We start from the raw sequence: 55,946 nt of genomic DNA on the forward strand, positions 1-55,946 counted from the left end.
CCTTGCTGGATTGGGCCGCGAAGGGGGCGCTGAACACCGGCGCGGTTGTGCCCGTGCAGGGCGGCACCGTAGGGGGTGCGACGCCGCTGCCGACCTTCGGCGCTGTGCTGAACGCGCAATAACAAGCGGACCGGACGATGCGGCGGGCCCTTCGGGGCCCGTTTGCGTTTTTACGCTTGAGATTGCCCGAGGCCGGGGCTAAACCGCGCCCATGCCTTGGCTTGCGGTCGTGGCGGAATTGGTAGACGCGCAGCGTTGAGGTCGCTGTGAGGTAACACTCGTGGGGGTTCGAGTCCCCCCGACCGCACCACATCCCCCCAGATTTACGCCGTATGGAACGGCACGTTGCGCCGTCGCAGGGCGCGCGCCAGTGGCTTTGGCTTGGGCGTGCACAGGAACGGCAGGGCGTGGGTTGCGCCATCCTCGGCGTCCAGCCACAGGCAGGGCGGCAGCAAGGGGCGGCGCACAAGGGTGGCCCGGGTGATGGCGGACAGGGGCACGCGGCCCAACTCGCGCGCGCCCATGCCCCACCGCACGCACGACAGGGTCACGGTGCACCACGCGGGCGGCCGGAACGCCGCCTCCCACGCGGCGGGCAGGGTGGCCAACAGCAGCGGCAGGATGATCGCCCAATGCACCGACAGCGCCCATGCCCCGTACGCCAGCACCCCCCAGATCCACACCAGCAGCACCAGGATACGCGGGTGGCGGGGATCGTGGCGATGGCGCAGGGGCGGCATCAGTGAAACGAGAACAGGCTGCGCTTGGTGGTCACGCCCCGCGCGGTCAGCGCCTGTTCCAACACGTCCGCCTTGGGCAGGCAGGCGGGGGGCGGGCGCAGGCGCTGGCCGTCCACTGTGCGCAGGGTGAGCTTAAGCGAGAAATCCATGCGCAGGGTCAGGACCGCCTCGCCGATCTGATCCAGGGGCAGGCTGCGCGCACCCAGAGGGCTGTCCCACGACAGGGTGTCCTCGGTCAGTGTAAAAGTATAGTGCGCGCCTCTCCCGACCTCCCACGCAAGGGGCAGGGCCGCCAGCACGGGCAGGGCCGCGATCCACAGGGCGGCGCTGAACACCTGCCAAAGGACCACAGCGACCATGGCCAATGCGGCAAGCACCACCATGTTCGACGCCGATTGCGCCGACCAGCTGTGGTGCAGGGGGCAGGTGCGCCCGTCATGCGGCCCCCAGCATCCGGTCCACCATCTCGCCCAAGTCACGGCTGAGGCCCGGCGCGCCCTTGATCCGGCGAAGGGCGTCCTGCATCAGGGCTTGGCGGTCCGCGTCATAGCGGCGCCACGTCTCGAAGGCCGTGGACATGCGCGCGGCGGTCTGGGGGTTCTTGGCATCCAGCCGGATCAGCCAATCCGCCACAAAGGCATAGCCCGCTCCGGTGGGATCGTGGAAGCCTGCGGGATTGCCCCCGGTCAGCCCGCCAATCACCGCGCGGAAGCGGTTGGGGTTGCCGGGGTCGAAATCGGCATGTTCGGTCAGGGCACGGGCCGTGGCCACGGCGCGGTCCGGGGCCGCTTCGGACACTTGCAGCATGAACCACTTGTCCATCACCAGCCGGTCGCGTCGCCACTGGTTTTCGAACTGGCCCGCCACCATGGTATCGCCCGCGCCCAGCAGGGCGGCAAAGGCGGCGATCTGGTCGGTCATGTTGGTGGCCGCGTCATAGGCCGTGCGCGCGGGAACCGGGTCGATCAGGGACACAAGCCGCAGGCAGGCGTTCTTGAGGCTGCGTTTGCCCGCGTCCTGCGCGGCGGGGGAATAGGGCCCCGGCGTGGCCATGTCCAAAATGATGGACCGCAGGGCAGATTCTGCGTGGGTGGCAAAGGCCGCTGCCACGGCCTTGCGTGCGGCGTGAATGGCGGTGGGGTCCGGGGTGCGGCCCGCCTCGACGCAGGCCTGGGCCAGATCATCCTCGGACGGCAGGCCAAGGCAGAGCGCGCGGAAGGCCGGGTCCAGCGTGCCGTTGGTGAGTGTCGCGGTCAGCGCCTCCAACCACGCGGCATCTGGTGCCGTGCCGTTCCACAGCTGGGCCAGCACGCGGGATTTGGCGAGGGCGCGGCCCGCCTCCCATCGGTTGAATGGGTCTGTATCATGGGCCAGCAGGGTCAGGCGGTCCGCATCCGTCTGTTCGATGTCAAGGATCACGGGAGCGGAGAAGCCCCGCAAGATCGACAGGACCGGGCGGTCTGGCGTGTCGAAGGTGACAGTATGCTGCGCCTCCGTCATCTCGATGATCTGGGTCGCCTGCGCTTCGGTCCCGTCCGGGGCCAGCAAGCCAAGGGCCACGGGGATCACGCGTGGATCCTTGGTATCTTGCCCCGGTGTTGGCTTTGTATGTTGTTCAAGATCAAGGGTGTATGTACCGTTCTTAAAAGTTTGCGTGACCTTGAGGCGCGGCGTGCCCGCCTGGGCATACCAGCGTTTGAACTGGGTCAGGTCGCGGCCCGTGGCATCCTGGAACACGGCGATCCAATCCTCGATGGTGCAGGCCTGCCCATCGTGGCGGTCGAAGTAGAGGGTCAGCGCCGCATCATAGGCCTCTGCCCCCACAAGGGTGCGCAGCATCCGGATCAGCTCCGCGCCTTTCTCATAGACCGTGGCGGTGTAGAAGTTGTTGATCTCGACAAAGCTTTCCGGCCGCACGGGGTGGGCCAGCGGGCCTGCATCCTCGCGGAACTGACGCGCGCGCAGTTGCAGCACATCCTCGATCCGCTGCACCGCATGGGACCGCATGTCGCCCGAGAACTGCTGATCCCGGAACACGGTCAGCCCCTCCTTCAGGCACAATTGGAACCAGTCGCGGCAGGTGATCCGGTTGCCGGTCCAGTTGTGGAAATACTCGTGGGCGATGATCGCCTCGATCCGGGCAAAATCCCGGTCGGTCGCGGTTTCGGGGCTGGCCAGCACACACGACGAGTTGAAGATGTTCAGCCCCTTGTTCTCCATCGCGCCCATGTTGAAATCATCCACGGCCACGATGTTGAACACATCCAGGTCATAGGCGCGGCCATAGACCTGCTCATCCCATTTCATGGACCGGATCAGCGCATCCATGCCGTAATCGGTCTTGCCCTCGTCCCCCGGGCGTACCCAAAGGCCAAGGTGCACCACGCGTCCTTGCATGGTGGTGAAGGTGCCCTTGGTTTCCACCAGATCGCCGGCCACCAGCGCGAACAGATAGGTCGGCTTGGGGTGCGGGTCGTCCCAGACCGCGCGGCCCGGGGTTTGTTCTACCGGGTTGCCGTTGGACAACAGAACCGGCGCGTCCCCTTCCACCGTCACGCGGTAGGGGGCCATGACGTCGGGACGGTCGTACATATAGGTGATCTTGCGAAAGCCCTCGGCCTCGCACTGGGTGCAATACATGCCGTTCGACATGTACAGCCCCTCCAGCGCGGTGTTGGCGGCGGGGTTGATCTCGACCTCCGTTTCCAGCGTAAAGGCATCGGGCAGGGCGCTGGCGGGCAGGGTCAGATGCGTGTCCGTAGTAGTGTAGGGCACCGGCGCACCGTCTACGGTGACCCGGATCAGAGTCAGCCCCTCGCCGTTCAGCACCAGATCTTCGGCCCGCCGCCGGGTGAAGGGGATACGCGCGGTCACCCGGGTGGCCGTGGGGGCAAGGGCAAAGTGCAGGTCCACCGATTGCACGGCGTAAGCGGTTGTTTGGTAGTCGGACAGGTAGATCGTCTGGGGGGCAGCGTCGCGCATGGGGGCATCCTTGTTGGTTGCGGATACGGTAGTGTCTGTCCCGGCAGGTGCAACCCTTGGCGCGCGGCGGGATGTTTGGGGTATTTATGACCCAATGAAGCCATGGCGTTTGCGCGACGGGGCGGGCCGTGGCACTTGGGGCCATGGATGTTGATGTTTTGATCGTGGGGGGTGGCCCGGCGGGGCTGGCCGTGGCGCAGGCGCTGCCCCGGGGCGTGTCGCGGATGGTGGTGCATCAGGACGCACAGATCGGGGTGCCCGTGCGCACATCGGGCGGATCGTGGGTCGCGGATCTGGAGCGTCTGGGCGTGCCCGCGCATCTGTACCAACAGATTGAACGACTGGATTTCTATTCCGACCGGGCGCTGGCACGGTTCGACCTGTCCGGCCCCTTGGCGGTGCTGGACATCACCGGCACCTACCAGTGGTTGGCCGCCTTGGCACAGGCGGCGGGGGCAGAGGTGCGCCCGGGCGTCAAGTTCCTGTCCGCCGCGCGCTCCGGGTCCGGCTGGCGCGCCCGTCTGCGCCCCCGGGGCGGGCCAGAGCAGGAGGTGCGCGTGGGCTGGATCGTGGATGCCTCGGGCCAAGCGAACGCCGTGACCGGCCCCTTGGGGCTGGCGCCCGCCCCTGCACGCACCGGCGTCGGGGTGGAGCATGAATTCCCCTTGGGCGCAAATTCCCCCACCCGTGCGGTCCTGTTCGTAGGGGCCAGCGTGCTGGGCGGCTACGGCTGGGTCTTTCCGGCCCCGGGCGGGCGCGTGCGCGTGGGCGTGGGCGTAATCAAGCCCGACATCGCCGCCTCGCCCCGGGACCTGATGGCGGCCTTTCTGGCCTCGGGCGCGTTGGCGCGCATGGGGGTCGCGGTGCAGGGCGTGCCCCACGTGAACGCCGGGATCATCCCGTCCGAACCCTACGCCCCCCGGCTGGTCTGGGACCGCCTCGTGCGCGTGGGCGACAGCGCCAACATGGCCACCCCCACCGTGGGCGAGGGGATCCGCATCGCCATCGCACAAGGCCGCGCATTGGGGCCGGTGCTGGGGGCGGCGGTGGCGGGCCAGCCACGGGGCCTGCGCCGGTGGGAGAGGGCCGCGCGCCGGACGTTCGCGTGGAACTACCGCTGGGGCTTTGCCGCGAACCGGCGCATCGCGGGCTACGGCCCTGCGGACTGGGACCGCAGCGTGGCGCGTCTGTCCCGTGCGTCCGAGGCGGAGGCCATGGCCCTGCTGCGCAGCGAGTTCACCTTGGGACTGGTCACGCGCGGCATGGCGCGGCGGCTGTGGGGAAGGATTGGTAGGCCTGGCAGGACTTGAACCCGCAACCAAAGCGTTATGAGCGCTCTGCTCTAACCAATTGAGCTACAGGCCCCCACGGGGGAAATACCACGCGGCATCGGCGGGTCAAGTCGGGAGTGGTGTGTCAGCAGGGGCCGCACCGTACTTTCGGGTCGCATTGCCCCCGGCGCGCGGCTGGTGTACCTGCTCGCCAACGCTCACTGCCCTAGGACATCTCCCATGACCGATACGCCCAAGCCCAGCCTGTCTTACGCCGATGCCGGGGTCGATATTGACGCCGGGAACGCGCTTGTGGACCGGATCAAACCCGCCGCTGCCGCCACGCAGCGCGACGGGGTCATGGCGGGGCTGGGGGGCTTTGGTGCGCTGTTCGATCTGCGCGCGGCGGGCTACGAGAACCCGATCCTTGTGGCCGCCACGGACGGGGTGGGCACCAAGCTGCGCATCGCCATCGACACCGGGCACCTGTCTACCATCGGGGTAGACCTTGTGGCCATGTGCGTGAACGATCTTGTCTGCCAAGGGGCGGAGCCTCTGTTTTTCCTCGATTATTTCGCCACTGGCAAGCTGGAGACCGAGGCCGCGGCCACGATCATCGAGGGCATCGCCTCGGGCTGCACGAATTCCGGCGCGGCCCTGATCGGCGGCGAGACGGCGGAAATGCCGGGAATGTATCACGACGGTGACTTCGACCTTGCGGGCTTTGCCGTGGGCGCCATGGAACGGGGCGAGGCCCTGCCCGCAGGCGTGCGCCCGGGCGACGTTCTGTTGGGGTTGGCCTCGGACGGGGTGCATTCCAACGGCTATTCGCTGGTGCGCCGGATCGTGGATGTGGCGGGCCTGTCGTGGGACGACCCGGCCCCCTTTGCGGCGGGCGAGGCGGACGCCCCGGACCTGCCCCCCATCGGCGGCGAACAGGCCGAGACGGTGACCATGGACCCCTCGACCGTGGGGGCCGCCCTGCTGGAGCCGACGCGCCTGTACGTCAAACCCTGTCTGGCGGCGATCCGGGCCGGGGGCGTGCACGCGCTGGCCCATATCACCGGGGGCGGGCTGACGGAAAACCTGCCCCGCGTGCTGCCTGACGGTCTGGGCGCGGACATTGACCTTGGCGCATGGGACCTGCCGCCGGTGTTCCGTTGGCTGGCCGAAACCGGCGGCGTGACCGAGGCCGAGATGCTCAAGACCTTCAACTGTGGCGTGGGCATGGTGCTGGCGGTGGACGCCACCCGGGCAGAGGCCGTGGCCGACATCTTGGTCGAGGCGGGCGAAACCGTGCACACCATCGGCACCGTGACCGAAGGGGCAGGGGTCCGCTACACCGGCGCCCTGCTGTGACCCGGCGGGTCGCCATCCTGATTTCGGGCGGCGGGTCCAACATGCTGCGTCTGGTCGAAAGCATGACCGGCGACCACCCCGCGCGCCCGGTGCTGGTGGCCAGCAATGACCCCACGGCGGGGGGCTGGCGCGGGCCGCTGATCTGGGCATTGCCACGGCGGCGGTGGATCACCGGCCCTTTGCGGGCGACCGCGCGGCCTTCGAGGCGGCCTTGCGCGCCAAGATCGACGCCGCGCGCCCGGATATCCTGTGCCTTGCGGGGTTCATGCGCATCCTGACGCCGGCCTTCGTGTCGGCCTATGTCGGGCGGATGCTGAACATCCATCCCAGCCTTTTGCCCAAGTACAAGGGCCTGCACACCCACCAACGCGCGCTGGCGGCGGGCGATGCCGAGGGCGGCTGCACGGTACACGAGGTGACGGCGGACCTCGACGATGGCCCCATTCTGGGCCAGGCCCGGGTGCCGATTCTGCCCGGTGACAGTGCCGATGATCTGGCCGCCCGGGTGCTGGTGCAGGAACACGTGCTTTATCCCGCAGTTCTGCGCCGTTTCGCCGCTGGCGACCGGGAACCGCTGTGGCTGTGACCCGGGTGGCGTTTCGGGTGGCGATGGCCTAGGCTGGCGCGAGCCAACAACAAGAAGATGACCGGCCATGTCGAAGCGTAAGCCAACGTCTCAATCCGCAAGCCCCTCCGGCGACGCCGTGCCCACGATCACCACCACCGAAGGGTTGGCCGAATTCTGCGCCCGCGCCGCCGCCCACCCGTACGTCACCGTGGACACGGAATTCCTGCGCGAACGGACCTATTACGCCAAGCTGTGCCTGATTCAGGTGGCCTATCCCGGCCCCGGCGGCGACGAGGTGGACGCGGTCTTGATCGACCCGCTGGTGGACGGGCTGTCCCTCGACCCGCTGTACGACTTGTTCCGGGATGAGAGCGTGGTCAAGGTGTTCCACGCCGCCCGTCAGGACCTTGAGATCTTCTTTGTGGACGCGGGCCTGATCCCGACGCCCCTGTTCGACACCCAAGTGGCCGCCATGGTCTGCGGCTTTGGCGAGCAGGTCGGCTACGAGACATTGGTGCGCAAGATCGCCCGGGCCACCTTGGACAAATCCTCGCGGTTCACGGATTGGTCGCGCCGCCCGCTGAGCGGGGCGCAAAAGGTCTATGCCCTGGCTGACGTCACCCACCTGCGCGGCATCTACGAACATCTGGCCGCCGAGTTGGACAAGACCGGCCGCACCGCTTGGGTCGAGGAGGAGTTGGCGGTTCTGACCGCGCCCGAGACCTACGTGGTGGAACCGGACCAGGCGTGGCAGCGCCTGAAAATGCGCACCAGCAGCCCCCGGTTCATTGCCATTGCACAAGCCTTGGCCGAATTCCGCGAAAGCTATGCCCAGACCCGCAACATCCCCCGCACCCGGGTCTACAAGGATGACGCGCTGATGGAGCTGGCCAGCACCAAGCCGCAAAACGCCGCCGACCTCAGCAAATCGCGTCTGTTGCTGCGCGAGGCGCGCAAGGGCGAGATTGCGGACGGGATTATCGAGGCGGTGACCAAGGGCCTTGAAATGCCACAAGACAGCCTGCCGCGCCTGCCCAAGGGCCGCGACCGGGCCGAGGTGAACGCAGGTCTGGCGGATCTGCTGCGCGTGCTGCTCAAGGCCAAGGCGGAAAAGGCCGGTGTGGCGCAGAAACTGATCGCCACGGCCTCTGATCTGGATGACATCGCCAGCGGGGACCGCACGGGGGCGTGGGCCAAGGGCTGGCGCGCCGAGGTGTTCGGCAAGGACGCCCTGCGCCTGTGCGAGGGGCAGATTGCCCTGTCGTGCAAAGGCAGCGCCGTTCAGATCATCGAGATCTAGGGTTAGCGGCGGCGCACGCTGCGCCGGTTCTGGGCCGCGACCACGGTGATCTGGCGGGCCGTGCCCAAGGCTTGGGTCGATACAAACGTGCCCCCCAACACCTCGCGTGTCACGGGGGCCCCTTGGGGCTGGGCGTCCACGGGCGGCTTGACCCGGAATTCAAACACCAGCGTATCGCCCACATCTGTCAACACGGGCACCAGTTCGGCCTGCCAATAGCCTTGGGTGGCCGCGCGCCCGATCACAGCGATCAAGGCCCCGCCGGGGGTGGGTTCCACCTTCAGCCGGGTGATTTCACCGATCAACTTGTCGTCGCGCGCAGGGACCTCTGGGGTCGCGGTGCTGGCCACGCGTTCCTCGCGGTCGCTGCCAAACCAGTTCAGGGGGTTGATCCGGCTGTCCGCCACGCGGCCACAGCCTGCGACCACCAAAACCCCGACCAAAGCTGTCAAAACCAACCTGCGCATGGCTGTCCCCTTTTCTTTGCAACTTGCTAGCCGATCCGGGGGGTATGGGAAGGGCTGGACCTCGGTCATGTGCCCCGCTACCTCTGGCATAACAAAAGGAGTGACCATGGCGACCGAAGCCTTTGATGATCTGGCCGAGACATTTGAATTTCTGGACGACTGGGAAGACCGCTATCGCCACGTGATCGACATGGGCAAGGCGTTTCCGCCCCTCGACGACGCCGTGAAGGTGCCCGCCACCAAGGTGGACGGCTGCGCCAGTCAGGTCTGGATCCTGCCCCGGATCGACGGCACGGGGCCAGACGCCACCTTTGATTTCGAGGGCGAGTCGGATGCCATGATCGTGCGCGGCCTGATCGCGGTGCTGCACACCCTGTATGCGGGCCTGCCCGTGTCCGAAGTGGTCAAGATCAACGCCACGCAGGAATTGGCCCGCCTTGGGCTGAACGATCACCTGTCCGCGCAGCGGTCCAACGGGCTGCGCGCCATGGTGGAACGTATCCGGAAATCCGCCGCCGAGGCTGCTGGCTAAAAAGTCACCCTTGACCAAAAAAAGGCCGAGCGCGAAGCTCGGCCGAAGTCCAACAGGGAGGTGAGAACCGCGCATGACGCGATAATGTTCTCAATGACCGAAATAGAGGCACTCTAAAAACCAGACAAGCGGCAACAGTGCCGCAGGGGGTATACCCGCTATGCGCCTATGTCATAGCTGCCGGATTATTGTGCGGGCAGCTGATCTCTTTTGCGCTTGCGGTAGGCGATGACCTCTTCCGTCACAAAATCACGAAACGCCTCTATCCGTTTGGAATGACGCAATTCTTCGGGGTAGGCGAGGAAGACCGGCACATCGTTTGACGCCAGTTCCGGCATGACCGGGCGCAGACCCGGGAAATCATGGGTCAGGTAGTCGGGCAAGATCCCGATACCCAGATCGTGGATCACGCCCTGTAATACACCGAAATAGTTGTTCACCGTCAGCTGGTTCGTCACGCCCTCTTCGGCCAGCTGGCGCACAAGGTTTGCCCCGGCGGCCACCTGAAACGAATTGGCGTTCTGGCAGATGATCCGGTGGCGGCTCAGATCGCGCACGGATTTGGGTTCCCCGTGGTCGCGCAGATAGGATTCCGAGGCGTACAGCTGCATCCGGATGTCCATCAGCCGTTTGCGCACAAGGTCCGCCTGGCTGGGCTCTTTCATGCGGATCGCCACGTCCGCCTCGCGCATGGGCAGGTCCAGCACCCGTTCCTCCAGCATCAGGTCGATCTTGAGGTCCGGGTACTTGGCATAAAGCTGCGCCAGACGGGGGGCCAACCACAGGGAGCCGAACCCCACGGTGGTCGTGACCCGCAGATCGCCGAACACCTCTTCTTCGCTGTCGCGGATGCGCGCGCTCGCCGCCTCCAGCCGCTTGGCCATGGAGGACGTGGCGTCAAACAACAGCTCTCCCTGTTCGGTCAGAATCAGTCCCCGGGCGTGGCGGTGGAACAGGGTGGTGGACAGGCTTTCCTCCAGGGCACGGATCTGGCGCGACACCGCAGACTGGCTTAGGTGCAGGGTGTCCCCCGCATGGGTCAGGGACCCCGCGTCAGCCACGGCGTGAAATATTCTAAGTTTGTCCCAGTCCATTGCGTCACTTCTTTCCTTTTTCGGCCCATTAGCAGGGTCGCATATTGCACAGGGCCCGTCTGCCTGCCTACGGGGAAAAATTGTCTTGGTAGGTCAGGGTTTATGACCTACCATTTAAGTCAAAGCTGGGAGGCTGCCATGTCATTACAACAGATTTCTCTGTCCGATCGCTATGATCTGTCCAAGGATCAGGTGTTGTTGAATGGAACGCAGGCACTTGTGCGCCTGATGCTGATGCAAAAGGCGCGGGACGAAGCGGCGGGGCTGAACACCGCGGGCTATGTCACGGGCTATCGCGGCTCGCCCCTGGGCGCTGTGGACATGCAGATGACCCGGGCGCGGGGCGTGTTGGAACCGGCGGACATCCTGTTCGAGCCGGGCTTGAACGAGGATCTTGCCGGCACCGCCATGTGGGGCACACAGCAGGCCGCCCTGCGCGGCGAGGGGCGCGTGGATGGTGTCTTCGGCCTATGGTACGGCAAGGGGCCGGGGGTGGACCGGTCCGGCGACATGATGCGCCATGCCAACATGGCGGGCACGGCGGCCCTTGGCGGGGTGCTGATGGCCATGGGGGATGATCACACGGGCGAATCCTCCACCACCTGCCACCAGTCCGACTGGGCGCTGGTGGACACCTACATGCCTGTGCTGTCCCCTGCGGGCGTGCAGGAGATTCTCGACTTCGGCCTATACGGCTGGGCCCTGTCCCGCTTTGCCGGGGTCTGGGTCGGGCTGAAGACGATGAAGGACACGGTCGAGGTCACCTCGGTGGTCGACGGTCGCCCGGACCGCATGTCCTTTGTGACCCCCGATTTCGACATGCCCCCCGGCGGTCTGAACATCCGCCTGAACGATCACTGGATCCCGCAAGAGGAACGCCTGCTGGGGCACAAGCGGTGGGCGGCCCAAGCCTTCGCCCGCGCCAACCGGATGGACCGCCGGGTCCACGGCAAACCCGGGGCAAAAATCGGATTTGTGGCGGCGGGCAAGAACTGGCTCGATCTTATGCACGCGTTGGACGCGATTGGTGTGGATTCATGCACGAGTCAGGATCTGGGCGTGACCACCTACAAAGTGGCCCAAACCTGGCCCCTGGACATGGAAGGCTTTGCCGAATGGGCCGAGGGGTTGGACCTGATCGTCGTGGTCGAGGAAAAGCGCAAACTGATCGAGGTACAGGTCAAGGAGGCGATCTTTGACGACCGGCGCGGGCGGCGGGTCTATGGCCACCGCAAGGGCGCGCAGGGCGAGGTTCTGTTCCCCGATCACTACGCCCTGGACCCCCTGGATATCGCGCAGAAACTGGGTGAAATCCTGATCGAAGAGGGGCGTGGCACCGACCGCATCCGCGCCGGTCTGGCCCGCATCGCAGAGGCGAAGCGCGCCGACAATGTACCTGAACTTGCCACCAGAACCCCTTGGTTTTGTTCAGGTTGTCCCCATAATACATCCACCAAGGTGCCCGATGGCGCGCGCGCGGGCGCGGGCATCGGGTGCCACGTCATGGCCCTGTGGATGGACCGCGCGACCGAAGGCTACACCCACATGGGGGCCGAGGGGGCCAACTGGATCGGCGAGAGCCATTTTTCCACCCGCAAACACGTGTTCCAGAACCTTGGGGAGGGCACCTACAACCACTCCGGCGTGCTGGCAATCCGGGCGGCGTTGGCGGCGGGAACGACCATCACCTACAAGATCCTGTACAATGACGCCGTCGCCATGACCGGCGGGCAGGGCAACGAGGGCGGCCTGTCGCCCGCGCGCATCGCCCACGAGGTGACGGCGATGGGTGTCCAGACCTTGGCCGTGGTCTATGATGACAAGGAAGATATTGATAAGTCAGCTTTTCCTGCGACGGTAAGTTTTCACGAACGCTCTGAAATGCCTGCCGTGCAGGACCGGATGCAGGGGGTGGAGGGCGTCTCGGTCATCCTGTATGTCCAGACCTGTGCCGCCGAAAAGCGCCGCCGCCGCAAGCGCGGCACCTTCCCGGACCCGGACAAACGGGTGTTCATCAACACCGACGTTTGCGAGGGCTGTGGCGATTGCAGCGTGCAGTCGAACTGCGTGTCCATCGTGCCGACCCAAACAGAACTGGGTACCAAACGCGCCATTGACCAATCGTCGTGCAACAAGGATTTCTCTTGTATTTCAGGATTTTGCCCCTCTTTCGTGACCATAGAGGGGGCGCGGTTGCGCAAATCCGCAACCGCAAGTGTGGACTTACCAACGCTGCCCACACCCCAATTGCCCCAGATGCAGGGCACGTGGAACGTGGTGATCACCGGCGTGGGCGGCACGGGCGTTGTTACCATCGGCGCGGTGCTGGCCATGGCCGCGCACATCGACGGCAAAGGGGCCTCGATGATGGAAATGGCGGGGCTGGCGCAAAAGGGCGGTGCCGTGCACATCCACTGCCGCCTTGCAAATTCCCCAAGTGATATCAATGCCATAAGGGTGGGTGCCGGGGAATGTGACGCTCTGATCGGGGGCGATCTGGTGGTCTCTGCCGGGGCGAAAACCCTTGGCCTGACGGCCCCGGGCCGCACCGGGGCCGTGGTCAACAGCCATGAAATCACGACTGGGGACTTTACCCTGAACCGGGATTTCCAACTCCCGTCAGAGGAACTTGCCCTGTCCCTGCAGGCCCGTCTGCGCGATGATGTGACCCTGTTCGATGCCAGCGATCTGGCGAAAACAGTCATGGGGGACTCGATCTATTCCAACATGATGGTCTTCGGGGCCACGTGGCAGCGCGGCTTGATCCCCGTGTCCGAGGCCGCAATTCTGCGTGCGATCGAGTTGAACGGCGCTGCGGTGGACCAGAACAAGCGGGCCTTCCAACTGGGCAGGTGGGCCGTGGCCGACCCGGAGGCCGCCGCACAGGTGCTGGCGCCCAAGGACGCTGTGCAACCCATTGATCCGATTGTGTTTCGTGCAGACCACATCCGCGCCCATTCCGGTGCGCGCGCGGTCAAACGGTTCCACAAGTTACTTGATCTGGCCCCCGACCCCGAAGTGCGCGCGGCGGTCGCCAAAGGCTTTCACAAGCTGTTGACCTACAAGGATGAATACGAGGTCGCGCGCCTGTTGCAGACCACCCGCGCCAAGGCTGCAGAGACCTTCGAGGGCGAGTTGAAGCTGACCTACCATCTGGCCCCGCCCATGTTGTCGAAAACCGGCCCCGACGGGCGACCGGCCAAACGCGCCTTCGGGGCGTGGATCGAGCGGGCCTATCCGTGGCTTGCGCGACTGCGCGGGCTGCGTGGCACGCCGCTGGACCCCTTTGGCCGCACGGCGGAACGGCGGATGGAGCGGGCGCTGATCACCCAGTACGAAGCCGACATGCGCCGGGTCCTGCCGCAGCTGACCGAGGCCACGCGTCCCGCGATCCTTGCGCTGGCGTTGCTGCCACTGGATATCCGCGGCTTTGGCCCTGTGAAAGAGGCGGGCGCGGACAAGGCCGCCGCCGAACGCACGCGCCTGTTGGCGATCATCGCGGATGGGGGCCAGTCCACGCCGCTGGCCGCCGAGTGACCTAGCCCTTGCGCACCAGAAACGCCGTGCCCTCTGCGTGGTCCGCCGCGCCCAGAAACGCGTGTCCTTGTTCAGCGCAAAAGTGCGGCACGTCCACATGGGCCGCCGGATCATCCGCCCACAACCGGGCGATCTGACCGCTGTCCAGGGCGGCCATACGCTTTTTCAGGCGCAGCACGGGCAGAGGGCACAGCAGGCCAAGGGCATCTACGTCAAGGTCGATCTGCATCGGCGTTTCCTTCACTTTGCCACATTTCAATGGCAGACTTGGCCCACCCTAGGCAAGGCCCACCAGAGGCGACACGATGCAGACAGACACCGATCCCGACGTCAGACGCCGCCACGTGCTGTACATCCCCGGCTATGACCCGTTTCACCCCCGCCGCTACCGTGAGTTGTTCCGCAAAGAAGGGGCAGAGCAGGCGCGGATCTCTGGCTATGGCTTTGATTTGGCGGCGCGTCCCCATGGGGACAGTTTTGGCTGGTACGCGGCCACCAACATCGACGGGGTCGAGACGCAGGCCGAGGTCGAGGTGTTGGTCTGGTCCGACATCGTGCAAGACAGCATGTCCCAGACGATCCCGGCGACCTACCTGCAACTGGTGCGCACCGCCTGGGCCTATATCGGGTCCGGGGCGTTGTTCCGCCTGATGCGCCTGCGCAAGGGGCCGGTGATCGCGGCGCTCTACCCGATCGTGTTTCTGCTGGTGCAATTGGTCACGGCAATCGCGCTGGCGACGGTTGCGGGTATCGGATCGCAGGTTTTCATCACCGGGCCTCTGGGGATCATCACGGGCACGGTGGTGGCGAGCTTGGTGTTCGTGGGCCTGCTGGATTTGTTCAAACGGGCGGACAAGAGGTTCTTTGCCTACTACCTGATGCACGACTACGCGTTTTCGGCGCAATGGGGCGGGGCCAATCCCCCGGCGCTGGAGGAGCGGATGGCGGCCTTTGGCGATCGGATCGCCGCCGCCCTGACCAGCGACGTGGACGAGGTGCTGGTGGTCGGACATTCGTCCGGTGCCCATCTGGCGATTTCGATCCTCGCGGATCTGGAGCGGCAGGGCAGGGTGCCCGGACGGGACGGGCCGCGCCTTGGGTTTCTGTCCCTGGGCCATGTCGTGCCCATGATGACCTTCCTGCCCAATGCGGGCCGTTTGCGCCGAGACCTGCACGATCTGTGCCAAAGCACCCGGGTCTTCTGGGTGGACGTCACAGCCCCCGGGGATGGATGCTCCTTTGCCTTGTGCGACCCCGTGGCGGTGTCGGGTGTGGCGCCCGAGGTGGGCAAGCGTGGGCCCTTGGTATTCTCGGCGGCCTTCACCAAGTCCCTGTCGCCCAAGCGCTGGCGTGCCCTGCGCTGGCGGTTCTTTCGCCTGCATTTCCAGTATCTGTGCGCCTTTGATACGCCGCTGGACTACGACTATTTCCAGATCACCACCGGACCTTACAGCCTGCTGGCGCGCTATTGGCAGCGCGCGCCCTCCGCCTCGCGCCTAGAGACGCCGGTGAACCGGTTTACCACCATGGACGAGCCCCGATGATGCCGCCCAAGCCTGCCGCGCGGGCGGGCAAGGTCGGTCTGTTGCGGTATGTCCGGCTGTTCCGCGAGGATATCCTGTCGGCGCAACCGGCCAAGCTTTACCGAGCCAAGATGGCCGAATTCCGCGCGCCGGGCCTGCGGTCCTTCTTGATGAACGAGCCCAGCCTTGTGGACATGGTCCTACGCAAACGCCCGCAAGACTTCCCCAAGTCCGCCCGCGTGCGCGAGGGGTTGGTGCCCCTGTTGGGGGACGGGGTGTTTGTGACCAACGGGGCCACGTGGGAACGCCAGCGCCGGATCATCGACCCTGCTTTCGCGGGCGGGCGTCTGCGCGACACCTACCCGGCCATGCACGCCGCGGGGCTTGAGGCGCGGGCGCGCTTGGCCGGGCGCACGGATTGGATCGAGATCGAGGCCGAGACCAGCCATGTCACTGCGGATGTGATCTTTCGCACCCTGTTTTCGATCCCCATTTCGCACCACATCGCCAGTCAGGTCTTTGCCGCCTTTCGGGACTATCAGCGCACGCAGCCGTTGTTGAACCTTGCGGCCTTTCTGCCCCTGCCGCGCTGGATGCCGCGCCTGCACAAGCGCAAGACCTTGGCAGCGGCGGCCAAGATCCGGGGGTTGATTGCGCAGCTTGTGGCGGACCGCGCGGACCAGATTGCGACGGGCACCGCACCCAATGATCTGGCCACCAAGATCATGACCCAGACCGATCCGCAAACCGGCGAACGCTTTGATCAGGCGGAGATGGTGGATCAGGTGGCGATCTTCTTTCTGGCCGGGCACGAGACCAGCGCCTCGGCCTTGGCTTGGGCGCTGTACCTGCTGGCCACGCACGCGGACATTCAGGCCCGCGTTTTGGACGAGGTGGCGCAGGTTGATCTGGAAAACATATCCTTTACAGAGGTTTCCAAGCTGTCCTTCACCCGCGATGTGTTCCGCGAGGCGCTGCGCCTGTACCCGCCCGTGCCGATGATGGTGCGCGAAAACGCCCAGAGGGAGACGTTCCGGGGTCGCGCGGCCAAACCCGGCGCGCAGGTGGTGATCAGCCCATGGCACATGCACCGCCACGAGGATCAGTGGGACAGGCCCGACCACTTTGACCCCGACCGCTGGTCCCGGGCCGAGAATACCTGTCCCGCACGTCAATCCTACATCCCGTTTTCCGCCGGGGCGCGGGTGTGCACGGGGGCAGGGTTCGCCATGATCGAAGGGCCGCTGTTGCTGGCCATGATGTGCGGCGCGCGCGGGTGGCATGCGGACCCGGCCCGCACCCCCGTACCCGTGGCCTACCTGACCGTGCGGTCCCGCGATGGCATCTGGCTGCGCGCCAACGCCTAGTCCGTGCCGCGATAGGGTTCCACGTATTGCAGGGCCATGTCCCACGGGAAAAAGATCCAGGTGTCCTGACTGACCCCGGTGATGAAGGTGTGGACCTGCGGCTCCCCACTCGGTTTGGCATAGACCGTGGCGCAATGGGCCTTGGGATAGAGGCTGCGGACCAGTTCCAGCGTCTTGCCGCTGTCCACCAGATCGTCGATGATCAGGATGCCGGTGCCGTCGCCCATCATGTCCGCATCGGGGCTTTTCAGCACCTCAGCCTCGCGCCGCTGGTCGGCCTTGCCGCCGCCCGAATGGTAGGATTTGACGGAAATCGTGTCGACGGTGCGAATGTCCAATTCCCGCGCGACGATCATCGCGGGGGCCATGCCGCCCCGTGTGATGGCCACAATTGCGCGCCAGTTGCCGTCGTCTGGGCCCTTGCCGTCCAACCGCCACGCCAGCGCCCGGCTGTCCCGGTGGATCTGATCCCAGCTGACGTGAAAACCTTTCTCGTGGGGCAGTTGTGTCGCCATGGGCCTAGTCCTTTTTGTCTACAGTGATGTCCGGGGCGTCCACGGCCTTCATGCCGACCACGTGATAGCCCGCGTCCACATGGTGCACCTCGCCTGTGACACCCGAGGACAGGTCGGACAGGAAATACATGGCGGACTTGCCGACCTCATCTTGGCTCACCGTGCGGCGCAGGGGGCTGTTGTACTCGTTCCACTTCATGATGTAGCGGAAGTCGCCGATGCCACTGGCGGCGAGGGTCTTGATCGTCCCGGCCGAGATGGCGTTCACGCGGATGTTCTGTTTGCCCAGATCCTCGGCCATATATTGCACGGAGGTTTCCAGCGCGGATTTGGCCAGTCCCATGACGTTGTAATGCGGCATGACCTTTTCAGCACCGTAGTAGGTCAGGGTCAGCAGGGACCCACCGTTCGGCATCATCTTTTCGGCGCGCTGCGCGATGGCCGTAAAGGAATAGACGCTGATGTTCATGGTCATCAGAAAGTTGTCGAGGCTGGTGTCCACATAACGCCCGCGCAGTTCAGATTTGTCTGAAAACCCAATGGCATGGACGACGAAGTCAATGCTGTCCCAATGTTCCTTCAACCCGTCAAACAGCGCGTCGATGCTGGCCATGTCGCTGACGTCGCAGGGCAGAACGATGTCGCTGCCGACCTTGGCGGCCAAGGGGGCGACGCGTTTCTTCAGCGCCTCGCCTTGGTAGGAAAAGGCCATCTCCGCCCCTTGGGCCGCACAGGCCTGGGCAATGCCCCACGCGATGGATTTATCGTTGGCCAGGCCCATAATCAGACCGCGCTTGCCTTGCATCAAACCTTGCATGTTCTATTCCTTGGAACGCCATATATAGTGTGTAGGCTTTAGGCGATCCGCCTGTGTCCCGCAAGTCTTGGTAGGAGTGACCGAATGACCGAACGTAGTGGTATCTTTGCTGGCGATGACCCTTTTGCCCTTGCGCAGGCGTGGCTGGCCGAGGCCGAGGGGGCCGAAATCAACGATCCTAACGCCATTGCCCTGTCCACGGTGGATGCGGACGGCCTGCCCAATGTGCGCATGGTCTTGCTCAAGGAAATCGAGGCGGATGCCTTTGTGTTCTACACCAACTACCAATCCCAAAAAGCGCAAGAGATCGAGGGCGCGGGCAAGGCCGCCTTTGTGCTGCACTGGAAATCCCTGCACCGCCAAATCCGTGTGCGTGGGCTGGTCAGCCGCGAGGATGGGCCCAAGGCCGATGCCTATTATGCGTCGCGGTCCCTGAAATCGCGGCTGGGGGCCTGGGCGTCCAAGCAAAGCCAACCTCTGTCCAGTCGCGGTGCGCTGGTGGCTGAGGTGGCCAAGCAAACCGCGCTGCATGGCACGGCCCCGACCCGCCCGCCGTTTTGGGGCGGCTACCGGATTAAACCTGTCGAGATCGAGTTCTGGGCAGACGGAGAATTTCGCCTGCACGACCGTTATCGCTGGACCCGATCCGTGGAAGGAGCGGGCTTTGGTCCATGGTCCGTGCAACGGCTGAACCCATAGGTAATCACCCCCAAGTGGCGTCGCTTAACGCGCAGAGATGATCATTCGCGTCGCGCGAATGGATAACTATCTGTATTCCTTTGTTCTATTCGTCTTGCCGGATGTTCGGCCTTGTGGCACGTTATGCACAACCGTAGGACGACTAGAATTGGCGCGACGCTTTGGCTGAACTTGCCGAAAATCAGATCGAAGACAACCGTTGGACCGGAATGGTCAAATGGTTCGACATCACGCGCGGTTTCGGCTTTGTCGCGGTGGATGGGGTCGAGGGTGACGTCTTGCTGCACGCCAACGTCTTGAACAATTTTGGTCAAAGCTCCGTGGCCGAGGGTGCAGTTGTGGAGCTGGAGGTCCAGCGCACGGCGCGGGGCTATCAAGCGATGACCCTGTTCGACATCGCCCCCCCGAGGATGAAGAGCCTGACGCGGACACGCCAGAATTTCTGCAACCTGTGCCTGATGACGTGCCTTACGTCCCCGCGCGGATCAAATGGTTCGACAAGGGTAAGGGGTTTGGCTTTGCCAATGTGTTCGGCTCCAACGCCGATGTCTTCGTCCACGCGGATGTGTTGCGCCGCTATGGGCTTGCGGATCTGCAACCGGGCGAGGCAATCTGTATGCGTGTCATAGATGGGGCACGGGGCAGATTGGCGGCAGAGGTGCGCAGATGGGAATTCTATGTCGAATAGCATGGGCCGCAGCGCTATGTGTGTTGCCTGCGCTTGCGGGCGCGGCGTGTCGTGAAGACACCATTTCAGTCAGGGGCGATTTCGGCGCGGTTGATTTCAGCATCGAAGTCATGCGCACCCCTGAGGAACAAGCCCAAGGGTTGATGCACCGCGAAAGCCTGCCGCGTATGGCGGGCATGTTGTTCGTCTATCCGCACCAACAACGGGTGTCCTTCTGGATGCGTAATACCCTGATACCCCTAGATATGGTGTTCATTGACCGCACGGGGCGCGTGGTGAAGATCCACGAGAATGCGATTCCCTTGGACGAGACACCGATTCCTTCGGGTCGGCCGGTTCAGTTTGTCCTAGAGGTGAATGGCGGGTTATCTGCGGCTCTGGGCTTGCGTCCTGGCGCGGAAATCCGGCATCCAAGTGTTGATCCGTCCCTTGCTTTGTGGCCATGCGACTAGGGCCTGCAAAAAGCACGCGCAAAGCATGCGTTCTGTGCGACTGGGGGCTTTTCAAAGCAGATGAAACGGGCTAGAGACGCGCCACGGTCGGGGCGTGGCGCAGTCTGGTAGCGCACCTGTTTTGGGTACAGGGGGTCGTGAGTTCGAATCTCGCCGCCCCGACCATTTTCCAAACACACTGCACAAGATTTAGTCGTTAACCGAAGTTAATGGCGCGTTAACACTACATCTAGTGTCCATTCACCCATCGCTTCAGGCAATCAGTGTAAGTGTGCTGGATTTCATAACTTTTTAACTTTGTCCCCAGATTGGACCCGCTTGACCTGAATCAGGGCGTGTCTCGGCGCGCTTTGGTCAAGGGATTTTTTGTGTGGAAAAGTCAGTTTTAGGCGTTGACGCTTTTGTGAAAACTACGCCACTTTGTGTGCACGAGGTGGGGCTGACACTAAATGTAGTGCTAGCACCGAGAGCAGGCAGAGCAATCACCAGTATTGGGATCGGGTTTTTGGGCCGGATAGTGCGTGTCTGTTGATGTATTTTTCAGCGGCCAGGGCAGGTCGCATAGGCAGGAGCACTAGACGATGCGGATCGAGCGTAAGTTAACCACGACGGGTCAAGACGCCTATGCGGCGCTGAATTTCACCACCACCACTTCGGAAATTCGCAACCCTGACGGCACAACCGTGTTCAAACTGGACGCGGTTGAAGTGCCCGACAGCTGGAGCCAGGTTGCATCGGACGTCATCGCGCAAAAGTATTTCCGCAAGGCAGGCGTTGCCGCGAAGCTGAAGAAGGTCAAGGAAAAGGACGTGCCCGAATTCCTGTGGCGCTCCGTCCCGGACGAGGCTGCGCTGGCCGAGCTGGACGAAGAGGCGCGTTTCGGGGGCGAGACATCCTCCAAGCAGGTGTTTGACCGGCTTGCGGGTGCGTGGGCCTACTGGGGCTGGAAGGGTGGCTATTTCAGCACCGAAGAAGACGCCCGCGCCTATTACGACGAGATGCGTGTGATGCTGGCCAAGCAGATGGCCGCGCCTAACTCGCCCCAGTGGTTCAACACCGGGCTGCACTGGGCCTATGGGATCGATGGCCCCGCCCAAGGGCACCACTATGTGGACTACAAAACCGGCAAGCTGACCAAATCCAAATCCAGCTACGAACACCCCCAGCCGCACGCCTGCTTCATCCAGTCCGTGTCCGACGATCTGGTGAACGACGGTGGCATTATGGACCTATGGGTCCGCGAGGCGCGCCTGTTCAAATATGGCTCTGGCACGGGCACCAACTTCTCCAGCCTGCGGGCGGCGGGCGAGGCCCTGTCGGGGGGCGGCAAGTCCTCTGGCCTCATGGGCTTTCTGAAAATCGGTGACCGGGCCGCGGGCGCGATCAAATCGGGTGGCACCACGCGCCGCGCGGCCAAGATGGTGATCGTCGATGCCGACCACCCTGATATCGAGGAATACATCAACTGGAAGGTGTTGGAGGAGCAAAAGGTCGCCTCCATCGTTGCCGGGTCCAAGATGCACGAGGCCGAGCTGAACAAGATCTTCGCCGCCATCAAATCCTGGGACGGGGATCTGGCCGACGCCGTGGACCCCTCCAAAAACGAGGCGCTGAAGGGGGCCATCCGGTCCGCCAAGAAGTGCTCCATTCCCGAAACCTACGTCAAACGCGTGCTGGACTACGCCAAGCAGGGCTATGAAAGTATCGAGTTCCCGACCTATGACACCGACTGGGATTCCGAGGCCTATAACTCCGTGTCCGGCCAGAACTCCAACAACTCGGTCCGGGTCACAGACGCCTTCCTTTACGCGGTCGAACGTGACGCCGACTGGGAGCTGATCAACCGCACCAACGGCAAGGTTGCCAAGACCATCAAGGCGCGCGATCTGTGGGAAACCATCGGCCACGCCGCATGGGCCTGCGCCGATCCCGGCATCCAGTACCACGATACCGTCAACGCCTGGCACACCTGCCCCGAGGATGGCGCGATCCGCGGATCGAACCCCTGTTCCGAATACATGTTCCTGGACGACACGGCCTGTAACCTGGCCTCCATGAACCTGCTGACGTTCTATGCGGACGGTAAGTTCGACCACGAGCTGTACATGCACGCCGCGCGTCTGTGGACCGTGACGCTGGAGATCAGCGTGATGATGGCGCAATTCCCATCTCCTGCGATTGCGCAGCGGTCCTATGACTTCCGCACGCTGGGTCTGGGCTATGCCAACATTGGCGGTCTGCTGATGAACATGGGCTACGGCTATGACAGTGACGAGGGCCGCGCCCTGTGTGGTGCCCTGACGGCCGTGATGACCGGTGTCAGCTATGCCACCAGCGCCGAGATTGCGTCTGAACTGGGCCCGTTCCCCGGCTACGCCAAGAACGCCGAACACATGCAGCGGGTCATGCGCAACCACCGCAACGCCGCCTACGGCCACGCCAAGGGCTATGACGGCCTCAACGTGAACCCGGTTGCCCTGGACCACGTAAACTGCCCTGATCAGACCCTGGCCGGTATCGCCAAATCGATCTGGGACGAAGTGGTCGAGAAGGGGGCCCAGCACGGCTTCCGCAACGCACAGGCCACTGTGATCGCGCCCACCGGGACCATCGGTTTGGTCATGGACTGTGACACCACGGGGATCGAGCCTGACTTTGCGCTGGTAAAGTTCAAAAAGCTGGCCGGTGGCGGGTACTTCAAAATTATCAACCAATCCGTGCCCGGCGCGCTGGAAAACCTCGGGTACGGCTCTGCCCAGATCGAGGAAATCGTGTCCTACGCCGTGGGCCATGGCACCCTGGGCAACGCCCCGGGCATCAACCACACGGTGCTGTTCGGCCATGGCTTCCGCCAGACCGAAATCGAAAAGATCGAGGCGGCCCTGCCGTCAGCCTTCGACATCCGGTTCGTGTTCAACCAGTGGACCTTGGGCGAAGAGTTCTGCACGCAGATCCTCGGCATCCCGGCGGCCAAGCTGAACGACCCGACCTTTGACCTGCTGAAACACCTTGGCTTTGCCAAGGCGGATATCGACGCGGCCAACGACCACGTCTGCGGGACCATGACGCTGGAAGGGGCGCCGCATCTGAAAGAAGAGCACCTGAGCATCTTCGATTGTGCCAACCCCTGCGGCAAGAAGGGCAAGCGCTATCTGTCCGTGGACAGCCACATCACCATGATGGCCGCCGCGCAATCCTTCATCTCGGGCGCGATTTCCAAGACGATCAACATGCCCAACGACGCCACGATCGAGGACTGCCAGAAAGCCTACGAGCTATCGTGGTCCTTGGGCGTCAAAGCCAATGCGCTTTATCGTGACGGGTCCAAACTGTCCCAACCGCTGGCGGCAGCCCTGGTCGAGGATGACGACGACGCGGCAGAGGTGCTGGAAAGCGGCACCACCATGGAGAAGGCGCAGGTCATCGCCGAGAAGATCGTCGAAAAGGTCATCGTCAAGGAGGTTGTCCGCAGCCACCGCGAGAAGATGCCCGAGCGGCGCAAGGGCTATACCCAAAAGGCCAACGTGGGCGGACACAAGGTGTACCTGCGCACGGGTGAATATTCGGACGGGACCCTTGGCGAGATCTTCATCGACATGCATAAGGAAGGCGCAGGCTTCCGCGCGATGATGAACAACTTCGCCATCGCCGTGTCCGTGGGCCTGCAATACGGTGTGCCTCTGGAAGAGTTCGTGGACGCCTTCACCTTCACCAAGTTCGAGCCTGCGGGCATGGTCCAAGGCAACGACAGCATCAAGCAAGCCACGTCGATCCTCGACTACATCTTCCGCGAGTTGGCGGTATCCTATCTGGACCGCACCGATCTGGCCCACATCAAGCCAGAGGGTCATTCCTTCGACAGCCTTGGCCGTGGCGAGGAAGAGGGGGTCAGCAATGTCCAGACCCCCACCGACGCCGCCGCCAGCAAGTCGCTGGAGATGCTGAAACAGGTGTCCTCCACAGGCTATCTGCGCAAGCGTCTGCCCTCTGATCTGGTGGTTCTGCAAGGGGGCGCCGACATGGGGGCCACCGCCTTGGCCGGTGATCCGGTCTCCGCCCTCAACACGCTTGTGCCAGAGACGGCGCGGGCTACGGGGACCACGGGTCTGGCTACCGGGACTGTCTCCATGGACGCCCGCACCAAGGCCAAGATGCAAGGCTACGAGGGCGAGGCCTGCGGCGAATGCGGCAACTACACGCTGGTGCGCAACGGCACCTGCATGAAGTGCAACACCTGCGGCGGAACGTCGGGCTGTAGCTGAATACCTTAGTATGCTAGAAGGAACGCGCGGGGTAAAGACCTCGCGCGTTTTCTATTTGGAACAAGCGCTTGGCGCGCGATCTTAAAGTGAGGGACCCCATGGATATCACGGTCATCAAGGGCGAAGATGTTGTCGAAACAGTGCGCGCGGCGCTGCAACACATCGCGGTCTATCACCCGCAGGACTATCTGAAATCCCTGGCCGCCGCCTACACGCGCGAGGAAAGCGCCGGGGCCAAGGCCGCCATGGGGCAAATCCTTGAAAGCAGCCGTCTGGCGGCCTTGGGGAAGCGCCCCATGTGCCAAGACACAGGCATGGTCACGGTGTTCGCCCAGATCGGCAACAAGGTGGTGATCGACGACGCGCGCACGCTGCCCGAGTTGATCAACGAGGCGACGCGGCTGGCTTACTTGGATGCAGGCAACCCCCTGCGCGCCTCCATGGTGGCGGACCCGATTTTTGCCCGCAAAAACACCCGTGACAATACCCCCGCCGTCACCCACGTCGAGGTCGTCGCAGGCACCACCCTGGATCTGATGATCGCGGCCAAGGGCGGCGGGTCGGAAAACAAGGCCCGCTACACCACCCTGAACCCCGCGGCGAGCGTCGAGGATTGGGTCGTGCAAACCGTCGAGACTCTGGGCGCGGGCTGGTGCCCCCCGGCGTGATGGGCATCGGCGTGGGCGGCAGCGCCGAAAAGGCGATGCTGCTGGGCAAACGCTGCGTCATGGATCCGATCGACATGCCCGAACTGATCGCCCGTGGCCCCAACACCCCCGAGGAAGAGATGCGCCTGCGGGTCTATGACCGGATCAACGGGTTGGGCATCGGGGCGCAGGGTTTGGGTGGCATGACCACGGTGGTGGATGTGAAACTGGCGACCTATCCGACACACGCGGCCTCTAAACCGGTGGCGCTGGTGCCGCAATGCGCCGCCAACCGCCACGCCCATGTGGTGATGAATGGCGAGGGGCCGGCCTACTTGGATCCGCCCAACCTGTCCGACTGGCCCGAGGGGATGCATGCGGGCGCAGGTGCGGCCAAACGCGTGAACCTCAACACCCTGACCAAGGAAGAAATGGCCACCTGGGAGCCGGGCGAGACTCTGTTGTTGTCAGGCACCCTGCTGACGGGTCGGGATGCCGCGCACAAGCGCATCCGCGACATGCTGGCCGCGGGCGAGGAACTGCCCGTGGATCTGCGCGGCAAGACCATTTACTACGTCGGCCCCGTCGACCCCATAGAGGGCGAGGCCGTGGGCCCGGCAGGCCCCACCACATCGACCCGGATGGATGGGTTCACCGAGATGATGCTGGAACAGGGCCTGTTGTGCATGGTGGGCAAGGCCGAACGGGGCCCTGCCGCCACCGCCGAGATCGCCAAACACGGCGCGACCTATCTGATCGCCGTGGGGGGCGCGGCTGTGCTGGTGTCCAAGGCTATCCGCGCCGCCAAGGTCATCGCCTTTGAGGATCTGGGCATGGAAGCCATCCACGCCTTCGAGGTCGAGGACATGCCAGTAAACGTGGGCGTCGACACGAAGGGCAATTCGGTCCACGTGAATGGGCCGAAGTTGTGGTCGGGCAAACACGTGCCCGTTCTGTCCTAGGGACGAAGGGGATCGGCACGGGCGGACACCCTGACCGGGTGCCCTTCCGCGCCGAGGCCGCCTGAACGGCCCGACGCCCCTTGCGGGCGGTGGTCTGTCAGGGCCGGGACCGGGCGGCCAGTCGGGGCAGCATGGCGGAAAAGTCCTTGTGGCCCTGACCTTCGCTTTCCACAAACTCGGCGTAAAGATCCGTTGCGGCTTGCCCAAGTGGCGTGTCTGCATCGGCCCCTTCGGCGGCCTGCTGGCTCAGGCGCAGGTCCTTGAGCATCAGGGCCGCCGCGAACCCGGGGGCGTAGTCGTTGTCCGCGGGACTGTGCGGACCGATGCCAGGTGCCGGGCAATAGGCGTTCATGGACCAGCTGTAGCCCGAGGATGTGGACACCACATCAAACATGGCCTGTCGGTCCAGCCCCAGTTTGTCGGCCAGGGCAAAGGCCTCGCAAGTGGCGACCATGGTCACGCCGAGGATCATGTTGTTGCAGATCTTGGCCGCTTGACCGTTGCCTGCCTCCCCGCAGTGCACGGCCTTTTGGCCCATGATCTCGAACAGGGGCAGTGCGGTGGCAAAGGCCTCGGTCCCGCCGCCCACCATGAAGGTCAGCGTCCCGGCGGTGGCCCCGCCGACGCCCCCTGACACCGGCGCATCAAGGGCCGCGATCCCCGCCTTTGCCGCATCCGCCGCCACGGCGCGCGCGCTGTCCACATCCACGGTGGAGCAGTCCAGCAGGATGGCCGTCGCGTCCATGGCCGGAAGGATCTCCGCCGCCACGGCGCGCAAGATGGCACCGCTTGGCAGCATGGTGATAACGACATCCGCGCCCTGTGCTGCCGCCGCCGCTGATCCGGCCATGGTCAGGCCCTCGGGCCGGGCCACGGTGTCAAACCCTGTGACCTCGTGACCCGCCGCCGCCAGGTTCGCCGCCATGGGGGCGCCCATGTTGCCCAGGCCGATAAATCCGATTTTCATGTCTCTCTCCCTCAAAACTTCAATGCGTCCGCGCCAAGGGGCATCAGCATGCGCGACACCTCCACCGGGGGGACGGCTTGTGGGCCCGGGTGGGTCCACTTGGGTGATTTGTCCTTGTCGATAATCTGGGCGCGGATGCCTTCGACAAAATCCCCCTGGGCCAGCGCGCGATGGGTAAAGCGGTATTCCAGCCCCAAGGCCGTCTCGATCGTGCTGCCCTCGTTCAGACGGTGCTGGATTTCCACCGCCGCCGCCATGGCCAGCGGCGCGTTGCGCGATAGGGCGCGGGCCGCCCGGGTGGCGAATGCGGTGTCACTGGCGGCCAGGGCGCGGGCAATGTCGCCCAAGTCTTCGCCCCCGAACAGCAAGTCGATCTGATCCTGCACTTCGGCCAGCTGCGCCGCCGGGGCGGGGCGCGCGGCCCGGTCGACCGCGCCCACGTCCCCCGTGGCCACCAAGGCGTCTACCAATTCCGCCCAACTTGATTGCGGGACATAGTAATCGGCAAAGCCCGCATAAATCGCATCGCCCGCATCCATACGATGCCCGGTTGCGCCTAAAAACGCGCCACACCGCCCCGGCGCGCGGGCCAGGATCAGCGACCCGCCCACGTCCGGGATCAGGCCGATGGCACATTCGGGCATGGCGATCTGGCTCGTCTCGCAGACGATCCGATGAGACCCATGACAGCCCACGCCGACACCGCCCCCCATGGTAAAGCCGTGCAGCAGGGTCACCACCGGCTTGGGGAAGTGGAACAACTTGGCGTTCATCCGGTATTCATCGGCCCAGAACCGCTGGCCATAATCATAACGCCCCTCAACACCCGCCGCGTGCATTTCAGTGATGTCGCCGCCGGCGCAGAACGCGCGTTCCCCCAGCCCGTCGATGATCACCAGATCCACCGTCGCCTCATCCGCCCAAGCGTCCAGCGCTTTCTCTATCGCCAGACACATGTCCCACGTCAGCGCGTTCAGCGCCTGCGGCCGGTTCAAGGTGATCCGACCGGCCTTTCCAGTGATGCGAATGTCGATGTTTGCCATTTTACCCGTCCCTGCTTCATTGGGTTTCAAATACCCCTGGGGGGTCCGGGGGCAACGCCCCCGGTCGGTCGGGGCCGCAAGGCCCCGAAACCCCTTAGCGGTCAGCCAGCATATCGCGGGCCACGATCAGGCGCATGATCTCGTTCGTGCCCTCCAGAATCTGGTGCACCCGCAGGTCGCGCGACAGCTTTTCGATGCCGTAATCAGCCAGATAGCCATAGCCGCCGTGCAATTGCAGGCAGCCGTCAACAACACGGCTGCCGACCTCGGTGACGTGTTTCTTGGCCATGGCGCAGAACTTGGTGGCTTTGGGGTCGCCCTGATCCAACATCCACGCGGCTTGGCACAGGAAGGTGCGGGCGGCTTGCAGCTCGATCTCCATCTCGGCCAGCCGGAATTGGGTGTTCTGGAACTGATCCAGCGCTTTGCCAAAGGCCTGGCGCTCTCCCACATACGCCAGTGTCGCATCCATCGCGGTCTGCGCCGCGCCCAGCGAACAGGCCGCAATGTTCAACCGTCCGCCGTCCAAACCGGCCATGGCATATTTGAATCCCGCGCCCGCGTCCCCCAGCATGTGGTGCGCCAGTGCTGCATCCATCTGGACCGCGCGGGTGGGTTGGGACCGCCAGCCCATCTTGTCCTCCAGCCCGCCAAAGGACAGGCCCTCGGTTCCGTCCTCAAGGATCATGGCGGAAATCCCCTTGGGGCCGTCATCGCCCGTGCGCGCCATGACGATATAGGCGTCCGAGTATCCGCCGCCCGAGATGAACGCCTTCGTCCCCGTCAGGCGCCACCCTTCGTTGGTCGGCACCGCGCGGGTCTTGAGGGCGGCGGCATCGGACCCGGACCCGGGTTCGGTCAGGCAATAGCTAAACACCGTCTCCATGGTCAGGGCGCGGGGCAGGTAGGTGTCGCGCACGGTGTCACTGGCGAAACTGTCCAGCATCTTGGCACACATGTTGTGGATCGACAGGAAGGCCGCCACGGACGGGCAGGCCATGGACAGTGCCTCGAACACCAGTGTGGCCTGCAGGCGCGACAGCCCGGACCCGCCGTGCGCCTCGGAGACATACAGGCCGGCAAAGCCCAACTCTGCCAGTTTCGGCCACAGGTCCTTGGGGATCGTCCCCTCCGCCTCCCACCTGCGGGCGTGAGGTGCGATTTCCGCCTGACCGAAGTCCCGAGCCATATCGAACATGGCGCAATCCGACTCATCCAGTGCAAAATTCATGCCATTCTCCTCGCATTCGCAACAGTCGCGGCATTTGTCTAAAATTGTCCCCAAGCCGCGCGCAGTGACAGCGATTTGAGCATATTTGCGGCCACATTCCAGCCCCTCTTTTGGCCTAGAAAACGCTTAGTTTGGTATGGAGTATGCCTTGTTTCACTTTCTCACATCTGAATCCGGTGCTGTCACCGTGGATTGGGTTGTTTTGACCGCTGCGGTCACGGGCCTTGGGATTGCGACCACCAGCGTCGTGTCCCAAGGTCTGGCAAACCTCGCCGAGGACATCCAGTTGGAGCTTTCGGGCCAGACCATTCGCAGCACTTTCGACGACGCCTTTACCCGGTATTCCGCGTGCAGTGACAACGACTATGCCACGCATCTGGCGTCTTTCGGGGGGGCCGGTTGGGACCACCTGACGCAACAGGATTGGTCCAACCACATCTCTGGCATGTCGACCAATGTGAACACCGCAGTCAAGGCGAACAATGCCGACCAGATCTGCAACTATGGCGATCAGTTACACGCCCTGATCACCGTTGCGGGCAATCGCGACTACCTGACCGACGAGGCCCGCGCGCAGGGCGTGACCGCCTTGGGTTCGCTGCCTACAGGAACCTGAGCGCAAAACGGGCCCCTGCGCACAGCGACAGGGGCCAAGGCGCGCTCACTCCATCACGGGGATGCTGAATTCGCCGCCTTCCTTGATGCCGCTGGGCCAGCGGGCGGTTACGGTCTTGGTGCGGGTGTAGAACTTGAACGCATCCACACCGTGCTGGTTCAGGTCGCCAAAGACCGACTTCTTCCAGCCGCCAAAGGTGTGATAGGCCAGCGGCACGGGGATCGGCACGTTCACCCCAACCATCCCGATGTTCACCCGGTTGGCAAAGTCGCGCGCCGCGTCGCCGTCCCGGGTAAAGATCGCGGTGCCGTTGCCGTATTCGTGATCCATGGCCAAGCCTAGGGCCTCTTCATAGGTTTCGGCGCGCACACAGGATAGGACGGGGCCAAAGATTTCCTGGGTGTAGATGTCCATGTCCCGGGTCACGCGGTCAAACAGGTGCGGGCCGACAAAAAAGCCGTCCTCGTAGCCCTGCAATTTGAAATCGCGCCCATCGACCACCAGCTCTGCCCCTTGATCGACGCCGGTTTGTACCAGCCGCTCGATGTTGGCCTTGGCGGCAGCGGTCACAACGGGGCCGTAATCCACGTCATTGCCAGCGGTGTAGGGGCCGACCTTCAGGGCCTCGATACGCGGCACCAGTTTGTCGATCAGGCGGTCGGCGGTGTCCTCGCCCACGGGCACTGCGACCGAGATGGCCATGCAACGCTCGCCCGCCGCCCCGTAGCCTGCCCCGATCAGGGCATCGGCGGCTTGGTCCATGTCGGCGTCGGGCATGATGATCATGTGGTTCTTGGCGCCACCGAAACACTGCACCCGTTTGCCGTTGGCGCAGCCTCGCTCATAGATATAGGCGGCGATGGGGGTGGAGCCGACAAAGCCGATGCTTTGCACGATCTCGTTGTCCAACAGGGCGTCCACGGCCTCCTTGTCGCCATTGACCACCTGCAGGATGCCCTTGGGCAGGCCCGCTTCCTCCATCAAGGCGGCCAGCATCATGGGGACCGAGGGGTCACGCTCGGACGGTTTCAGGATAAAGGCGTTGCCGCACACCACGGCGGGGGCAAACATCCACATGGGGATCATGGCCGGAAAGTTGAACGGGGTGATGCCTGCCGTCACGCCCAAGGGCTGCTTCATGGAATACATGTCGATGCCGGGGCCTGCGCTGTCGGTGTATTCACCCTTGAGCAGGTGGGGCGCGCCGATGCAGAATTCGACCACCTCCAGCCCGCGCTGCACGTCGCCCTTGGCGTCGGGCAGGGTCTTGCCGTGTTCGCGCGACAGGGCCTCGGCCAGTTTGTCCATGTCCCGGTGCAGCAGGTCCACGAACTTCATCAGCACCCGGGCGCGGCGCTGCGGGTTGGTGGCGGCCCACTTGGGCTGGGCGGCGGCGGCGATGGCCACGGCGGCGTCCACCTCTGCCTTGGTGGCGAGGGCGACTTTGGCCTGCACTTCGCCAATGGCGGGGTTGTAGACATCCGCCGTGCGATCCGAGGTGCCGGGCGTGACCGCCCCGTCGATGTAGTGTCCGATGTGTTCCATGAAAACTCTCCCGATGTTTGCGACAGCCTAGCCTTTGCGCCTTTGCGTAAAAACAGGTAACATTGCAAAAGTGTCTTGCAAAAATATGGGTAAGCGATGGACTGGGATGACCTGCGAATTTTTCTGGCCACCGCCCGGGCCGAAAGCCTGTCGGGGGCCGGGCGCGCTTTGCGGGTCGATCCCGCCACGGTCAGCCGCCGCATCGCCCGGCTGGAAGAGGCGGCGGGCGTGGCCCTGTTCCTGAAATCGCAACAGGGCTACCGGTTGACCCAAGGGGGGCAGGGCCTGCTGGCCCATGCCGAACGGGTCGAGGCCGAGATTGCGGGCGGCCTTTCGGGGCTGCAACCGGGGGCGCAGACCCTGTCCGGGTCCGTGCGCATCGGCGCGCCGGACGGGGTGGCCAACCATGTGTTGCCCCAGGTCTGTGCCCGGATCATGGCCGATCACCCCGCGCTGGAGTTGCAGATCGTGGCCCTGCCGCGCGTGTTCAACCTGTCCCAGCGAGAGGCGGATCTGGCCATCGCTGTCAGCCCTCCCAAGGCCGGTCGCCTGCTGGTGCAAAAGCTGTGCGACTACCGCCTGTCCCTTGCGGCCAGCACGGACTATCTGGCCGGGGGTGTCCCCGTGGGGACGCAGGATCTGGCCGCGCACCGTTGGGTCGGCTACATCCCCGACCTGATCTACGACGCGGACCTCGACTTTCTGTCCCTGCTGGGGGTGTCGCCGGACGTGTCGTCGAATTCGGCCACGGTGCAGCTGAACCTGCTGGCGGCGGGGGCAGGGCTGGGGGTGGTCCATGACTTTGCCCTGTCCAGCGCGCCGACCTTGCAACGGGTGCTGTCCGGTCAGGTCCACTTCACCCGCAGCTTTCACCTGCTGCGCCCGCCCGAGGGCGCACGCTCCGCCCGCAGCCTCGCACTGACCCAGATGCTGGGCCAAGGGGTGCGGGCCGAGGTCGCGCGGTTGGAAGCGCTCGTCCAGCATGCTTGACAGTGTGCGACCTCTGCGCGCAGGCTGGCCGTAGACAGATGTATGCAAAAGGGGAGGTTGCCATGCTTGTCCATCAAATCCTGAAATCCAAAGCCACACCCGAGGTGTTGTCCATCGGCTCCGGCGCCAGCGTGTCCGAGGCCGCGGCCGAGCTTTCGGCCCGCCGCATCGGGTCGCTGGTGGTCTGTGACGACGGCGAGACGGTGGCCGGCATCCTGTCCGAACGCGACATCGTGCGCGAGTTGGGCAAGCGCGGCCCGACCTGCATGGCCGAAACCGTGGGCAGCATGATGACCACCAAGATCACCACCTGCGCCTTGAACGACAGCGCCGAAAGCGTGCTGACCAAGATGACCGAGGGCCGCTTTCGCCACATGCCCGTGGTCGAGAACGGCAAGATGGTCGGTCTGATCACCTTGGGCGACGTGGTCAAGGCCCGCCTGGCCGAGGTACAGATGGAGAAACAGGCCCTCGAAGGCATGATCATGGGCCACTAGGGGCGCGTCCGCCCTGCCCAAAGCGACACGGGCGCGCATGACAGCCTCTTTGGGTTGCACCCGCGCGTGACTTTCGGTTTGGCTGGTGCCAACTTATCGAAGGGATGCCCCATGCGCACTGGCCTCTACCCCGGGACATTTGACCCGATCACCTATGGGCACATTGATATCATCAAACGGGCCTGCACCCTTGTGGACCGTCTGGTCATCGGGGTGGCGATCAACCGCGACAAGGGGCCTTTGTTCACGTTGGAAGAGCGGCTGGCCATGGTCGAGGCCGAGGCGGCCTTCTGGTCCAAAAAGACCGGGGTCGAGATCGTGGCCCACCCCTTCGAGAACCTGTTGATCGACTGCGCTCGGGACGTGGGCGCTCAGGTCATCATCCGCGGCCTGCGCGCCGTTGCGGATTTCGAGTATGAATTCCAGATGGTCGGCATGAACCGCCAGCTGGATGACAGTATCGAGACGGTGTTCCTGATGGCCGAGGCGGAACATCAGGCCATCGCCTCCAAGCTGGTGAAGGAAATCGCGCGGCTGGGCGGGGACGTGTCCAAATTCGTCAGCCCCCCGGTGAACACGGCCCTGATCGCCAAGCTGGGCGGCTGACCGGCCTTTGGGTTGCACTGGACCGCCCGTTGTGAAACCCATGTGCCAAACGCCAATAGGAGGTTCTCATGGCCGATATCAAAGACCCCGAAAACACCATCATCATCGAATTGAAAGACGGCAATGTGACGATCGAGTTGCTGCCCGACATCGCCCCCGGCCACTGTGCCCGGATCAAGGAACTGGCCCGCGCCGGGGCCTATGATGGCGTGGTCTTTCACCGGGTGATCGACGGCTTCATGGCCCAGACCGGCGACGTGGAACACGGCAAGGCGGATGGCGGCGACACGCGTCGGGCCGGCACCGGCGGGTCCGACCTGCCGGACCTGAAGGCGGAATTCAGCGGCATCCCCCACGACCGGGGCACCTTGGGGGCGGCACGCTCTGCCAACCCGGACAGCGCCAACAGCCAGTTCTTTATCAACTTCTCCGACAACCACTTCCTGAACCGTCAGTACACGGTCTACGGGCGTGTGATCGACGGGATGGAACATGTGGACGCCATCACCCGGGGCGAGCCGCCTGCGAACCCCGACAAGATGATCTCGATGAAGGTCGCCGCCGATGCGTAAGCTGGCCTGCGCGCTGGCCTGTGTGGCGGCCTCTGTCGTCACACCGCTGGCCGCCGAGACGCTGGAAATCGACATCGCGGGCGAGGGGGCCAATGGCACCGTCGTCATCGACCTGTTGCAGGACGTGGCCCCGAACCACGTGGAACAGATCACCGCTCTGGCCCGCGAAGGGGCGTACAACGATGTGGTCTTTCACCGGGTGATCGACCGCTTCATGGCGCAGACCGGCGATGTGGAGTTCGGCAAGCTGGGCGCGGACATGCGCCGCGCGGGCACCGGCGGGTCGGACCGGCCCAATGTCGCGCTAGAGGTGGCAGAGGGTGTCGGCTTTGAGCGCGGTGCCGTGGGCATGGCGCGGTCCTCTGCGCCTGACAGTGCCAACAGCCAGTTCTTCATCATGTTCGACCCCGCCCCGCACCTGAACGGGCAATATACCGTCGTGGGCCAAGTCGTGTCGGGAATGGAGGTCGTGGACGCGATCAAGCGCGGGCGCGGGGCCAATGGGGCCGTCATCGGCCAGCCCGACCGGATGGTCGAGGTGCGCGTCCTGCCCGACGCCGTGACCCAGTAAACAAACCGTCATCCCCCGCCTGCTGGGCGCGGGGTGGCTAGGCAGGGATCCTTTTGTGCGCCAAGCTTCGGGCAGGAGGATCCCTGATGCGTTTGATACTCGTGGCCCTTGTGGCGCTTGGCCTTGCAGGCCCCGCCACGGCTCAAGACAACCAACCCTTGCCGCCGTTCTGGGACGTGGAATGGCCGGATACGGATTTTTCGCGCAGCGCGGTGCCTTTCGTTGAAATCCTGTCCGGTGGCCCGCCCAAGGACGGGATCCCGGCGCTGGATGCGCCGAATTTCGTCAGCGTGGCAGAGGCGGGTATTCCGGCGGCGGAACCCGTCATCACGTTGGAACTGCCCGGCCAGACCCCGCGGGCCTATCCGATCCGCTATCTGCACTGGCATGAGATTGTGAATGACACCCTGGGCGGTGTGCCCGTTGCGGTGACCTATTGCCCCCTGTGCAATTCTGCCATCACCTTTGACCGGCGGGTCGGGGGCCGGGTGCTGTCGTTCGGGGTGTCGGGCAAGCTGCGCCATTCGGACATGGTGATGTATGACCGCGAGACGCAAAGCTGGTGGCAACAGGCCTTGGGCGAGGGGATCGTGGGGGATCTGACGGGGGCGCGGTTGACCGAATTGCCCAGCTGGATGGAGCCCATGTCCGCCTTTGCCGCGCGCAACCCCGGCGGGGCCGTCATGGCCGAACCGGATCACCGGCGCGCCTATGGCCACAACCCCTATCGCGGTTACGACGGGTCGCACCGGCCGTTCCTCTATTCCGGGGAAAACCCGCCCCATGGCATCCACCCGTTGGCGCGGGTTGTGCGCGTGGGGGACCGGGCGTGGACGATGGAGCGTGTGCGCCGCGCGGGGGACGTGACCGAGGCGGGCGTGTCGATAACCTGGGAAGCCGGCATGGCGTCGCCGTTGGATCACGAGACGATCGCGAAGGGCCGCGACATCGGCTGGGTCCGGGTGCGCGACGCCCGGGGCCGTGACCTGCCCCATGACCTGATGTTCGCCTTTGCCTTCCATGCCTTTCATCCCGAGGGGGCGTGGATGGTGGAATGAGGTTTTGCGCCGGGCCTGCGGCCCGTCGCGACGCCGGGGGAGGCTCTGCCTCCCCCGGACCCCCTCCGAGGGTATTTGGGGAACAATGAGGGTCAGAAGCCGTAGAGTTTGGCCGGTGTATGGACAAGGATCTGGGTGCGTGTAGCTTCGTCCGGGCAGGCGTCTGTGAAGGCATCGAACAGGGCCGTGCTGGTGGGGCGGGTGGCATCAGCCAGCATGATATGCGGCCAGTCGGAGCCCCAGAGGCAGCGTTCGGAGTTGGCAGAGATCAGGGCTTGGGCGTGGTCCTGGGCTCGGTCGTAGGGGGCGGCGCACAGGCGGTAGGGGGCGGAGAGTTTGACGTGGACGTGCCCCTCGGCCACAAGGTGCAGCAGCGTTTGAAAGCCTGGCTCGGCGGTGCCCTGCGCCAGGTCCGGCCAGCCCATGTGATCCAGCACCACCGGGACGGGCATGGCGCGGATGTCGTCGGCCAGTTCGGTCATGTGTTTATGGGTGTTGAGCAGCATTTGCACATGCAGCCCCCGCTCCGCCAGTCGCGGGGCCATGGCCTTGACCCCGTCCCACGACAACACGCCCCCGTGGACGTAGTTCAGGCGCACGCCGCTGAGGCGTTGATCCACAAGCCGGTCGAGGTCGGCGTCCGTGGCTTGATCGGTGACCAGGCCGATGCCGCGCGCCTCTGGGCCAAGGGCGGCCACGGCGCGGGCGGTGACGGTGTTGTCGGTGCCGTAAAGGATGGATTGCACGACCACCGTGCGGGTGATGCCAAGGGTCGCCATCTGCGCGCGGTAGGCGGCCATGTAGGCCTCGAAGGTCAGACCGGGGGCGGGGTCCTCGATGCGGCCCGCCCACAAGGGGGCCTCGGACGGGGCGGCCAGCATGTGGATGTGGCTGTCGCAGGCCCCGGCGGGTGCGCGCAGGCGCGGCGCGGAATTGGGCAGGGGGGCATCGGCGGTGGGCAGGGTCATGGGGTTGGTCCTGTTGCGGGCGTGGTGTTGGGGTATTTTTAACCCAATGAAGCAGGGGTGTCAGCCATAGGTGGCCAGCAGGTCCAGCAGGTCGGCGTGGGTGTTGGCCTGTGCGGCGGGTTTGTCGCGCCGCCAGCGCAGCATCCGGGGAAAGCGCAGGGCGATGCCGGATTTGTGGCGCGGGCTTTCCTGGATCCCCTCGAAGGCGATTTCGAACACCAGTTCGGGGGGCACCCGGCGCACGGGGCCAAAGCGTTCGAGGGTGTTTTTGCGCACCCAGGTCGTGATTTCGCGGAATTCCGCATCCGTGAGGCCGGAATAGGCCTTGGTGAAGGGGACAAGTTCGTTCCCTTTCCAGCAGGCGAAGGTGTAGTCCGTGAACAGGTTGGCGCGCCGCCCGTGGCCCGATTGGGCGTAGATCATCACCGCGTCGACGGTCAGCGGGTCCAGCTTCCATTTCCACCAGTCGCCCTTTTTGCGGCCCCCCTGGTAGGGGGCGGACAGACGTTTGAGCATCAAGCCTTCGGCCCCGATGTCGCGCGCGCCGGCGCGGACGGCGGTGTGGCTGGCCCAATCGCCGGGCAGACCCTCGGACAGGCGCAGGGGGGCGGCGGCGGGGTCGGGCAGCAGGGCGTCCAACCGGGCGCGGCGGTCTGCCAAGGGCAGGGCGCGCAGGTCCGCGCCGCCGTCCTCCAGCAAGTCGTAGGCGCGCAGGACCACGGGGGCGTCCCTGAGGACCGTTTTGGGGACCGTCTTGCGCCCGATGCGTTTTTGCAGGGCGGCAAAGGGCAGGGGCGCGTCCGTGGCAAAGTCCCAGGCCAGCAGTTCGCCGTCCAGCACGGTGCCGTCGGGCAGGTGGTCCAGGGCGGGGGCCAGATCGGGGAAACGGTCGGTCATCAGCTCTTCGCCCCGGGACCAGACGAACAGGGCGCCGCCGCGCCGGATCAGTTGCGCGCGGATGCCGTCCCATTTGTATTCCACCAGCCAGTCAGAGGCGGGACCGAGGGTGTCGGGCGCATCCTCCAGGCCGTAGGCCAGTTGGAACGGATAGGGGCGGGACAGGTCGGCCAATGGGTCGGCCCCTTCGATCAGCTCGGCCCAGGTGGTGGTGTCCGGGGTCCAGCCGCCCATCAGGCGGTGGGCGATCTCGGCCTCCTCCCTGTTGGTGGCCTGGGCCACGGCGCGGGTCATCAGTTTCTGACTGACGCCTACCCGCAGCCCGCCCGTGATCAGCTTGGTGAAGACGAAACGCTCTGCCCCGTCCAGGGCGTCCCATGCGGACAGGATGGCGGCCTTTTTGTCCGGCTCGTCCAGCTTGGCCCAGCTTTGCAGGCGCGTGATCCAGATCGTCAGGCTGGCGGCCTCGGGCCTTTTGGCGGGGGGCAGGACAAGGGACACGGTTTCCGCCAGATCGCCCACGACCGCATAGCTGTCCTCGAACAGCCACAGGGGCAGGTCTGCCAGCTCTGCCGCCCATTCGCGCAGGCGTGTGGCGGTGATCGTGCGCTTGGGGCGGCGACCCGACAGCAGCGCCGCACACCACAGTTTGTCCGCATCCGGTGCGGTGCGGAAATAATCGGCCAAGGCGGCCGTCTTCACGCTGGTGCGCGTGGTCTGGTCGAGGGTGGTGTAGAGGGTGGCAAACTGCTCCATCCGCCTGACCTAGGCCGTGTGGCTGCGGATGAAAGCGGCCATGCGCGCAAGGGCCGTATCGGCGGCAGTGACGCGCCCTGCATACAGCTGCCAGACGTGGGGCATGTGGGGCACGATATCGGTGGTGGCGGTGCCAAGGTGGGCGGCCATGCGGTGGGTGTCGGGTTCCAACATCTCGCCCTGGCCGGTCTGGAACAGGACGGGGGGCGGGGCGGAGTAGGTGCCATGTATGGGCGACAGGCGCGGGTTTTGCGGGTCGTGGTCGCGCAGGTACATGGGGATGCAGCGGCGCATCCAGGCCTTGGGGATCAGCCGTTCCGACGCCCCGGGGTGGGTGCGGGTGGCCGGGTCCAGATCCACCACCGGTGAGGCCAACACCATGCAATCGGGCACGCGCAACCCGTGGCGCGCGGCGTCTTGCAACAGGACCAGCGCAAGATTGCCGCCCGCGCTGTCCCCGCCCACGACGATGGGGCCCTCCACCTGGGTCAACAAATCGCCATAGGCCGCCAGAATGTCGTCGGGGGCGGCGGGGAACGGGTGGGCAGGCGCCAGGCGGTAGCTGGGCAGATAGGCCGCCAGCCCCGCCTGTTCGGCCAGCCGCGTGACCATGGGCGCATGGGTTTCCGGCGCGCCGATGGTAAAGCCGCCGCCGTGGATCCAGAACAGCGCACCGCGCGCGCCCGGTGCGCCGTGGGGGCGCATCAGGGCGTGGCGGCCGCCCAAAGTGACGCGCTGCACCCCGGGCAGGGCCGGGGCGTGGTTCAACGCGCAGGTCGCCCGAAACAGCCCCCGCAACAGCCGTTGGGCCGGGATCAGCGCCAGCGTGGGTTTTTCGACATAGCGCGCAAAGGCGATGGCCATCCGGTCCGAGGGGGTCAGGGTCATGGGCGCACCCTAGCTGGCCTCGGCCTCGGCTTCCACCGCGTCCAGACTTTCGCCGTCGAATTCGGTCTGCACGATCTGGGCGTCATAGCCGATGTCGCAAAGGTAGCGCCGAAAGACCGAGGTGTAGCCATGTGTCACAAAGATCCGCTCGGCCCCCGTGGCCTTGATCGCGTCCAGCAGGCCCGGCCAGTCGGCGTGATCGGACACCACGAACCCCCGGTCTGCCGCCCGGCGGCGGCGCACCCCGCGCAGGGCCATCCAGCCGCTGGCAAAGGCCGTTGACGGCTTGCCGAACCGCCGCGCCCAGGTGGACCCAAAGGCCGACGGCGGGGCCAGGATCAGCGCGCCGGCCTGAGCGCTGCGGTCCAGATCGGGCGTGATGCGGGTGGTGGCCGGCAGGGCGACCCCCTGGGCGCGCAGCACGGCGTTGGTGTTCTCGATCGCCGCATGGGTCAGGATCGGCCCTTGAGGGTCCAGCATGGTCAACAGCCGCTGTGCCTTGCCCAAGGAATAGGCCCCCAGCATCGCCACCCGCCCCTCGGCCCGGCAGGCCGCCCACCAGTCGTTGATCTGGGTCTTGAGCACCGCATCAGACTGCCATTTGAACACCGGCAGCCCAAAGGTGCATTCCGAGATGAAGGCATGGCAGGGCACCGGTTCGAACGCCTCCGACAGGCCGTCCGGCGTGGTCTTGTAATCGCCCGAGACGACCCAGACCTCGCCCGCCACCTCGACCCGGATCTGCGCGGATCCCGGCACATGGCCTGCGGGGTGGAAACTGACCGTGGCCCCACCGATGCGCCGCGTCTCGCCATAGGGGATCGTGTCCAGGGTGATGTCGCCCAGACGGTGGCGCATGACCGGGGCCGCAGCCTCGGTCGCCAGATAGCGCCCCATCCCCCACCGTGCGTGATCGGCATGGCCGTGGGTGATCAGGGCCCGGTCCACGGGGCGCCAGGGGTCGATGTAGAAATCACCGGCGGGGCAATAGATGCCCTCGGGCTGAAAGGTCAGTACCATCGCCCATAGGTAACGCGTGGGTTCGCGTTGTCACATCAGAATGTCGAACTGGGTGCGCAGGGCGCGGTCCAGCGCGGGGTCAAAGGCCGCTGACCTTTCATTGGCCAGGATCGCCTGTTTGCGCGCGATGGTCTGGGCCAAAAGGTCGGGGCGGTCGTTCTCCTCCCATTCCTTGGGGCTCATGCGGTTGGCCAGGCTGGGATAGATGTATTCGGTCTGCATCAGGCGCAGGGTCTGCTCGGTCCCCAGGTAGTGGCCCGGCCCCCCCAGACAGGTGGCGCGCATGGTGTCCAGGGCAAGGGTGTCGTCGTTGACCTCGATCCCGCGCACGCAGCGCAAGGCTTGCCCGATCAGGTCATCACCCAGGATCAGGCTTTCCAGACAGAACCCCAGCAGAGAGGCATGCATCCCCGCCGCCTCATAGACCATGTTCAGACCCGACAGCCCGGCCAGGGTGTTGCTGATCCCCTGTTCCCAGCCCGCCTGCATGTCGGGCAGCTTGGCATCGGCAATGCCCGCCGCCGCGCCCCCGGGCAAGCCATAGAACCGGTGCATCTGGGCACAGCCCGCCGACAACAGCGCCTGTTCCCCGGACCCGCCCGACATGGCCCCCGTGCGCAGATCCGACACGAAGGGCCAGGTGCCAAAGATAGCCGGGTGCCCGGGCGCAATGGAGTTGACGTAGACCACGCCCGCAAGGCACTCGGCCACCGCCTGCACGATGGCGCCCGCGATGGGGGCCGGGGCCGTGGCCCCCGCCTGACCTGCGGACAACAACAGGACAGGCATGCCTGCGGCGATGCACTGTTCCATCACCTGACAGGACTCGGTGGCGAATTTCATGGGCGGGACCACAAAACAGTTGGAGTTCGACACGAAGGGCCGCGCCCGCCACGCAGCCTCGCCCCCCGCCACGGCGTGCAGAAACTCCAGACACAGGGGCACGGTGTCCGGGTCCACAAAACTGGTGCCCACGTGTTTGGTGGTCCCCGACAGACACGCATAGAGCGTATTCAGGTCCAGCGCCTGATTGTCCGGCATGTCCCGCGCCACCATGGGGCGTTGCAGGAAATGGATATTGTCCAGGGTCTGCGTGATCCGCGCCGCGTCATGCAGGTCTTGCAGCAGGCTTTCGCGGTAGGTGCCGGTTTCCACATCCACCACATGGACCGCCGCGCCTGCGGTGCCGTAATGCACCCGGCTGCCCGACAGGTCCAGATCATGGGCCGGGTCGCGCCCGTGCAGGGTCAGGTCCCTACAGGCCTTTGCCAGCATATCCTCGACCAGGGCACGGGGATAGCGCAGCCGTCCGTCGTCGCCCAAGATCGCGCCTGCGGCCACCATGACCTCGATGCCCGAGGGGGGCGCATCGGCCAGCCCGATCTCCTCCAACGCGGTCAGGGCCGCCTCGTGGATGCGGGCGATATCGGCGTCCGACAGGGGATTATAGGTGCCGCCCGTCAGGCCCGGACGCACGGGGCGGGTGTCTTGGGACAAAGGGGCGGCGCGCAGGGCGCAACGGGCCGCGCGCCCGCCGGTGCGGCGCGGTTTGGTCATCTCGTTCATGGGATGGTCCTTGGATAACGATGTTGGAAAAGGGGGGCTAGCAGGGCCACCCTGTGGGGCGCCCGCGCGCCGCGCGCCCGCGATCCGCCCCGATGGTGCGGGTCACAAGGGCGATCTTCCAGTCGTTGTCTTTGTGTACGAACATATGCCAAGCCTGCCCAAGCTGCGCCGCTCTGCGCGCTCAAATGCGACAGATGGTCCAAAAGCGACGGATTTCCGCTTCATTGGGTCAAAAATACCCCAGATCTACGGGGCAAGCTGCGCTGCCATATCCAATAATGTTGCCACGGACTGGACCAAGCGGTCGTCGTCCACGGTCAAGGCCAGGCGGATATGCCCCGCTGCGGCCGCCCCAAAGCTTTCGCCGGGCATGACGGCGATATGGTGCTGGTCCAGCAACCTGTCCCCGAAATCCTCACCCGACAGGCCCGTGGCGCGGATGTCCAGCATCAGGTACATGGCCCCGCCCGAGGGGATGACCTTGACCACCTGTTGGCCCGCGATCAGGTCCAGCACCCGCGCGCGGCGGCGGGCAAAGGGGGCGGCGACCGCGTCCTCCAGGGGCTGGCCCTCGCCCAAGGCAAACACCGCCGCCTCCTGGATATAGCCGGGCACGCCGTAGGTTGTGTGGGTGGCAAGGTTGCTCAGGTGGGCAATCGCCGCCTCTGGCCCCACGATCCAGCCGATCCGGCTGCCGGTCATGGCATGGCTTTTGGACATGGAGCCCACCACCAGGGTGCGATCGGCCATGCCGGGCAGGGCGCGGGGGCTCAGGTGGGTGCCGTCCCAGACCTGGGTGTCATAGACCTCGTCCGAGATCAGCCACAGGTCGTGGGCCTGGGCCACATCGGCAATCGCCTGCACGGTGGCTGCGTCATAGACCACGCCCGTGGGGTTGTTGGGGGTGTTCACCAGCAAGGACCGCGCGCCGGGCGCGGCGGCCTCAAGCGCTGTGCGGGTGGGTTGAAACGCCTCCTCCGGTCGGGTCTGGATCGCCTTGGGCACGCCGCCCGCGCCGCGGATGGTGCCGGGGTAGGTGGCGTAGTAGGGATCAAGGTACAGGGCGGTGTCGCCGGCCTCCAGGGCGGCCAGATGGGCCGCGAACAGGCCCGCTTGCCCCCCGGGGGTGATCAGCACATTGTCGAGGCTTGTGGGCACGCCCGTGCGCGTCTGGATGCGGTCCGCCACCGCCTGACGCAGGGCCGTGATCCCGGGCACGGCGGCATAGCCCGTATGCCCGGCAACCGCGCTGTCATGCATGGCCTGCAGGATGCTGGGGTGGGTGCGGATGTCATGCTCGCCAATCGTCAGCTCGGTCACGGGCACGCCGCCTGCAATCATGCGCCGCGCCTTGTAGAACAAATCCCATCCGTCTGACCCGTCGCCCGTCAGCCCTGCCAGTCGCCGTGATACCTGCATCGCGTCCCCCTCGTGTTTGGGCGCAAGCAATCACGGGGCAGGGGGCAAGTCAAACTTCCCCTTGCCGCCCGGCTCTGTTAGGTCCACGCCCGACAGGGAAGGGACAACCATGGCACAGATCCGATTGCGCAATTCGATGACCCGGCAGGTGGAGGATTTCACCCCCATCGACGCCAGCAACGTGCGGATGTATGTCTGTGGGCCCACGGTCTATGACCGCGCGCATCTGGGCAACGCGCGCCCGGCGGTGGTGTTTGACACGCTGTTTCGGATGCTGCGCCATGTCTATGGCGCGGATCACGTGACCTATGTGCGCAATTTCACGGATGTGGATGACAAGATCAACGCCCGCGCCGCCGCCTCGGGCCGGGACATTGCCCAGATCACCGCCGAGACGACCCAGTGGTATCTGGCCGACATGGCCGCGCTGGGCACGCTGGAGCCCACCCATATGCCGCGCGCCACCCAGTACATCGGCCAGATGGTGACGATGATCCAGGGTCTGATCGACAGCGGCCACGCCTATGCGGCCGAGGGCCACGTTCTGTTTTCCGTCAAGGCCTACGGGGACTACGGCAACCTGTCGGGGCGCAGCGTGGACGACATGATTGCAGGCGCCCGGGTCGAGGTCGCGCCCTACAAGCGCGACGCCATGGATTTCGTCCTGTGGAAGCCCTCGGACGCAGACACCCCCGGCTGGGACAGCCCCTGGGGCCGGGGCCGCCCGGGCTGGCACATCGAATGTTCCGCCATGGCCCACGACCTGCTGGGGCCGGAGTTCGACATCCACGGCGGCGGCAACGACCTGATGTTCCCCCACCACGAAAACGAGGTGGCGCAAAGCTGTTGTTCCGGCCACGGGTTCGCGCGCACCTGGGTCCACAACGAGATGTTGCAGGTGGAGGGCAAGAAGATGTCCAAGTCCCTTGGCAACTTTTTCACCGTGCGCGACCTGCTGGATCAGGGCATCCCCGGCGAGGTGATCCGGTTCGTGTTTCTGTCCACCCATTATTCCAAGCCCATGGATTGGACCGCAAAGAAGGCGGAGGAGGCGACCAAGTGCCTACGCAAATGGCGGGCGCTGACGGACGGGACCCGCCCCTCCGCCAGCGCGGCCCCTGCGGTCGTTCAGGCCCTCTGCGAGGACCTGAACACCGCCGGCGCCATCACCGCCCTGCATGGGCTGGCCAGTGCGGGGGACGCGGCGGGATTGCTGGCAGGCGCGCGGATGCTGGGGCTGCTGACGCCCGAAATGGCGTGGGACGACGCGGGCCCGGACCTGTCGGACCTGGCCGCACGCCTGGCCGATCTGCGCACGGCGGCCATGGCCAGCAAGGATTTCGCCCCGGTGGATGCGATGAAGACCGCCCTGGTGGCCGCCGGGGTCGAGGTGCGCATGTCCAAGGCAGGGGTCGATCTGGTCCCCGGACCCGGGTTCGACCCCACCAGGTTGGAGGGGCTGTGATGCGCAGGCCGACACCCCGGGCGCTGCCCCGGATCCTGAGGATATGTCTGCCCCAAGGAAGCGGAGCGCGCCCGTGATGGAACGGCTTTATCTGTACGACACCACCCTGCGCGACGGGCAGCAGACCCAAGGAGTGCAGTTTTCCACCGCCGAGAAGGTCGAGATTGCGGCGATGCTGGATGATCTGGGGCTGGATTACATTGAGGGCGGCTGGCCCGGGGCCAACCCCACGGACAGCGAGTTTTTCGAGGTCGTGCCCGACACCCGCGCCCGGATGACCGCCTTTGGCATGACCAAGCGGGTGGGGCGGTCTGCGGCCAATGACGATGTGCTGGCGGCGGTGATGAATGCAGGCACCGGCGCGGTCTGTCTGGTGGGCAAGGCCCATGAATTCCACGTGCACGAGGCTCTGGGCTGTAGCTTGGACGAAAATCTGGAGGCGATCCGCGCCTCGGTCGCCCATATCGTTGGCCAAGGGCGCGAGGCGCTGTTTGACGCCGAACACTTCTTTGACGGATACGCCGCTAATCCCGCCTATGCGTTGGACTGCCTGCGCGCGGCCCTGGACGCAGGCGCGCGGTGGGTCGTGCTGTGCGACACCAACGGCGGCGCCATGCCCGAGACGGTGGAGGCTGTCGTTGCGGCTTGCGTCGCGGCAGGCATCCCCGGGGACCGGCTTGGCATCCACACCCACAACGACACCGAACAGGCCGTGGCCTGCAGTCTGGCTGCCGTGCGCGCCGGGGCGCGGCAGATCCAGGGCACGCTGAACGGGCTTGGGGAACGGTGCGGCAACGCCAACCTGACCGCCCTGATCCCGACCCTGCTGCTGAAACCGCCCTACCGCGACCGGTTCCAGATCGGCGTATCCGAGGCCGGGTTACAAACCCTGACCCGCGTGTCCCGGCGTCTGGACGACATCCTGAACCGCGTGCCCCGGCGCGAGGCGGCCTATGTGGGGGCCAGCGCCTTTGCCCACAAGGCGGGCCTGCACGCCAGTGCGATCCTCAAGGACCCCACCACCTACGAGCATATCCCGCCCGAGGTGGTCGGCAACGCCCGCATTATCCCTATGTCCAACCAGGCGGGCCTGTCGAACCTGCGCAAGCGGCTGGCGGACGCGGGCCTGCCCGGGGACGACACCGACGCCCTGCGCCGCATCTTACAGCAGATCAAGCTGCGCGAGGACGAGGGCTATGCCTACGACACGGCCCAGGCCAGCTTTGAGCTGTTGGCCCGGGCCGAACTGGGCCTGTTGCCTGACTTTTTCGAGGTCAAACGCTACCGCGTCACGGTCGAGCGGCGCAAGAACAAGCAAAACCGCATGGTGTCCCTGTCCGAGGCGGTCGTGGTGGTCAAGATCGGCGACACCAAGACCCTATCCGTGTCCGAAAGCATGGACGAGACCGGCACCGACCGCGGCCCCGTCAACGCCCTGGCCAAGGCGCTGGCCAAGGACCTTGGGCCCTATCAGGCCACCATCGACGACATCCGGCTGGTGGATTTCAAGGTGCGCATCACCCAGGGCGGCACCGAGGCCGTGACCCGCGTGATCATCGATTCCGAAGACAGCGCGGGCGCGCGCTGGTCCACCGTGGGGGTGTCGGCCAACATCGTCGACGCCAGCTTCGAGGCGCTGGTGGATGCGGTGCGGTGGAAACTGGTGCGGGATACGGAACTCAAAAAGTAACCTTGACGTTACTTATGCGCGCGCCTATTTGTAACTTAGAGGTTACAAATGGAGGGAGCCATGTCCACAGACCTTTTGATCTTGTTGCGCCGCGCCCTGTTGGGGGGCGCTGGTCTGATCTGCCTGGCCTACGGTCTGGCGGCCATCGCCACCGGACAGCCCGACCCCGTCAGCGCGTGGATCCCCGGCATGGCGGGGGCAGTGGCGGCGATCGTGCTGGCCGTGGCCTCGGTGCTGGCCGGGGACGCGCGGGCGGATCAGGCCTATGACGAGGGCTATGAGGCGGACAAGGCGCGCGCCTATGCCCTGTCCTTCTGGTGCGCGGTGGCGTTCTATCCGATCTTTGGCTTGGCCTTGGCGGCGGGCGTGATCGGCTATCCGGTGGTCTTTGCGGCCATGGGCACCTTGATGGGGGGATTTTCCTGTCGTCCTCGGTCCTGTTCGACCTGCGCGGCCCATAATGCCATGACCGTGCCCCTTGAAAACACGCTGGCCGCGTTGCGCAAGGCGCGCGGCCTGACCCAAGCCGACCTCGCAGAGGCCGCGGGCGTGTCGCGCAAGACGATCAATACGATTGAACGGCGGGTCTTTGTGCCCTCGACGGTCTTGGCACTGACCCTTGCGCAGGTGCTGGGGGTCAGCGTACATGACATCTTCACCCTGACCGAGGAAGACTGATGGACGCCGAGACCCGCGCCTGTGCGGCCCAAGTGGAACGGGGCGACCCCGACCGATTTCGCGCCACCATGGCGGCCCCCGTAGCGGCGCGCACGCGCCTGTTCCCGATCTATGCCTTTAACCTGGAGGTGGCCCGCGCCCCCTGGGTCACGCAGGAACCCATGATCGCGGAAATGCGCCTGCAGTGGTGGCGCGACGCCCTGGAGGAAATCGCCCAAGGGCAGACCGTCCGCCGGCACGAGGTGGTCACCCCCTTGGCACAGGTCCTGACGCCCGAGGATGCGCGCGCCCTGGACCGGGTCGTGGCCGCCCGCCGGTGGGATATCTACAAGGATCCGTTCGAGGATGCGGCGGCCTTTGCCACCTACCTCGATGACACGGCGGGCACCCTGTTGTGGATCGCCGCCCGGCCCTTTGGCGCGGGCGAGGAGGCCGCCGTGCGCGCCTGGGGCCAAGCCCTGGGGCTGGTCAACTGGCTGCGCGCCGTGCCCGCGCTGGAGAAGGCCGGACGCATCCCCCTGGTCGATGGGCGAGCCGAGGCGATTGCGGATCTGTGCCGCGCGACCCTGACCGCCCTGCCGCGCCCGCCGAAAAACCCTGCGATGCTGTCTTGCTGGCAAACCCGCACGCTTTTGCGCCAACTCGTGCGGGAACCGACACGAGTCGCAGACGGTGCAATTGGCCTCTCGCCCTTCGCCAGTCAGATGCGTTTGCTCAAGGCGACGGTCTTCGGTCTTTAGGACCATCGCCCTGCTTCATTGGGTTCCAAATACCCCAAACCTACGCCAGACGCGGGCGCAACGTCAGCCAGATCAGCGCCCCGCCCGCAAGGGTCAGGAAGGGCACCATGGCCAGGTTCACGGCGGTCCAGCCCGCCACCACATCCGCGCCGGAGTTCACCAACCCCCCGACGAGAGCGACGCCAGCGTCACGCAGCCAAAGACGATGGCATCGTTCAGGCCCTGGACCTGTCCACGCTCCTCGGGCGTGTGGGAGGTGGTCAGCAGGGTCGTGGCCCCGATGAACCCAAAGTTCCAGCCAATCCCCAACAGGATCAACGCCCCGAAGAAGTTGCCAATCGCCACACCCGATATCGCGATCACACCTGCGATCCCAAGGGCGACCAGCCCGACCGAGATGATCTTCTGCGCCCCGAACCGTGCGATCAGGTGCCCCGTAAAGAACGACGGCGCATACATGGCGATCACGTGCAGGGACACCACGTTGGCCGCGTCCCCGGTGCTGAACCCACAGCCCACCATGGCCAGGGGGGTCGACGTCATCACAAGGTTCATCAGCGCATAGGTCACCATCCCGCAGATGATCGACACCCGGATCACCGGGTCCGCCAACAGCTGTGCCCGGGTGCGGCCCTTGGGGGCGTCGGGACGGACGGGTTCGGGTTTCGGCAGGTCCAGAAAATAGAACAGCGCCACCCCGATGGCGTTCAGAACCGCCACCGCAAGGTAGGTGCCGACAAAGGGCACGATGAAGCTTTCGTCCGTGGCCTTCACCAATTGCGGCCCGATCAAAGCGGCCAGCAGACCGCCCGCCATGACGTAAGATATCGCCTTGGGCTTGTAGGTGTCAGACGCCGTGTCCGTGGCGGCAAAGCGGTAAAAACCGTTTGCGCACATATAGATACCGGTCAGAAAGCTGCCCGCTAGGAACAGGGCAAAGCTGCTGATCACAAGGGCATAGGCCGCGATCAGCGCCCCCACCATCCCGGCCATCGCCGCCAGCACGAACCCGAACACCCGACCCCGGCGTTGCATCAGGGGCGACAGCCACGGCGCCGTCGTCATAGAGGCGAAGACGATCATGGAGATCGGCAGCGTGGCCAACAGGGGCGTAGGCGCAATGGACAGACCCGCCAGCCCCCCAATGATGAAAATCATCGGCATCTGCGCACCAAGGAAGGCTTGGGCCAGCACCAGCACCACCACGTTGCGCTTGGCGCGGCGGTCGTCGAATTCGGGAAGGGGGGCGTCTATTGCAGTCATGGTCTTCTCCTAGGCGGCGTGCGCCGGTCTGTCCATCGGCCCTGAGGCCGCAGGTTACGGTGCGGGCGCGATCAAATGGGCAAAAGAGCCCGAGACGGAACCGTCCACCAACCCCATGGGGGTCAGCTTTTTGCCGGTGGCGTCCTTGGCCTCGAACAACGGAGTGCCCTCTGCCTTCAGGGTGGTGGCGTAGTGAAATTCGTGCCCCGCCCATCGGCCCGGAAAGGTCCCCTCAGACGCGCGCAGGGTCCGGTAGCCCAGGTGCAGCTTGCGGGTGCTGAAACTGGTTTCAAGGCGCAAAAGGCCCGCCATCTGGTGCCGTTCCCCGGCGGCGTCCACCAGCCCGTCGCCCAGCACCATGTAGCCGCCACATTCGCCGTAAACCGCTCCGGTCTCGGCCATACGGCGCAGGGTGTGCAGGAACACCTCATTGGCGGCCAGACGGCCTGCGTGCAACTCGGGGTAGCCGCCGGGCAGGAACACCAGATCGCTTTCGGGCACGGGGTCATTGGCCAGCGGGCTGAAGGGGATCACCTGCGCCCCCGCCGCGCGCCACCCATCCAGCATGTGGGGGTATGTGAAATCAAACGCCGCATCCCGCGCCACGGCAACCCGTTGGGCCGGGGGGCGCGGCAGGTTGCGTGCTCGGCTGGCGGGCGGCAGGGGCCGGGCCAGCGCGTGCAGCGCCTCCAGATCCACGGACAGGCCCGCGATGTCGCCCGCGCGGGCCAGATAGGCGTCCAGATCGTCCCGTTCCTGGGCCTGCACCTTGCCCAGGTGGCGGTCGGGATGTTCCAGACCCCTGACGCGGTTGATCGCCCCCAGCACCGGGATGCCATGGGGGGCGAGGGCGGCGCGCAGCATGTCGATGTGGCGCGGGCTGCCGGTGCGGTTCAGGATAACGCCGGCGATCTCCACCTCGGGGTCATGGCGGGCAAAGCCCAGAACCAGCGGCGCAATCGATTGCGCCATGCGACCTGCGTCCACCACCAGCACCACGGGCAGGCGCAACTGGCGCGCAAGGTCCGCCGTGGCCCCGCGCCCGTCCGGGGGCGCGCCATCAAACAGCCCCATGGCCCCTTCGATGATCAACAGCTCCGGCGCGCCGTCCCGGGCCAACTGCCGGATCATGCGCGGCTCCATCGCCCAGGCATCAAGGTTCAGGCAGGTGCGCCCGCAGGCGGCCTCATGGAACCGGGGGTCGATGTAGTCGGGGCCGGACTTGGCCCCGCGCACCTTGACGCCCGCTTCGGTCAGGGCACGCAGCAGGCCAAGGGTCACCGTCGTCTTGCCCGAGCCAGAGGTCGGGGCCGCGATGATGAACCCCTTCATGCGCTTTCCGCCGGGCGGCCACGGTCCAGCGGGTCCAGATCGCGCGGGGCGTCCCCTGCGGCCATGGCCTGCCAGTCGAGGACCTGGCGCAGTTCCACCGCGCGGCCGATCACGATGATGGCGGGCGGCTCGACCCCCGCGCGGGCGATGTCGGCCACACAGGTGCCAAGGGTGGTTTCCAAGACCTGCTGGCGATCCGTGGCGGCGTTTGTGACGATGCCCACAGGTTCCTCCGCCCGCCGTCCGCCCGCGATGAGGCGCGCCGAGATATTGGCGATATGCTTCATGCCCATGTAAATCACGATCACCTGACTGCCGCGCGCAATCCCGTCCCAGTCCAGCGCGCCGGGGGTGTTGCCCGTGGCATCGTGGCCGGTCACAAAGGTCACCGATTGGTTCACGTCGCGGTGGGTCACGGGGATGCCCGCATAGGCCAGCCCACCGATACCGGCTGTGATGCCGGGGATGATGCGGATGGGGATGGCGTGCTGGACAAGGGTCTGTGCCTCCTCCCCGCCGCGCCCGAACACGAAGGGATCGCCGCCCTTCAGGCGCAGCACCCGTTTGCCCGCGCGCGCAAGTTCCACAAGGCGCAAGGAAATGTCGCGCTGCTTGGCGCTTGGCTTGCCGCCGCGCTTGCCAGCGTAAATGTGTTCGGCCTGGGGGGCCCAATCCAGGATCGCCTCGCCCACCAGTGCGTCATAGACAATCACATCTGCCTGCCGCAGGGCGTTCAGCGCGTGAAGGGTCAGCAGCCCCGGATCACCGGGACCGGCCCCGCACAGCCAGACCCAGCCGGGTTGAAACGCAGGCCAGTCGCCGCGGGGGAAGGGGAGTGAATCGCTCATGTGCCCTGTATGCCCCGCGTTCAGCGGCGCGGAAAGAGCGTTACCGACGCAGGTTGCACCGTCTGCGCCAGTCGCGAGGGCCGTAGGGTGGGACTTGTCCCACCGCCCCGCTTGGCGCAATGTCGCCGCAATGACTGACGCCCCCAAACTGCGCCGTGGCTGGACCACCGGCACCTGCGCCACCGCCGCCACCAAGGCGGCGTTGATGGGGCTGTGGGGGGCGCGATCCCGGCGCGGGTGCAGGTCACACTGCCCAAGGGTGAGGTGCCGGAATTCGACGTCCTGACCCCGCGCATGGGGCAAGGCTGGGCCGAGGCCGCGATCGAGAAAGACGCAGGCGACGACCCGGACGTCACCCATGGGGCGATCATCCGCGTGCGGGTGGCGGCCGGGCCGGGTGTGACGTTCCACGCAGGCCCCGGCGTTGGCATCGTGACGAAACCCGGCCTGCCGATCCCCGTGGGGGACCCCGCGATTAACCCAATCCCCCGCAAGATGATGGAGGAGGAGGTCGTGTCCCTGGCCACAACCCTTGACCGCACCCCGGACGTGGCCATCACCATCAGTGTCGAGGGCGGCGCGGATCTGGCCCTGAAAACATGGAACCCCCGTCTGGGCATCGAAGGGGGGCTGTCGATCCTCGGGACCACGGGCATCGTGCGCCCGTTCAGTTGCGCGGCGTGGATCGCCTCGATCCACCGGGGCATCGACGTGGCGCGGGCAGGGGGCTTGGCCCATGTGGCGGGCTGTACGGGGGCGACCTCGGAACGGGTGGTCCAGGGGCTGCACGGCCTGCCCGATCACGCGATGCTGGACATGGGGGACTTCGCGGGCGGCCTGCTCAAGTACCTGCGCCGCAACCCCGTGCCCCATTTCACCCTGGGCGGGGGCATCGGCAAGCTGGTCAAGTTTGCCCAAGGGGCGGTGGACCTGCATTCCAAACGCAGCCAAGTGGACTTTGCCACCCTGTCCGACTGGACCGGCACCGACCTGACCGATTGCAACACCGCGTTGGAGGCTGTGACCCGCGTACCGCCCCTTGCCCGGATCACTGCGGATCGCTGCCAGACGCGCCTGTCGGACATGCTGGCCCAGACCCCGATCACCACGGATGTTGTCGTGATCGACCGCGCGGGCACCATTCTGGCGCGCGCCATGACGGTGCTGGTCCTTGCAGGCACGGGCGAGGCGCGGCGTTTGCTGGCCCTTTGCGCCGGTCAGGACGTGGTGGCCAGCCTGTCCGGTGCCACCCGCGCGCCTGCGGATCTGGGGGTCGAGACGATCTCGGGCGGGTTCGGCGGTGCGGCGGGCTTTGCCACCTTTCTGACCGCGCGCGGCATCACCGGGGTGATCGACGCCACGCACCCCTTTGCCCATCAGATCACCGCCCGTACGGCGACGATCTGTGCGCAGAGGGGCCTGCCCCTGTTGCGCCTAACCCGGCCCCCTTGGGTCGCGCAGCGGGGCGATCGTTGGACCCATGTGCCCGACGCCGCCGCCGCCTGTTCCGCGATCCCGGGCGGTGCCACGGTCCTGCTGGCCACGGGGCGACAGACCCTGGACCAGTTCAAGGCCCTGAAAGACGCCTACGTCCTGTGTCGCCAGATTGATCCGCCCAAGACCCGCTTCCCCTTTGCGAATGGCGCATTTGTGGTAGGCCGTCCGCCGTTTTCGGTCGCGGACGAGGTGCAATTGTTCCAAAAGTGTAACGTGACCCACATCGTGACCAAAAACGCAGGCGGACAGGCCAGCGCCACCAAACTGACCGCCGCCCGCCAATTGGGCCTGCGGGTCGTGATGATCGACCGCCCGGCCGAGCCAGCGCAAAACGTCACCCACAGCGTGGAGGACGCCCATGACTGGCTTACCCGGCACCTATAGGGGCCGTCTGATCCAGACGCCCGAGTGCGTGGCCGAGGGCGCCGCGTGGCTTGCGGGGCAAGAGCCTCGGTTCGCCCATGCCCTGACCCGGGTCGGCCCCGTGCCCCTGCGCCGCAAGCCCGATGGGTTCGCGCGCCTGCTGTCCGCCATCGTCAGCCAACAGGTCAGCGTGGCTGCCGCCAACGCGATCTGGGGCCGGATGGTGGCGGCGAAACTGACCGGTCCGCGCAAGATCATGTGGGCCAGCGACGACGACCTGCGCGCTTGCGGTCTGTCGCGCCAGAAGATCCGCTACGCCCGGGCGCTGGCGGCGGCGCGCATCGACTACAAGGCCCTGCGCACCGCCGACACGGAGGAGGTCATCGCCACCCTGACCGAAGTCTCGGGCATCGGGCGCTGGACCGCCGAGATCTACGCCATGTTCTCGCTGGGCTACGCGGATGTCTTTGCCCCCGGCGATCTGGCCTTGCAGGAATCCGCGCGGATGCTGTTCGACCTGCCCACGCGCCCTACGGAACGGCAGATCCGCGACATGGCGCAGGACTGGTCGCCGTGGCGGGCGGTTGCGGCGCGCATCTTGTGGGCCTACTACCATGTGGCCAAGGAACGGGAAGGGATCCGATGACACGCACGCTTGATTTCAAACGCAAGGGGCCAGAGGGGGCCAAACGCCTTGTGATCCTGTTGCACGGCTACGGGGCCAATGGGGACGATCTGTTGGGGCTGGCCGATCCGTTGTCGCCCCACTTGCCCGATACCGCCTTTATTGCGCCCGACGCGCCCGAACACTGCGCCGCCGCCGGGTTCGGATATCAGTGGTTTCCGATCCCATGGATCGACGGATCCAGCGAAGAGGAAAGCCGCGCCGGCATGGACCGCGCGGTTCTGGACCTGAACGCCTTTCTTGATGCGATGGTTGAACAAGAGGGTGTAACCCCTTCTGATATCGTGCTTTTGGGGTTCAGTCAGGGCACGATGATGTCCCTGCACGTCGGCCCCCGCCGCGCCGATCCTTTTGCCGGGATCGTTGCTTTCTCGGGCCGGTTGCTGGACCCGGAGGCCCTGAAGGACGAGGTCAAATCCCGCCCGCCGGTCCTATTGATCCACGGGGATGCGGACGATGTGGTGCCGCCGCAATCCTTGCCCCAAGCCGCCGAAGCCTTGCAGGAGGCGGGCTGGGATCAGGTCTATGCCCATGTGATGAAGGGCACCGGCCACGGGATCGCGCCCGATGGGTTGCAGGTCGCGCTGGCCTTTATGCGCGATGTGTTCGGGCTGGATAAACCCGGCTAGGCGTACAGACTGTCGCACCCCATCTGCGCGCTTGCCAGACGCCAACCGCGATATATAGTCAAAAGTGCTGGAGCGGACCTCCCGCTCCGGTCTTTTGACAGGGCGAGAGTGGAGTCGCAGCAGATGGACGGACGAATACACGGCACTTTCAAAGACGAATTCATGCGCGACCCCGGCGAGTTGCGCAATTACCCAGCCCTCGTGCTGAACGCCGATTACAGACCTCTCAGCTATCTACCGCTTAGCCTTTGGCCATGGCAGGACGCGATCAAGGCGGTGTTTCTGGACCGCGTGGATATCGTGGCGGAGTACGACAAATACGTCCATTCCCCCACGACGGAATTCCGGATGCCCTCGGTGGTGGTGCTGAAAGACTATGTCAAACCGCAAAAACGCGTGGCCTTCACCCGGTTCAACCTGTTCCTGCGGGACGAGTTTTCCTGCCAATACTGCGGGTCCAAGGGTGATCTGACCTTTGACCACGTGGTGCCCCGCGCACGCGGCGGGATCACCAGTTGGGAAAATGTGGTGGCGGCCTGCGGGCGGTGCAACCTGCGCAAGGGCTCGCGCAGCGTCAAGGAGGTGGGCTATTCCCTGCGCAAACCGCCGCGTCAGCCCTCCGCCCCCGAATTGATGAACCTTGGCCGCAAGTTCCCACCGAACCATCTGCACGAAAGCTGGATGGACTTCCTGTATTGGGACGCAGAGCTGGAGGCCTAGCGCGGGATATCGAACCCGGGCTCGGCCAGCGTAAAGCCCGCAAACTCAAAGCCGGGGGACACCGTGCAGCTGACAAGGGTCCAGTCGCCCGTGGTGCGGGCGGCTTGCCATGCGCCCTCTGGCACCACGATCTGGGGCCGCATGGTGGTCAGGTCCGGGCCCAGCAGGCGGTCCACGGCGGGCCCTGCGTCGGTATCGGACAGGGACAGCACAAGGGGCGCGCCTGCGTGATAGAGCCAGATCTCGGTGGCATCGACGGTGTGCCAATGGCTGGCCTGCCCATCGCGCAGCAGAAAGTAGATCGCCGTCCCCGTGGGGCGACCGGGGCCTGCCCCGCGCCATGTCTCGGCGTAATAGCCGCCCTCGGGGTGGGGGTGCAGGCCCAGGGTCTCGATGATCTGGTCGGCGGTCAAGTCTGTGGTCACGTTTGCGGTCATGGGGCGTCCTTTCGGTTCTCTCGCCACAGGATGTAGAGGCCCGCCCCGATGGTCAACGCGATGCCCGTCTGGGCCAGCGGGTTGGGCCAATCGCCAAACACCAAAAACCCGATGATCGCCGCAAAGGGCAGCTCCAGATAAGAGATCGGCGCGACCGTGGCCGAGGGGGCCAGACGCAGGGACCATGTCATCAGGATATGGCTGCCCGTGCCAATCACGCCCAAGGCCAACACCCAGCCCCATTCGCCGCCCGCGGGCATGCGCCAACCCTCCAGTCCCAGAACCGCCAGAACCAGCGCCAGCAGGGCCAAGGCTTGCCAACCATTCACCGCCTGCAATGTGATCGGGTCCATCTGGCGCGCCACCGTGCGTGTCACCAGCATGTAAAGCGCAAAGAACACCGCCACCCCAAGGGGCAAAAGGGCGGCAGGGCCCACCTGTTGAAAGCTGGGCTGCACCACCAGCAGCGCCCCGGCAAAGCCCACGATGCAAGCACCGATGCGGTGGGGGCCCACAGCCTCGCCCAGAAAGGCCCACCCCAGCAGCAGCATGATGAAGGGCATGACAAAGGCGATGGCCAGCGCATCGGCCAAGGGCAGCACCGCAA

General features: G+C 65.4%; 49 protein-coding genes, 3 tRNA genes and 5 pseudogenes (2 of these 57 only partly in view). 32 read left to right on the top strand and 25 right to left on the bottom strand.

Annotated elements, in window-relative coordinates:
* Both ACZ1G0_RS07155 and ACZ1G0_RS07160 read left to right on the top strand, forming a co-directional pair.
* Positions 1-122, top strand: the final stretch of a protein-coding gene (locus ACZ1G0_RS07155) for a hypothetical protein (protein ID WP_472736318.1). The gene continues 778 nt to the left of window position 1, outside the view; the window shows 122 of its 900 coding nt (coding positions 779-900); its start codon lies off the left edge, out of view; the stop codon is at positions 120-122.
* Positions 123-223: 101 nt separating this feature from the next.
* Positions 224-310, top strand: a tRNA-Leu gene (locus ACZ1G0_RS07160).
* A gap of 13 nt (positions 311-323) precedes the next feature.
* Here the strand turns inward: ACZ1G0_RS07160 and ACZ1G0_RS07165 are convergent.
* The 3 genes from ACZ1G0_RS07165 to pepN are packed head-to-tail and all read right to left on the bottom strand — an operon-like array spanning position 324 to position 3,722.
* Positions 324-740, bottom strand: coding sequence for a hypothetical protein (locus ACZ1G0_RS07165; protein WP_472736319.1), 417 nt, complete (start codon positions 738-740; stop codon positions 324-326).
* Positions 740-1,123, bottom strand: coding sequence for a hypothetical protein (locus tag ACZ1G0_RS07170; RefSeq protein WP_472736320.1), 384 nt, complete (start codon positions 1,121-1,123; stop codon positions 740-742). The genes ACZ1G0_RS07165 and ACZ1G0_RS07170 overlap by 1 nt, the downstream gene beginning before the upstream one ends.
* A gap of 52 nt (positions 1,124-1,175) precedes the next feature.
* Entirely contained in the window at positions 1,176-3,722 is a 2,547-nt protein-coding gene (gene pepN, locus ACZ1G0_RS07175; protein ID WP_472736321.1) for an aminopeptidase N, read from the bottom strand.
* Positions 3,723-3,865: 143 nt separating this feature from the next.
* Here pepN and ACZ1G0_RS07180 point away from each other — a divergent pair, with 143 nt between their 5' ends.
* Positions 3,866-5,032 (top strand): NAD(P)/FAD-dependent oxidoreductase, encoded by a 1,167-nt coding sequence (locus ACZ1G0_RS07180; protein WP_472736322.1) that lies wholly within the window; start codon positions 3,866-3,868, stop codon positions 5,030-5,032.
* Here the strand turns inward: ACZ1G0_RS07180 and ACZ1G0_RS07185 are convergent.
* A tRNA-Ile gene (locus tag ACZ1G0_RS07185) sits at positions 5,011-5,087 on the bottom strand. The genes ACZ1G0_RS07180 and ACZ1G0_RS07185 overlap by 22 nt on opposite strands.
* Before the next feature lie 146 nt (positions 5,088-5,233).
* On the opposite strand from ACZ1G0_RS07185, the gene purM reads away from it, so the two are divergent.
* The 3 genes and pseudogenes from purM (at position 5,234) to rnd (ending at position 8,220) form a co-directional block, all read left to right on the top strand.
* A complete protein-coding gene (purM, locus tag ACZ1G0_RS07190; protein ID WP_472736323.1) occupies positions 5,234-6,352 on the top strand; it encodes a phosphoribosylformylglycinamidine cyclo-ligase in 1,119 nt (372 codons plus the stop codon).
* A 41-nt stretch (positions 6,353-6,393) separates the two neighbouring features.
* Positions 6,394-6,938 (top strand): annotated as a pseudogene (gene purN, locus ACZ1G0_RS07195) (phosphoribosylglycinamide formyltransferase).
* 118 nt (positions 6,939-7,056) lie between these two features.
* Positions 7,057-8,220 (top strand): ribonuclease D, encoded by a 1,164-nt coding sequence (gene rnd / locus ACZ1G0_RS07200; RefSeq protein WP_472737778.1) that lies wholly within the window; start codon positions 7,057-7,059, stop codon positions 8,218-8,220.
* A 2-nt stretch (positions 8,221-8,222) separates the two neighbouring features.
* Here the strand turns inward: rnd and ACZ1G0_RS07205 are convergent, their stop codons facing one another.
* Positions 8,223-8,687 carry a hypothetical protein gene (locus ACZ1G0_RS07205; protein ID WP_472736324.1) on the bottom strand — a complete coding sequence of 155 codons (465 nt, stop codon included), beginning with the start codon at positions 8,685-8,687 and terminating at the stop codon, positions 8,223-8,225.
* Positions 8,688-8,793: 106 nt separating this feature from the next.
* Here ACZ1G0_RS07205 and ACZ1G0_RS07210 point away from each other — a divergent pair, with 106 nt between their 5' ends.
* Positions 8,794-9,219 (top strand): SufE family protein, encoded by a 426-nt coding sequence (locus ACZ1G0_RS07210; protein ID WP_472736325.1) that lies wholly within the window; start codon positions 8,794-8,796, stop codon positions 9,217-9,219.
* A gap of 185 nt (positions 9,220-9,404) precedes the next feature.
* Here the strand turns inward: ACZ1G0_RS07210 and ACZ1G0_RS07215 are convergent, their stop codons facing one another.
* The gene (locus tag ACZ1G0_RS07215; protein WP_472736326.1) at positions 9,405-10,313 is read right to left on the bottom strand and encodes a LysR family transcriptional regulator; all 909 of its coding nucleotides are present in this window, start codon (positions 10,311-10,313) and stop codon (positions 9,405-9,407) included.
* A gap of 138 nt (positions 10,314-10,451) precedes the next feature.
* On the opposite strand from ACZ1G0_RS07215, the gene ACZ1G0_RS07220 reads away from it, so the two are divergent.
* Complete coding sequence (locus tag ACZ1G0_RS07220; protein ID WP_472736327.1) at positions 10,452-13,850, top strand: indolepyruvate ferredoxin oxidoreductase family protein; 3,399 nt, start codon at positions 10,452-10,454, stop codon at positions 13,848-13,850.
* Position 13,851: 1 nt separating this feature from the next.
* Here ACZ1G0_RS07220 and ACZ1G0_RS07225 read toward each other — a convergent pair whose 3' ends face one another.
* A complete protein-coding gene (locus ACZ1G0_RS07225; RefSeq protein WP_472736328.1) occupies positions 13,852-14,079 on the bottom strand; it encodes a sulfurtransferase TusA family protein in 228 nt (75 codons plus the stop codon).
* Positions 14,080-14,155: 76 nt separating this feature from the next.
* On the opposite strand from ACZ1G0_RS07225, the gene ACZ1G0_RS07230 reads away from it, so the two are divergent.
* Both ACZ1G0_RS07230 and ACZ1G0_RS07235 read left to right on the top strand, forming a co-directional pair.
* A complete protein-coding gene (locus ACZ1G0_RS07230; RefSeq protein WP_472736329.1) occupies positions 14,156-15,394 on the top strand; it encodes a hypothetical protein in 1,239 nt (412 codons plus the stop codon).
* Positions 15,391-16,740 carry a cytochrome P450 gene (locus tag ACZ1G0_RS07235; RefSeq protein WP_472736330.1) on the top strand — a complete coding sequence of 450 codons (1,350 nt, stop codon included), beginning with the start codon at positions 15,391-15,393 and terminating at the stop codon, positions 16,738-16,740. The genes ACZ1G0_RS07230 and ACZ1G0_RS07235 overlap by 4 nt, the downstream gene beginning before the upstream one ends.
* Here ACZ1G0_RS07235 and gpt read toward each other — a convergent pair.
* Together gpt and fabI are read right to left on the bottom strand one after the other, a co-directional pair.
* Positions 16,737-17,255: a xanthine phosphoribosyltransferase gene (gene gpt, locus ACZ1G0_RS07240; protein ID WP_472736331.1), complete on the bottom strand. Its 519-nt coding sequence runs from the start codon at positions 17,253-17,255 to the stop codon at positions 16,737-16,739. The two genes, ACZ1G0_RS07235 and gpt, sit on opposite strands and share 4 nt — an antisense overlap.
* A 4-nt stretch (positions 17,256-17,259) precedes the next feature.
* Complete coding sequence (gene fabI, locus ACZ1G0_RS07245; RefSeq protein ID WP_472736332.1) at positions 17,260-18,072, bottom strand: enoyl-ACP reductase FabI; 813 nt, start codon at positions 18,070-18,072, stop codon at positions 17,260-17,262.
* 84 nt (positions 18,073-18,156) lie between these two features.
* Here fabI and pdxH point away from each other — a divergent pair, with 84 nt between their 5' ends.
* On the top strand, positions 18,157-18,771 hold the full coding sequence (pdxH, locus tag ACZ1G0_RS07250) for a pyridoxamine 5'-phosphate oxidase (protein ID WP_472736333.1): 615 nt from the start codon (positions 18,157-18,159) through the stop codon (positions 18,769-18,771).
* Positions 18,772-18,812: 41 nt separating this feature from the next.
* On the opposite strand, the gene ACZ1G0_RS07255 is transcribed toward pdxH, so the two are convergent.
* Positions 18,813-19,085 (bottom strand): hypothetical protein, encoded by a 273-nt coding sequence (locus tag ACZ1G0_RS07255; RefSeq protein WP_472737836.1) that lies wholly within the window; start codon positions 19,083-19,085, stop codon positions 18,813-18,815.
* Here ACZ1G0_RS07255 and ACZ1G0_RS07260 point away from each other — a divergent pair.
* From ACZ1G0_RS07260 to ACZ1G0_RS07280, 5 genes and pseudogenes are all read left to right on the top strand, one after another.
* Positions 18,981-19,459, top strand: a pseudogene (locus tag ACZ1G0_RS07260) (cold-shock protein). The gene ACZ1G0_RS07255 and the pseudogene ACZ1G0_RS07260 overlap by 105 nt on opposite strands.
* Positions 19,438-19,911, top strand: a complete 474-nt coding sequence (locus ACZ1G0_RS07265) for a DUF192 domain-containing protein (RefSeq protein ID WP_472736334.1) — start codon at positions 19,438-19,440, stop codon at positions 19,909-19,911. The pseudogene ACZ1G0_RS07260 and the gene ACZ1G0_RS07265 overlap by 22 nt, the downstream one beginning before the upstream one ends.
* A gap of 88 nt (positions 19,912-19,999) precedes the next feature.
* A tRNA-Pro gene (locus ACZ1G0_RS07270) sits at positions 20,000-20,076 on the top strand.
* A 416-nt stretch (positions 20,077-20,492) separates the two neighbouring features.
* Complete coding sequence (locus tag ACZ1G0_RS07275; protein ID WP_472736335.1) at positions 20,493-24,173, top strand: vitamin B12-dependent ribonucleotide reductase; 3,681 nt, start codon at positions 20,493-20,495, stop codon at positions 24,171-24,173.
* Between the two features lie 188 nt (positions 24,174-24,361).
* Positions 24,362-25,782 (top strand): annotated as a pseudogene (locus tag ACZ1G0_RS07280) (fumarate hydratase).
* A gap of 97 nt (positions 25,783-25,879) precedes the next feature.
* Here the strand turns inward: ACZ1G0_RS07280 and mmsB are convergent.
* The 3 genes from mmsB to ACZ1G0_RS07295 form a co-directional block, all read right to left on the bottom strand.
* On the bottom strand, positions 25,880-26,749 hold the full coding sequence (gene mmsB, locus ACZ1G0_RS07285) for a 3-hydroxyisobutyrate dehydrogenase (protein ID WP_472736336.1): 870 nt from the start codon (positions 26,747-26,749) through the stop codon (positions 25,880-25,882).
* Between the two features lie 11 nt (positions 26,750-26,760).
* Positions 26,761-27,792 (bottom strand): enoyl-CoA hydratase/isomerase family protein, encoded by a 1,032-nt coding sequence (locus ACZ1G0_RS07290; RefSeq protein ID WP_472736337.1) that lies wholly within the window; start codon positions 27,790-27,792, stop codon positions 26,761-26,763.
* A gap of 94 nt (positions 27,793-27,886) precedes the next feature.
* Complete coding sequence (locus ACZ1G0_RS07295) at positions 27,887-29,023, bottom strand: acyl-CoA dehydrogenase family protein (RefSeq protein ID WP_472736338.1); 1,137 nt, start codon at positions 29,021-29,023, stop codon at positions 27,887-27,889.
* A 148-nt stretch (positions 29,024-29,171) separates the two neighbouring features.
* Here ACZ1G0_RS07295 and ACZ1G0_RS07300 point away from each other — a divergent pair, with 148 nt between their 5' ends.
* Positions 29,172-29,639, top strand: a complete 468-nt coding sequence (locus tag ACZ1G0_RS07300) for a hypothetical protein (protein ID WP_472736339.1) — start codon at positions 29,172-29,174, stop codon at positions 29,637-29,639.
* A 45-nt stretch (positions 29,640-29,684) separates the two neighbouring features.
* Here the strand turns inward: ACZ1G0_RS07300 and ACZ1G0_RS07305 are convergent, their stop codons facing one another.
* A complete protein-coding gene (locus ACZ1G0_RS07305; protein WP_472736340.1) occupies positions 29,685-31,184 on the bottom strand; it encodes a CoA-acylating methylmalonate-semialdehyde dehydrogenase in 1,500 nt (499 codons plus the stop codon).
* A gap of 96 nt (positions 31,185-31,280) precedes the next feature.
* Here ACZ1G0_RS07305 and ACZ1G0_RS07310 point away from each other — a divergent pair, with 96 nt between their 5' ends.
* The 6 genes from ACZ1G0_RS07310 (at position 31,281) to ACZ1G0_RS07335 (ending at position 35,478) form a co-directional block, all read left to right on the top strand.
* On the top strand, positions 31,281-32,174 hold the full coding sequence (locus tag ACZ1G0_RS07310) for a LysR family transcriptional regulator (protein WP_472736341.1): 894 nt from the start codon (positions 31,281-31,283) through the stop codon (positions 32,172-32,174).
* A 62-nt stretch (positions 32,175-32,236) separates the two neighbouring features.
* Positions 32,237-32,671, top strand: a complete 435-nt coding sequence (locus ACZ1G0_RS07315; protein WP_472736342.1) for a CBS domain-containing protein — start codon at positions 32,237-32,239, stop codon at positions 32,669-32,671.
* Between the two features lie 111 nt (positions 32,672-32,782).
* A complete protein-coding gene (gene coaD, locus ACZ1G0_RS07320; RefSeq protein WP_472736343.1) occupies positions 32,783-33,277 on the top strand; it encodes a pantetheine-phosphate adenylyltransferase in 495 nt (164 codons plus the stop codon).
* 68 nt (positions 33,278-33,345) lie between these two features.
* Positions 33,346-33,849, top strand: coding sequence for a peptidylprolyl isomerase (locus tag ACZ1G0_RS07325; protein ID WP_472736344.1), 504 nt, complete (start codon positions 33,346-33,348; stop codon positions 33,847-33,849).
* Complete coding sequence (locus ACZ1G0_RS07330) at positions 33,842-34,420, top strand: peptidylprolyl isomerase (RefSeq protein WP_472736345.1); 579 nt, start codon at positions 33,842-33,844, stop codon at positions 34,418-34,420. The genes ACZ1G0_RS07325 and ACZ1G0_RS07330 overlap by 8 nt, the downstream gene beginning before the upstream one ends.
* 86 nt (positions 34,421-34,506) lie before the next feature.
* On the top strand, positions 34,507-35,478 hold the full coding sequence (locus tag ACZ1G0_RS07335) for a DUF3179 domain-containing protein (protein WP_472736346.1): 972 nt from the start codon (positions 34,507-34,509) through the stop codon (positions 35,476-35,478).
* Between the two features lie 92 nt (positions 35,479-35,570).
* Here the strand turns inward: ACZ1G0_RS07335 and ACZ1G0_RS07340 are convergent, their stop codons facing one another.
* The 6 genes from ACZ1G0_RS07340 to ACZ1G0_RS07365 form a co-directional block, all read right to left on the bottom strand.
* A complete protein-coding gene (locus ACZ1G0_RS07340; RefSeq protein ID WP_472736347.1) occupies positions 35,571-36,446 on the bottom strand; it encodes an amidohydrolase family protein in 876 nt (291 codons plus the stop codon).
* A 60-nt stretch (positions 36,447-36,506) separates the two neighbouring features.
* A complete protein-coding gene (locus ACZ1G0_RS07345; protein ID WP_472736348.1) occupies positions 36,507-38,099 on the bottom strand; it encodes an ATP-dependent DNA ligase in 1,593 nt (530 codons plus the stop codon).
* Between the two features lie 9 nt (positions 38,100-38,108).
* Complete coding sequence (locus tag ACZ1G0_RS07350; RefSeq protein WP_472736349.1) at positions 38,109-38,987, bottom strand: alpha/beta hydrolase; 879 nt, start codon at positions 38,985-38,987, stop codon at positions 38,109-38,111.
* Between the two features lie 9 nt (positions 38,988-38,996).
* Positions 38,997-40,007: a ligase-associated DNA damage response exonuclease gene (locus ACZ1G0_RS07355; protein ID WP_472736350.1), complete on the bottom strand. Its 1,011-nt coding sequence runs from the start codon at positions 40,005-40,007 to the stop codon at positions 38,997-38,999.
* Positions 40,008-40,037: 30 nt separating this feature from the next.
* Positions 40,038-41,573 (bottom strand): trimethylamine methyltransferase family protein, encoded by a 1,536-nt coding sequence (locus ACZ1G0_RS07360; protein WP_472736351.1) that lies wholly within the window; start codon positions 41,571-41,573, stop codon positions 40,038-40,040.
* 246 nt (positions 41,574-41,819) lie between these two features.
* A complete protein-coding gene (locus tag ACZ1G0_RS07365; RefSeq protein ID WP_472736352.1) occupies positions 41,820-42,992 on the bottom strand; it encodes a pyridoxal phosphate-dependent aminotransferase in 1,173 nt (390 codons plus the stop codon).
* A gap of 109 nt (positions 42,993-43,101) precedes the next feature.
* Here ACZ1G0_RS07365 and cysS point away from each other — a divergent pair, with 109 nt between their 5' ends.
* From cysS to ACZ1G0_RS07385, 4 genes are all read left to right on the top strand, one after another.
* The gene (gene cysS, locus ACZ1G0_RS07370) at positions 43,102-44,457 is read left to right on the top strand and encodes a cysteine--tRNA ligase (RefSeq protein ID WP_472736353.1); all 1,356 of its coding nucleotides are present in this window, start codon (positions 43,102-43,104) and stop codon (positions 44,455-44,457) included.
* Positions 44,458-44,533: 76 nt separating this feature from the next.
* Complete coding sequence (gene cimA / locus ACZ1G0_RS07375) at positions 44,534-46,147, top strand: citramalate synthase (protein WP_472737779.1); 1,614 nt, start codon at positions 44,534-44,536, stop codon at positions 46,145-46,147.
* Positions 46,148-46,207: 60 nt separating this feature from the next.
* On the top strand, positions 46,208-46,825 hold the full coding sequence (locus tag ACZ1G0_RS07380; RefSeq protein WP_472736354.1) for a helix-turn-helix transcriptional regulator: 618 nt from the start codon (positions 46,208-46,210) through the stop codon (positions 46,823-46,825).
* Complete coding sequence (locus tag ACZ1G0_RS07385; protein ID WP_472736355.1) at positions 46,825-47,565, top strand: squalene/phytoene synthase family protein; 741 nt, start codon at positions 46,825-46,827, stop codon at positions 47,563-47,565. Before ACZ1G0_RS07380 ends, ACZ1G0_RS07385 begins: the two co-directional genes overlap by 1 nt.
* Positions 47,566-47,605: 40 nt before the next feature.
* On the opposite strand, the pseudogene ACZ1G0_RS07390 reads toward ACZ1G0_RS07385, so the two are convergent.
* From ACZ1G0_RS07390 to cobA, 3 genes and pseudogenes are all read right to left on the bottom strand, one after another.
* Positions 47,606-48,828 (bottom strand): annotated as a pseudogene (locus tag ACZ1G0_RS07390) (MFS transporter).
* Between the two features lie 54 nt (positions 48,829-48,882).
* Complete coding sequence (locus ACZ1G0_RS07395) at positions 48,883-50,160, bottom strand: cobyrinate a,c-diamide synthase (RefSeq protein ID WP_472736356.1); 1,278 nt, start codon at positions 50,158-50,160, stop codon at positions 48,883-48,885.
* Entirely contained in the window at positions 50,157-51,008 is an 852-nt protein-coding gene (gene cobA, locus ACZ1G0_RS07400; RefSeq protein WP_472736357.1) for a uroporphyrinogen-III C-methyltransferase, read from the bottom strand. The genes ACZ1G0_RS07395 and cobA overlap by 4 nt, the downstream gene beginning before the upstream one ends.
* Positions 51,009-51,138: 130 nt before the next feature.
* Between cobA and ACZ1G0_RS07405 the strand changes: the two are divergent.
* From ACZ1G0_RS07405 to ACZ1G0_RS07425, 5 genes and pseudogenes are all read left to right on the top strand, one after another.
* A pseudogene (locus ACZ1G0_RS07405) lies at positions 51,139-52,163 on the top strand (cobalt-precorrin-5B (C(1))-methyltransferase); the annotation flags it as partial.
* A complete protein-coding gene (locus ACZ1G0_RS07410; RefSeq protein ID WP_472737780.1) occupies positions 52,164-52,889 on the top strand; it encodes a cobalt-precorrin-6A reductase in 726 nt (241 codons plus the stop codon).
* The gene (locus ACZ1G0_RS07415) at positions 52,864-53,514 is read left to right on the top strand and encodes a DNA-3-methyladenine glycosylase family protein (RefSeq protein ID WP_472736358.1); all 651 of its coding nucleotides are present in this window, start codon (positions 52,864-52,866) and stop codon (positions 53,512-53,514) included. Before ACZ1G0_RS07410 ends, ACZ1G0_RS07415 begins: the two co-directional genes overlap by 26 nt.
* Positions 53,511-54,182, top strand: coding sequence for an alpha/beta hydrolase (locus tag ACZ1G0_RS07420; protein WP_472736359.1), 672 nt, complete (start codon positions 53,511-53,513; stop codon positions 54,180-54,182). Before ACZ1G0_RS07415 ends, ACZ1G0_RS07420 begins: the two co-directional genes overlap by 4 nt.
* Before the next feature lie 123 nt (positions 54,183-54,305).
* On the top strand, positions 54,306-54,902 hold the full coding sequence (locus tag ACZ1G0_RS07425; protein ID WP_472736360.1) for an HNH endonuclease: 597 nt from the start codon (positions 54,306-54,308) through the stop codon (positions 54,900-54,902).
* Here ACZ1G0_RS07425 and ACZ1G0_RS07430 read toward each other — a convergent pair.
* Positions 54,899-55,315, bottom strand: coding sequence for a cupin domain-containing protein (locus ACZ1G0_RS07430; RefSeq protein WP_472737781.1), 417 nt, complete (start codon positions 55,313-55,315; stop codon positions 54,899-54,901). The two genes, ACZ1G0_RS07425 and ACZ1G0_RS07430, sit on opposite strands and share 4 nt — an antisense overlap.
* A 20-nt stretch (positions 55,316-55,335) precedes the next feature.
* Positions 55,336-55,946, bottom strand: the 3' portion of a protein-coding gene (locus ACZ1G0_RS07435) for a DMT family transporter (protein WP_472736361.1). 286 nt of this gene lie beyond the right edge of the window; 611 of the gene's 897 nt are visible here — the last part of the coding sequence; its start codon lies beyond the right edge, outside the window; the stop codon is at positions 55,336-55,338.

It is taken from the genome of Thalassobacter sp. HA4-2 (assembly GCF_055693705.1).

Bases quoted from the DNA above. Each gene is read 5' to 3' on its own strand.
- ACZ1G0_RS07165 (WP_472736319.1), bottom strand. From the start codon at position 740: ATGCCGCCCCTGCGCCATCGCCACGATCCCCGCCACCCGCGTATCCTG.
- ACZ1G0_RS07170 (WP_472736320.1), bottom strand. From the start codon at position 1,123: ATGGTGGTGCTTGCCGCATTGGCCATGGTCGCTGTGGTCCTTTGGCAG.
- pepN (WP_472736321.1), bottom strand. From the start codon at position 3,722: ATGCGCGACGCTGCCCCCCAGACGATCTACCTGTCCGACTACCAAACA.
- ACZ1G0_RS07180 (WP_472736322.1), top strand. From the start codon at position 3,866: ATGGATGTTGATGTTTTGATCGTGGGGGGTGGCCCGGCGGGGCTGGCC.
- purM (WP_472736323.1), top strand. From the start codon at position 5,234: ATGACCGATACGCCCAAGCCCAGCCTGTCTTACGCCGATGCCGGGGTC.
- ACZ1G0_RS07205 (WP_472736324.1), bottom strand. From the start codon at position 8,687: ATGCGCAGGTTGGTTTTGACAGCTTTGGTCGGGGTTTTGGTGGTCGCA.
- ACZ1G0_RS07210 (WP_472736325.1), top strand. From the start codon at position 8,794: ATGGCGACCGAAGCCTTTGATGATCTGGCCGAGACATTTGAATTTCTG.
- ACZ1G0_RS07215 (WP_472736326.1), bottom strand. From the start codon at position 10,313: ATGGACTGGGACAAACTTAGAATATTTCACGCCGTGGCTGACGCGGGG.
- ACZ1G0_RS07220 (WP_472736327.1), top strand. From the start codon at position 10,452: ATGTCATTACAACAGATTTCTCTGTCCGATCGCTATGATCTGTCCAAG.
- ACZ1G0_RS07225 (WP_472736328.1), bottom strand. From the start codon at position 14,079: ATGCAGATCGACCTTGACGTAGATGCCCTTGGCCTGCTGTGCCCTCTG.
- ACZ1G0_RS07230 (WP_472736329.1), top strand. From the start codon at position 14,156: ATGCAGACAGACACCGATCCCGACGTCAGACGCCGCCACGTGCTGTAC.
- ACZ1G0_RS07235 (WP_472736330.1), top strand. From the start codon at position 15,391: ATGATGCCGCCCAAGCCTGCCGCGCGGGCGGGCAAGGTCGGTCTGTTG.
- gpt (WP_472736331.1), bottom strand. From the start codon at position 17,255: ATGGCGACACAACTGCCCCACGAGAAAGGTTTTCACGTCAGCTGGGAT.
- fabI (WP_472736332.1), bottom strand. From the start codon at position 18,072: ATGCAAGGTTTGATGCAAGGCAAGCGCGGTCTGATTATGGGCCTGGCC.
- pdxH (WP_472736333.1), top strand. From the start codon at position 18,157: ATGACCGAACGTAGTGGTATCTTTGCTGGCGATGACCCTTTTGCCCTT.
- ACZ1G0_RS07265 (WP_472736334.1), top strand. From the start codon at position 19,438: ATGGGAATTCTATGTCGAATAGCATGGGCCGCAGCGCTATGTGTGTTG.
- ACZ1G0_RS07275 (WP_472736335.1), top strand. From the start codon at position 20,493: ATGCGGATCGAGCGTAAGTTAACCACGACGGGTCAAGACGCCTATGCG.
- mmsB (WP_472736336.1), bottom strand. From the start codon at position 26,749: ATGAAAATCGGATTTATCGGCCTGGGCAACATGGGCGCCCCCATGGCG.
- ACZ1G0_RS07290 (WP_472736337.1), bottom strand. From the start codon at position 27,792: ATGGCAAACATCGACATTCGCATCACTGGAAAGGCCGGTCGGATCACC.
- ACZ1G0_RS07295 (WP_472736338.1), bottom strand. From the start codon at position 29,023: ATGAATTTTGCACTGGATGAGTCGGATTGCGCCATGTTCGATATGGCT.
- ACZ1G0_RS07305 (WP_472736340.1), bottom strand. From the start codon at position 31,184: ATGGAACACATCGGACACTACATCGACGGGGCGGTCACGCCCGGCACC.
- ACZ1G0_RS07310 (WP_472736341.1), top strand. From the start codon at position 31,281: ATGGACTGGGATGACCTGCGAATTTTTCTGGCCACCGCCCGGGCCGAA.
- ACZ1G0_RS07315 (WP_472736342.1), top strand. From the start codon at position 32,237: ATGCTTGTCCATCAAATCCTGAAATCCAAAGCCACACCCGAGGTGTTG.
- coaD (WP_472736343.1), top strand. From the start codon at position 32,783: ATGCGCACTGGCCTCTACCCCGGGACATTTGACCCGATCACCTATGGG.
- ACZ1G0_RS07325 (WP_472736344.1), top strand. From the start codon at position 33,346: ATGGCCGATATCAAAGACCCCGAAAACACCATCATCATCGAATTGAAA.
- ACZ1G0_RS07330 (WP_472736345.1), top strand. From the start codon at position 33,842: ATGCGTAAGCTGGCCTGCGCGCTGGCCTGTGTGGCGGCCTCTGTCGTC.
- ACZ1G0_RS07335 (WP_472736346.1), top strand. From the start codon at position 34,507: ATGCGTTTGATACTCGTGGCCCTTGTGGCGCTTGGCCTTGCAGGCCCC.
- ACZ1G0_RS07340 (WP_472736347.1), bottom strand. From the start codon at position 36,446: ATGACCCTGCCCACCGCCGATGCCCCCCTGCCCAATTCCGCGCCGCGC.
- ACZ1G0_RS07345 (WP_472736348.1), bottom strand. From the start codon at position 38,099: ATGGAGCAGTTTGCCACCCTCTACACCACCCTCGACCAGACCACGCGC.
- ACZ1G0_RS07350 (WP_472736349.1), bottom strand. From the start codon at position 38,987: ATGACCCTGACCCCCTCGGACCGGATGGCCATCGCCTTTGCGCGCTAT.
- ACZ1G0_RS07355 (WP_472736350.1), bottom strand. From the start codon at position 40,007: ATGGTACTGACCTTTCAGCCCGAGGGCATCTATTGCCCCGCCGGTGAT.
- ACZ1G0_RS07360 (WP_472736351.1), bottom strand. From the start codon at position 41,573: ATGAACGAGATGACCAAACCGCGCCGCACCGGCGGGCGCGCGGCCCGT.
- ACZ1G0_RS07365 (WP_472736352.1), bottom strand. From the start codon at position 42,992: ATGCAGGTATCACGGCGACTGGCAGGGCTGACGGGCGACGGGTCAGAC.
- cysS (WP_472736353.1), top strand. From the start codon at position 43,102: ATGGCACAGATCCGATTGCGCAATTCGATGACCCGGCAGGTGGAGGAT.
- cimA (WP_472737779.1), top strand. From the start codon at position 44,534: ATGGAACGGCTTTATCTGTACGACACCACCCTGCGCGACGGGCAGCAG.
- ACZ1G0_RS07380 (WP_472736354.1), top strand. From the start codon at position 46,208: ATGTCCACAGACCTTTTGATCTTGTTGCGCCGCGCCCTGTTGGGGGGC.
- ACZ1G0_RS07385 (WP_472736355.1), top strand. From the start codon at position 46,825: ATGGACGCCGAGACCCGCGCCTGTGCGGCCCAAGTGGAACGGGGCGAC.
- ACZ1G0_RS07395 (WP_472736356.1), bottom strand. From the start codon at position 50,160: ATGAAGGGGTTCATCATCGCGGCCCCGACCTCTGGCTCGGGCAAGACG.
- cobA (WP_472736357.1), bottom strand. From the start codon at position 51,008: ATGAGCGATTCACTCCCCTTCCCCCGCGGCGACTGGCCTGCGTTTCAA.
- ACZ1G0_RS07410 (WP_472737780.1), top strand. From the start codon at position 52,164: ATGACGGTGCTGGTCCTTGCAGGCACGGGCGAGGCGCGGCGTTTGCTG.
- ACZ1G0_RS07415 (WP_472736358.1), top strand. From the start codon at position 52,864: ATGACTGGCTTACCCGGCACCTATAGGGGCCGTCTGATCCAGACGCCC.
- ACZ1G0_RS07420 (WP_472736359.1), top strand. From the start codon at position 53,511: ATGACACGCACGCTTGATTTCAAACGCAAGGGGCCAGAGGGGGCCAAA.
- ACZ1G0_RS07425 (WP_472736360.1), top strand. From the start codon at position 54,306: ATGGACGGACGAATACACGGCACTTTCAAAGACGAATTCATGCGCGAC.